Raw genomic sequence first — 56,244 nt, 5'->3', positions numbered from 1 at the left:
ACCTGGCCCAGCGCTTCAACACAAGGTTCGGTGCCACGTTCACTGTTCCGGAGGCCACCATCGTCAAGGAACGCGCCAAGATCTACGATCTCCAAAACCCCAGCGCCAAGATGTCCAAGACGGGTGAGTCACCCAACGGCGCCATCCAGCTGCTGGAAGACCCGAAGACCGCGGCCAAACGGATCAAGTCCGCAGTGACCGACGCCGGGACTGACATCCGGTTCGACCCCGAAGAAAAGCCCGGCGTCTCGAACCTGCTGACCATCTACTCGTCCCTGACGGGCAAGTCGGTGGCTGACCTTGAAGCGGAGTACCAGGGCAAGATGTACGGCCATCTGAAGGTGGACCTCGCCGAGGTGGTGGTGGAGTTCGTGACGCCGCTCCGTGACCGTACCAACGAGCTGATGTCAGATCCGGCGGAACTGGACCGGCTGCTGGCACACGGCGCCGAGCGGGCCCGCGAGATCGCTTCAGTAACCCTGGGCCGGGTTTACGAGCGCATGGGCTTCCTGCCGTCCCTCTCCCTTGCAGGAGTCCGCTAGCGCCATGCCATCCAGCAAAGTCACCGCAAGGGAAGGCTCCCGCTCCACCCAGGTGGCGGGAATGTCCGGTAACCCCCAAGGCGACCCAGCGGAAGCCGCCGGCGGGAGGGCCGCCGCCACCTCGTCCCGTACGGAAGACGTCAGTGTGGGCGTCATCCTGGGCTTTCCGCCCGACGTGGCGGAAGAGCTGCAGCGCTGGCGTGCTTCGTTCGGCGACCCGCTCGCGGACGTGGTGCCGGCCCACATCACCCTGGTCACCACCACACCGACCCAGGACTGGGAAGCTACCAGGGAACATGTCCGGCAGGTAGCCCGGAAGCAAAGGCCCTTCAAAGTAACCATCGCCGGAACCGGCACGTTCCGGCCGGTTTCGCCGGTGGTCTTCATCAACGTGGAGGACGGCTTCGAGGACTGCGTCGACCTGCATGGGAAACTCCAGCAGGGCCCCCTTGAGCGGGATCTGCCCTTTGCCTACCACCCGCACGTCACCATCGCCCATGATGTCGCCCCGGAAAGCCTCGATGAAGCCGAAACGGTGCTGAAGAGCTATAGGGCCACCTTCCCCGTGGTTAGCATGGGACTCTACGAGCACGATGCTGACGGCATCTGGCAGCTACGGGAAGAACTGGACTTTGGGACCGAAACTGACAACGACGCCGGCCGCCGATTCGCGGACGCCGCCGGCACGGCAACCGAAGGAAGCGGAACAACAGCCACTTCCCACTGAACAAGCCCGGCTAAAGCTCGCCGTCATCCAGAAGCGGATGGTGCTCGGCAAGGCGCGCCGGGCCGGCGGTGGCGCGTTCGCCACCATTATGGCCATGTTCCAGTGGCTCCTGGCCCGCCTCAACGCCCTGCGCCCGATGCGCGCGTTCCGGCACTACACCCTCCAGCACGGCCCGTTGATGAGCGCCGGCATCGGCTTCAACATGTTCTTTTCCATCACCGGCCTGCTCACCACCGGCTTCTCCCTCGCCGGACTGGTGCTGCGCGGACAGCCAGCACTCCTGGATACCATCATCGGCAGCGTCGCCCAAAGTGCTCCCGGGCTCCTGAAGCTGAACGGCGGTGAAGGGCTCGTCGATCCGCAGGACCTGCTTAACCCGGATGGTCTGGGCCTGACTGCGCTGGTTGCGGCCGTGGTCACGGTGATCACGTCGCTGGGGTGGATTGCCGGGCTGCGCGACGGGCTGCGGGGCGTTATGGTGCTTCCCCCGTTGCTGGTCAACCCCGTCCTTTTAAAGCTGCGCGACGCCGGCACACTCCTTCTGCTTGGAGTGGCCCTCGTCATCAGCGCCGGAGCTTCGCTGGTTTTTGGCACCGCGGCCGGGTGGGTTACGGACTTCCTGCGGCTCGACGATGTAGTGGCCGGGCCGCTGACCACGTCCATCAAGATCGGCGTTCCCCTGGTGTTGAGCTGGGTGACGGCCATCATTATGTTCCGGCTGGCCGGAAGCTTGAAGCTATCACGCCGGGCGCTGCTCGAAGGCACTGTCCTGGCCGCCGTGGGAACTACCGTCCTGCAGGTGTTCAGCACCGAACTGCTGGCCGGCGCGGGACGCAATCCCATCCTGGCGCCGTTCGCCATCATCATCGGCTTGCTGATCTGGTTCAACCTGGTGAGCCAGGTCTACCTTGTCTCCGCCGGGTGGGCGGCCGTCCGGGAAGCGGACCTCAAGCACCAGCCACCGGGCCATGAGAAGGGCATGTGGGGAGCCCGGCAGGTCCAGCCGGGGAAGGTTCCCGTCCAGCCCGGCAAGGCCCCTGTCCACACAGGTGGTGCCGCACCGGCTACTGGCCGGCGTCGAGGTATTGGTCGGCCCAGGCAGCGATAATCCGGCCGGCGCGTGCCGCCTGGCCCTTGCCGGTCAGGAGGTGGTCGCTGCCTTCCAGGGACACGAAGTTCCGAGGGTGGCGGGCCGTCTGGAAGATGGTGCTGGCATTTTCGATGCCCACCGTGTTGTCCGTGGGGGAGTGCAGGACCATCAGCGGCTTGTGCAGCCGCTTGATGCAGTCCGTCAGGTCGGCGTTCTCCAGGTCCTCGACAAAGTGCTTGCGGATCTCCACCCGCTTCCCGCCCAGGTCCACCTCCGCGCTGCCTTCGCTCAGGATCTTGTCCAGGGCGGCGTCGAAGACGTGTGCCACGTGCTTGGGTGAGAAGGGCGCCCCAACGGTAGCGACGGCGTCGAGCTCAGGAATTTCGCGCGCTGCGGCAAGCACTGCGGCGCCGCCGAACGAATGGCCCACCAGCAGGGAGATCTGCTTCCCCTCGCTCCGCATATATTCCGCCGCCTTCACCGTGTCCGCCACCTTATGGCTGAAGGAACCCGCGGACCACTCGCCGGCGGAACCGCCCAGGCCCAGGTTGTCGAACCGCAGCATGCCCACCCCGCTGTCCGCCAGCGCCTTGCACATCCGCGACGCAGAGGGCGCGTCCTTGCCCAGCGTGAACCCGTGGGAGAAGACACCCCAACCTTTCACCGGGCCCTCGGGAACGTCGATGATGCCGGAGAGAATCTCGCCGGTGGAACCTGCGAAGGAAACTTTTTCAGAGCGGGACATGTCGTCCCCTTTCTTCAATGCGGATGCCCTATCAGTTTTGGTTCCCAAACTGGTGTTTTGGGAACCAGAACTGATAGCTCATCCGGAGGTGCCTCACTGATAAACAACGACGGCGCCAATCCCCCACGGGTGGGGAACGGCGCCGTCGTCCGGTGGATCCTTGGTCAGATCTTGCGGGAAAGAATGGCCTGCTTGACCTCTTGGATGGCCTGGGTCACCTGGATGCCGCGGGGGCATGCTTCCGAGCAGTTGAAGGTGGTGCGGCAGCGCCACACACCTTCCTTGTCGTTGAGGATCTCCAGGCGCATGTCGCCTGCGTCATCACGGGAATCGAAGATGAAGCGGTGCGCGTTGACGATCGCCGCCGGGCCGAAGTACTGGCCGTCGGTCCAGAACACCGGGCAGGAGGACGTGCAGGCAGCGCACAGGATGCACTTGGTGGTGTCATCAAAGCGCTCACGGTCCTCGGCGGACTGCAGGCGTTCCTTGGTGGGTTCGTGGCCCTTGTTGATCAGGAACGGCATAACCTCGCGGTAGGACTGGAAGAACGGCTCCATGTCCACAATGAGGTCCTTCTCCACCGGCAGGCCCTTGATGGGTTCCACCGTGATGGGCTTGGACGTGTCCAGGTCCTTCAGCAGTGTTTTGCACGCAAGGCGGTTCCGGCCGTTGATGCGCATGGCGTCCGAGCCGCACACGCCGTGGGCGCAGGAGCGGCGGAAGGACAGGCTGCCGTCCGTTTCCCACTTGACCTTGTGCAGGGCATCAAGGACGCGGTCCGTGCCGTACATGGTGAGGTGGAAATCATCCCAGGTGGCTTCCTCGGAAACCTCCGGGTTGTACCGGCGGACGCGCATGTGCACATCGAACGTGGGGATTTCGCCGCCACCGCCGACGCCGGCAGGCAGTTCAATCTTTGAGGCTGGCTCAGCGATTTCAGCGGTCATCTTAGTACTTCCTCACCATCGGCTCGTAGCGGGTAAAGACAACCGGCTTCGTGGCCAGGCGGATTCCGGCAATTGCTTCTGCCGATCCGTCCGCCGGGGCGTGGTCGTCCTTGTACGCCATGGAGTGCTTCATAAATTTCTCGTCGTTGCGGTCCGGGAAGTCCTCGCGGAAGTGCCCGCCACGGGATTCCTCGCGGTGCAGGGCTGCCACCGTCATGACCTTGGCCAGCTCCAGCAGGAAGCCCAGTTCAACAGCCTCGAGCAGGTCAAGGTTGAAGCGCTTGCCCTTGTCCTGGACGTTGATGCGCTTGTACCGCTCCTCGAAGGAAGCGATATCCCGCAGCACCTGGTCCAGGGTCTCGGCGGTGCGGAACACCTGCATGTTGGCGTCCATGGTGTCCTGCAGTTCCTTGCGGATCTGGGCCACCTTTTCGTCGCCGGTGCCGTTGCGGGCAATGTCCAGCAGTTCGGTGGTGTACTCCAGCGGGTTCGCCGGCAGCTCCACGAACTCGGCCGTTTTGGCGTACTCAGCCGCCGCGATACCGGCGCGCTTGCCGAACACGTTGATGTCCAACAGCGAGTTGGTGCCCAGGCGGTTGGAGCCGTGGACGGAGACGCATGCCACCTCGCCGGCCGCGTACAGGCCGGGGACCACGGTGTCGTTGTCCTGCAGGACCTCGGTGGTGATGTTGGTGGGGATGCCGCCCATGGCGTAGTGGGCGGTCGGGAAAACAGGAACCGGCTCCGTGTAGGGCTCAACACCAAGGTAGGTGCGGGCAAACTCGGTGATGTCCGGAAGCTTGGCATCAATGTGCGCCGGTTCCAGGTGCGTGAGGTCCAGGAGGACGTAGTCCTTGTTGGGGCCGCAGCCGCGGCCTTCGCGGACCTCGTTGGCCATGGAACGGGCCACGATGTCACGGGGCGCCAGGTCCTTGATGGTGGGGGCGTAACGCTCCATGAAGCGCTCACCCTCCGAGTTGCGGAGGATGGCACCTTCACCGCGGGCGGCTTCGGACAGCAGGATGCCCAGGCCGGCGAGGCCGGTCGGGTGGAACTGGAAGAACTCCATGTCTTCCAGGGGGATGCCGCGGCGGAACGCGATGCCCATGCCGTCACCGGTCAGGGTGTGGGCGTTGGAGGTGGTTTTGAAGACCTTGCCGGCGCCGCCGGAGGCGAACACCACGGACTTGGCCTGGAACACGTGCAGCTCACCGGATGCGAGGTCGTAGGAGACCACGCCGGCAACGCGCTTCTGCTTGTATGGCGTGCCGTCTTCGCGGACTGCGTCCTCTTCGACCGTCAGCAGGTCCAGGACGTAGTACTCGTTGTAGAACTCAACGTTGTGCTTGACGCAGTTCTGGTACAGCGTCTGCAGGATCATGTGGCCGGTCCGGTCCGCGGCGTAGCATGCACGGCGGACGGGAGCCTTGCCGTGGTCGCGGGTGTGGCCGCCGAACCGGCGCTGGTCAATGCGTCCTTCGGGCGTGCGGTTGAAGGGCAGGCCCATCTTTTCCAGGTCCAGCACGGCGTCGATGGCCTCTTTGGCCATGACCTCTGCTGCGTCCTGGTCCACCAGGTAGTCGCCGCCCTTGACGGTATCGAACGTGTGCCACTCCCAGTTGTCTTCCTCGACGTTGGCAAGGGCTGCACACATGCCACCCTGCGCCGCACCAGTGTGCGAGCGGGTGGGGTAGAGCTTGGTCAGTACTGCTGTGCGGGCGCGTTGACCGGATTCGATCGCGGCGCGCATGCCAGCGCCACCGGCACCGACGATGACGACGTCGTACTTATGGACCTGCATACCAGACGCTCTTTCTCTCAAAATTCGCAATAAAACAACGGGCGGGCGATGCCCGCGCCGCAAAACAAGGCCCGCGGTTGTACCCGCGGGCCCGGGACGTTGCCGGTGCTAGGCAGGGCAGAATCCGCCAGGCAGGGGAACGCCGTCAACCACGGGGCACGGGTCGAAGGTGAAGATCACCAGGGTGCCCAGCACGATGATGACGACGGTGGCCGAGTAGAGGACCGTCTTCAGCCAGCGGCGGGTTGAATCCTTTTCGGCGTAGTCGTTGATGATGGTGCGGACGCCGTTGGTGCCGTGCAGCATGGCCAGCCACAGCATGGTGAGGTCCCAGAATTGCCAGAACGGGTCGGCCCACTTGCCGGCCACAAAACCGAAGTCGATGGCGTGGATGCCTTCGCCTACCAGGAGGTTCACAAACAGGTGGCCGAAGATGAGGACTACCAGCACCACGCCGGAGAGCCGCATGAACAGCCAGGCGATCATCTCGAAGTTGCCCCGGCTTCCGCCGGTGCGGCGGTACTGGGGTGCGATGCGCCCGCTGCGCGGGCTCTCGATCGTTGCAGACATGGCTTAGTGACCTCCGAGCGCGAGGGACAGGTGGCGGATGGAGAAGGCGACCATAGTGACCACCCAGAGGCCCAGGACTGCCCAGAGCATCTGGCGCTGGTACTTGGCGCCCTTCTTCCAGAAGTCCACCGCGATGATGCGCAGGCCGTTGAAAGCGTGGAAAACGATGGCGGCAACAAGGCCGGTTTCACCCAGGGCCATCAGGGGGTTCTTGTAAGCACCGATCACCGCGGTGTAGGCCTCCGGAGACACCCGTACCAAGGAGGTGTCCAGGACATGGACCAACAAGAAGAAAAAGATCACTACACCGGTAATTCGGTGTCCTACCCAGGACCACATGCCTTCACGGCCGCGGTACAAGGTGCCAGCTGGTTTTGTCGGCACTGATAAACCTCCCTGCAACACAGCGGCGCTGGCATGAGATCCACGCGGGGGGAACGCCTGCTGCGAGAGCACTCGTAGCTCGGAGCCTAAATCTAGGCTCCGCTAACAGCTTATTCAATTTAGGAACTCCTTGGTGCCCAGCAACGGCAAGGAATCTGCGGATTAATGAGACAAACGCCACAATTTCCTGCAGTTCGTGCCGTTTTATGTTGCAGCAGGGGGGAGTGGGAAGGGGCCGCTGGCAACGGGTCGGCTAAAGTAGGCCTTGATGAGTACAGACAAAGTGACAAGCCCGGCTTCACCCCTTGACCGCTTCATCGCGGTGATTCCGGCAGGCGGAGTGGGGACCCGCCTCTGGCCCCTGTCACGAGCCGCCGCTCCCAAATTCCTGCACGATCTCACCGGTTCGGGCAGCACGCTGCTGCGCGCCACCTATGACCGGCTGCACCCTCTTGCGGGCAGCCGGGTGCTGGTGGTGACCGGGCAGGCGCACCGTGATGCGGTGTGCCGGCAGCTTCCGGAAGTTCAGGAAGCGGACCTCGTCCTGGAGTCCGAGCCCAAGGATTCCGGCGCGGCCATCGGCCTGGCCGCGGCCATCCTGCACGAGCGGGATCCGGACACCATCATGGGTTCCTTCGCAGCCGACCAGGTGATCAGCCCGGACAACCTCTTCCAGCAGGCGGTCCGTGAAGCGGTCCATACCGCCGCTGCGGGCAAAATTGTGACCATTGGCATCAAGCCCACCCACCCGTCCACCGGCTTCGGGTACATCCGTTCAGGGCAGGACCTGCGCATCGAGGGCGCGCCCAGTGCGCAGGATGTGGTGGAGTTCGTTGAGAAACCGAACGAAGAAGTGGCCCAGCAGTACGTGGACAGCGGCAATTACGTCTGGAACGCGGGCATGTTTGTCGCTCCGGTTGCGTTGTTGCTCAAGCACCTTGAGGCCAACCAGCCCGAGCTGTTCCAGGGCCTGCAGGAAATCGCCCGCGCCTGGGACACCCCGGCCCGCGACGAGGTCACGGCGCGGGTCTGGCCCACGCTGCCCAAAATTGCCATTGACTACGCCGTTGCCGAACCGGCCGCCGAAGCCGGGGACGTCGCAGTCGTGCCTGGCTCCTTCAGGTGGGACGACGTCGGCGACTTCGCTTCCGTGGGCAGGCTGAACAGTGCCAAGGAAGTGGACGACGTTACGGTGCTCGGTGAGGGTGCGCGCGTCTTCACCGAGAACTCCAGCGGAGTAGTGGTCACCGACACCAAGCGGGTGATCGCGCTGATCGGCATCCAGGACGTTGTTATCGTCGATACCCCGGACGCACTGCTGGTGACCACCATGGCCAACTCACAGCGGGTCAAGGCCGCCGTTGATGCCCTCAAAGCCAGCGGGGATACCGACGTTCTCTGAGGCGGGGCGGCCCGCGGATGTAACGCGGGGACCGCGATGGCCCGTATTCCAGCGACCCTCGCTAGAGTGAACCAGTGCGCAATTACACTACCGAAGCCGAGCCCACCGCCCTGGTGGCTCCCTGGCTTGAGCCGCTCCTGCCGGAACTGATCGATTTCCGCCGGGACCTGCATGCGCACCCGGAACTGTCCTTCAAGGAATTCCGCACCACGGACAAGCTGGCTGACAGGCTCGAAGCCGCGGGCTTGAAGCCGCGCCGGCTGGAGGGCACCGGACTCACCGTCGACGTGGGCGAAGGGCCCATCGCGACGGCGCTGCGCGGCGATATTGATGCCTTGCCCATCATCGAGGAAACGGGTCTGCCCTTCGCCTCAAAGAACCATGGCGTGACCCATGCGTGCGGCCACGACGTCCACACCACCACCATGCTCGGCATCGCCTTGATTCTGCACCGGATGCACCAGGAGGAGCCGCTGGGCGCCACTGTCCGCATCATCTTCCAGCCTGCCGAGGAAACCATGCCCGGCGGTGCCCACTCGTGCATCGAGCAGGGCGTCCTGGAGGGAGTGCCCCGGATCCTGGCACTGCATTGCGATCCACGCATCGAGGTGGGCAAGATCGGTACCCGCATCGGCGCCATCACCTCGGCCTCGGACACTATCCGGATCGAACTTTCCGGCCGAGGCGGCCACACGTCCCGCCCGCACCTGACCGAGGACCTCGTGTTCGCCCTGGCGCAGATCGCCGTCAACGTTCCCGCCGTCCTGTCCCGCCGCGTAGACGTACGGAGCGGGGTTTCGGTGGTGTGGGGCCAGATGTCCGCCGGCTCGGCACCGAACGCGATTCCCGGAACCGGCTACATGGCCGGAACCATGCGCTGCCTGGACCGTGAAGCGTGGCACGCCGCCGGGGAGCTGCTGGATGAGGTGGTCCACCAGGTGGCTGCCCCCTATGGCGTTGACGTGCGCCTTGAACACACCAGGGGAGTGCCTCCGGTAGTGAACTCCGAGCACGAAACGGCCATTATCGAAGCGTCCGCCCGCGCCGAAATCGGCGAAAGCGCCGTGGTGCTCACCCCACAGTCCATGGGCGGGGAGGACTTCGCCTGGTTCCTCGCCGAACTCCCCGGCGCCATGATGCGGCTCGGCACTAAGACTCCCGGCGGCGAGGAATATGACCTCCACCGCGGCGACTACATCCTCGATGAACGCGCCCTGGGCCTTGGCATCAGGGTCCTCACCGCTGCGGCGCTGCGCACTATCCGCGACCTCTAGGCCGAAGGTGCGCGACGCCGTCGTGCTTCACTAACCTCACCTCTAACCGCGGCGGGCAGCGCATTTAAGTTGTGCACAATTGAATTGCCCGCTAGAGTATTTCCATGACTGATGCTCCACGGCTGAACCGACAGGTGTGCTTTGCGCTCTACTCGGCCTCGCGCGCCGCGACCGCCGTCTACCGGCCGGTCCTTGATGAGCTCGGCCTCACCTATCCCCAGTACCTGGTGATGCTGGTGCTTTGGGAGGACGAGCCGCGCGGGGTGAAGGAACTGGGCGAGGAACTGGGCCTGGATTCCGGCACGCTCTCGCCCCTGCTGAAACGCCTGGAGTCACTGGGCCTGGTGGAGCGCCGCAGGTCCGCCGAGGACGAGCGCCGGGTCGCCATCCACCTGACGGCCGCCGGACGGGAACTCAGCGGAAAAGCCGGCGCCATTCCCAAACGTCTGGCAGAGGCTGCGGGGCTTACGCCCGAGGAGCTCGATCAGCTCCACAGCACCCTGGGCCGGCTCACGGCCGCCCTGCACAACAGCCACTGACAGCATCAGCCCCCACGAAGTTTTCAACAGAACAGGACGGATCTACCGTGAAAGCTCTTTACACCGCCGAGGCGCTTGCCTCGGGCGAAGGACGCGACGGCAATGCGCGCACCAACGACGGCAAGCTGGACCTCACACTGTCCAGCCCCGTGGAGCTGGGCGGAAACGGGCAGGGAACCAATCCCGAGCAGCTCTTTGCCGCCGGATATGCAGCCTGCTTCCACTCCGCACTCCGCCTGGTGGGCCGCAAGGAACGGGCCGACCTGACCGATTCGGCAGTGGCTGCCAAAGTCCACCTCGGCCAGCTGGACGACGCTGGCTTCGGGCTCGCCGCGGAACTGGAAATCGCGCTGCCCGCACTGGATTTGGCCACCGCAGAGGCACTGGTTGCCAAGGCGCACCAGATTTGCCCGTACTCCAACGCTACGCGGGGAAACATCACCGTGGACATCAGGATCATGGAGTTCGCCGCATGAGCCTCGGAACCCTTCCTGCCACCACCCGTGAAATCCAGCTTGCCTCCCGCCCCGTAGGCCGCCCTGCAGACGAGAACTTCCGGCTGGCCGAGTCGCCCCTGCCCGGGCTGCGGGACGGCCAAATCCTGGTCCGGAACCTCTACATCTCAGTTGACCCCTACATGCGTGGTCGCATGAACGACGCCAAGTCGTACTCTGCGCCGTTCGCCCTGGACAAAGCGCTCGACGGCGGTGCGGTGGGCGAGGTGATCGCGTCGCGGTCCCCGGAACATCGGGAAGGGGACGTTGTAGTGCACGGCCTCGGCTGGCGTGAGTACGCCGTGGTGGACGGCGGAGCTGCCAAGCCGGCGCGGACTGACCTGGCGCCGGCCTCTGCATTCCTTGGTGCCCTCGGCATGACTGGGCTGACCGCTTACGCCGGACTGCTGAAGGTGGCTGAGTTCAAAACCGGTGACGCCGTGTTCGTCTCCGGCGCGGCCGGTGCCGTGGGTTCGCTGGTGGGCCAGATTGCCAAGGCGATGGGCGCCTCGCGCGTCATCGGCTCGGCCGGCTCGCCGGCGAAGGTGGCACGGCTCCTTGAGCTCGGCTTCGACGCGGCCTTCGATTACCACGACGGCCCGGTACGCGAACAGTTGGAAAAGGCGGCCGGCCCGGCCGGCATCGATGTCTATTTCGACAACGTGGGCGGCGAGCACCTCGAGGCAGCCTTGGCCGCCCTCAACGTCGGGGGCCGGGTGGCAATGTGCGGAGCCATCGCCCAGTACAACTCGACGGAACCGACTCCGGCTCCGCGCAACCTCATGCTGGCCATCGGTAAGCAACTCACCCTCAGGGGCTTCCTGGTAGGCGGTCAGCAGCAGCACGCCGCCGAGTTTGCCGCGACGATGGCCGGCTGGCTGGCTGACGGCACCGTGCAGTACGACGAAACCATCGTTGACGGGCTCGAGAACGCTCCGCAGGCGTTTATGGACCTGCTCGACGGGGCCAACACCGGCAAGATGCTGGTCCGCCTCCAGTCCGGGCTGTAACAGCTGGACAGTAGGGGTGCCGCGGGTCCCGCGGCACCCTTACTGGTTGGTAACAACTTGTAAACAATCTCCGGGAACCGGCGCCGCTGTGCTATTGGGACGTGGTGCAGGCCACTAAAGTAGGTGGCATCAGTGCGCTCCGGCGCAGTGCTGCGGACCTCAGTGAAAACAGAATTTCAGTGCAGAAACGGACACTCATTGAATTCGAGCCGTAGCGCCACTCTCTTCATCCTGGAGGAAAATTGAAGACATCACTGCGTGCACAATTCAAGCGCGGTTCAATGGCAGGCCTGGCTACCGTCAGCGCCTCGGCCCTTCTGTTGACCGCCTGCGGCGCAGCCCCCGAAGCCGGAAGCACAGCGTCCCCCGGGGCCAGCGACTACACCGGCTGCATCGTCTCCGACTCCGGTGGATTCGACGACCAGTCCTTCAACCAGTCCTCCTACGAGGGCCTGAAGAAGGCTGAAGCTGACCTGGGCATCAAGGTCAACCAGGTGGAGTCTAAGACCAACAACGACTTCGAGCCCAACCTGCGCGCCATGGTCACCGCAGGCTGCGACCTCACGCTTACTGTTGGCTTCCTGCTGGGAGACGCGACCAAGACGCAGGCAACGGCCAACCCGGACAGCCACTTCGCGATTGTCGACTACAGCTATGAGCCGGCCATCCCGAACGTGAAGCCGATCATCTACGACACAGCCCAGGCGGCCTTCCTCGCCGGCTACCTCGCCGCGGGCACCACCAAGACGGGCACGGTGGCCACGTTCGGCGGTATGAACATCCCCACCGTCACCATCTTTATGGACGGCTACGCCGATGGCGTGAAGTACTACAACGAGCAGAAGGGCGCGGACGTCAAGCTCCTTGGCTGGAACAAGGAAGCCCAGGACGGAACGTTCACGGGCGACTTTGAAAAGCAGGACGTGGGAAAGCAGGTCACCCAGAACTTCCTGGACCAGGGCGCGGACATCGTGATGCCCGTCGCCGGACCGGTGGGCAAGGGCGCCGGTTCAGCACTGAATGACGCCAAGGCCGCGGGCAAGGATGTCAAGCTGATCTGGGTTGACTCCGACGGCTACCTCACCGCCCCGGACTACAAGGACATCATGCTGTCCTCTGTTATGAAGCAGATGGGCGAGGCCGTGGAAACCGTGGTGAAGGACGACAAGGACGGCAACTTCAACAACACGCCGTACGTGGGCACCCTGGCCAATGACGGAGTCCAGCTGGCACCGTTCCACGACCTTGATTCCCAGGTTCCCGCCGAGCTGAAAACCGAACTTGAGCAGATCAAGAAAGACATTGTTGACGGCAAGCTGAAGGTTGAGTCCGAGGCAAGCCCCAAGGCCTGATCCCCGCTCCAGGCGCCACCCCCGGTTGGTCAATGACTGGCCGGGCGGTGGCGCTTTTTGCTGTGGCCTTCCTCTTTCGGGCCAACCCCGTTCATCCCAGGACTGCACCCACTAGGCTTGTGCTGCAGCCACATATCCCGTCCGGTCGATCACTGGACGCTTCGAGATTGGTCAGAGTTTTGAAACTTGAACTCAGAGGGATCACCAAACGCTTCGGTACCCTGCTCGCCAACGACCACATCGATGTGGTGGTTGAGCCCGGACAAATACACTGTCTGCTCGGCGAGAACGGAGCCGGAAAATCCACCCTGATGAATGTGCTGTACGGCTTGTACGAGCCGTCCGACGGCGAAATCCTCATCGATGACGAAGCGGTGGCCTTCCGCGGACCCGGCGATGCGATGGCGGCCGGGATCGGTATGGTGCACCAGCACTTCATGCTGGTCCCCGTCTTCACCGTGGCCGAGAACGTGGCGCTCGGCGCGGAACCCACCAAGGCGGCCGGTTTCCTCAACCTGGAGGAAACGCGCCGCCGGATCAAGGAAATCTCGGATCAGTACGGTTTCGACGTGGATCCGGACGCGCTGGTGGAGGACCTGCCGGTGGGTGTGCAGCAGCGCGTCGAAATCATCAAGGCCCTGGTCCGCAACGCCAAAGTCCTGATCCTCGACGAACCCACTGCGGTGCTGACACCCCAGGAGACCGACGAACTGCTGGATATCATGCGCCAGCTTAAAGCCGGCGGCACGTCCATCGTCTTCATCTCGCACAAGCTGCGGGAAGTGAAGGAAGTCTCGGACACCATCACCGTGATCAGGCGCGGCAAAGTGGTGGGCACCGCCGACCCCGCTGCCCCCACAGCCGAACTCGCCTCGATGATGGTGGGACGCGCCGTGAGCCTCACCCTGGACAAAACACCTGCCCAGCCGCAGGAGAAAACCTTCGAAGTCCGGGACCTCACGGTCATCGCTTCCAACGGCCAGCACGTGGTGGACGAACTCAGCTTCGACATTGCCCGCGGTGAAATCCTCGCCGTGGCGGGAGTCCAGGGCAACGGCCAGACCGAACTCACCGAAGCCATCCTTGGCCTCCAGGAACGGGTCTCCGGCTCCATCAAGCTGGACGGCATCGAGCTGCTGGGCCGGTCCGTGAAGGAAGTCCTGAACGCCGGCGTCGGATTTGTTCCGGAAGACCGCAAGGTGGACGGTTTGGTAGGCACGTTCTCCGTTGCCGAAAACCTCGTCCTGGACCTCTATGACAAACCGCCCTTCGCGAAGGGCATCAGCATGAGCCCCGCGAAGATCCTGGAAAACGCCGAAGCCCGCATCGGCGAATTCGACGTACGGACGCCCTCCGCCGCAGCCGCCGCAGGCACCCTCTCCGGCGGCAACCAGCAAAAAGTAGTGATGGCGCGTGAGCTCTCCCGCCCGTTGCGCCTGTTCATCGCCTCCCAGCCCACCCGCGGCGTGGACGTCGGGTCCATCGAGTTCCTGCACCGCAGGATCGTGGCCGAGCGGGACCAGGGCACACCGGTGATGATCATCTCCACCGAACTCGACGAGGTCATGGAACTGGCAGACCGCATTGCAGTGCTCTACAAAGGCAAGCTGGTAGGCGTGGTTCCGGCCGGCACCAGCCGCGACGTCCTGGGCCTCATGATGGCTGGCATCCCGCCGGAGGAACACGCGCACGCCACGGGTCAGGCGCCTGCCGCCGCGGCCTCCACGTCCGACGCCGAAGGAGGCGACAATGTCTGACAAGCATCCCCCCAAGCACGCGGCCGGAGAGGGCAGCGGCAAAGCGCACCAGCCCACTCCCGCTGCTGAGGAGACAACCGCCGTCGTATCCGTTGATACTGCCGGCGGCGCGATGGAGCCGTCAGCCGTTCCGGCCACTGCCCAAAGCGGGCGGCTCCCGGGCGGCCCGGACACGCTGCTCCGCAAAATCTTTACCGGAAGCGGCATGGTCTCGCTCCTGGCAGTCCTGCTGGCGCTCATCATCGGCGGCCTCCTGATCGCCAGCACCGACAAGCAGGTGGCCACTACCTCCACCTACCTCTTCGCACGTCCCACCGACTTCCTGGCAGCAGTGTGGAACGCCGCCACCCGCTCCTACATTGCCCTGTTCCAGGGCTCGGTCTTCAACCCCCGGGGCAACAGCGTCGCCGCCCAGTTCGCGCCGTTTATGGAAACGCTCACCATTGCCACGCCGCTGATCACAGCCGGCCTCGGCGTAGCGCTTGCCTTCCGGGCAGGGCTCTTCAACATCGGTGCCCAGGGACAGATCATCGTGGCCGGCATCCTGGCCGCCTGGGTGGGTTTCGCGCTGCACCTGCCGGTGGGGCTGCACCTGCTGCTGGTCCTTGTGGCCGGCATCATCGGCGGTGCCGTCTGGGGCGGACTGGTGGGGCTGCTCAAAGCCCGCACGGGCGCCCATGAAGTCATCCTCACCATCATGTTCAACTACATCGCGCTGTACTTCCTGCGGTACCTGCTGAACACACCGGCGTTCCAGCGGCCGGGGGAGTCGAACCCCATCTCGCCCATCCTGGACCCCACCGCCGTCTACCCGCAGATTTTCGGCACCCAGTACCGGCTCCACCTGGGCTTCCTCCTGGCCATCGCGGCTACCGTCCTGGTGTGGTGGCTCCTTAACCGGTCCACCGTGGGCTTCGAGTTCCGGGCCGTGGGCGCCAACCCCAAGGCCGCCCAGACCGCCGGCATCAACGTTTCCCGCTCCACGATCCTGGTGATGGCCATCGCCGGCGGCCTGGCCGGTATGTCCGGTGTCGCCCAGGTGGCAGGGACGGAAAAGGTCCTCACCGACGGCGTGGCCGCCACCTACGGTTTCGACGCGATCACCGTCGCACTGCTGGGGCGTTCGTCTCCCTGGGGCACCTTTGCTGCCGGCCTGCTGTTCGGCGCCTTCCGCGCCGGCGCCGTCCAGATGCAGATCCAGACCGGAACCCCCATCGACATCGTCCTGGTGGTCCAGTCCCTGATCGTCCTCTTTATTGCGGCCCCGCCGCTGGTCCGGGCCGTCTTCGGCCTGAACCCCCGCCGCAAGAAGCCGGCCCGTGCGGCCAAGTCCCGCCAGGCCGCCACAACCGGAGGTGCAGCATGAGCACAAAAGTATCGTCGCCCCGCCCCGGAAAACCGCAGCCGGGCGACACATCGAAGGAATCCGGCTCTGCTGCAGTCTCCGCGAAGCCGGTGACCTGGCGGACGCCGGTCCTGCTGATGGTCTTCGGTTTGGCCGCCCTGGTCTTCTTCGGTTTGATGGCGCCCAACCAGACCGCGAGTTTCGGCATCTCCACGGGCGAGGACTTTTTCCAGCTGCCCGCCGTGGCGGTGGATGCGTTCGCCGGGGGCATCGTGTTGTCCGTCCTCCTGCTGGGACTCGCAGCCTACGCGGTGTACCTCAAAACGAAGGACCGGCCCGCCCCAGGCTGGCTGACCGTCACCTTTATTGTGCTGTTCGTGGCCGCCTTCCTGATCTGGGTTGTGGGCGGTGCCCGTACTCCGAGCATCTCGCTGGCCGGGCTCATCGCCGGGTCCGTCACCCTCGCCGTCCCGCTGGTGTTCGGCTCACTTTCCGGCGTCCTGTGTGAGCGGGTGGGAGTGGTCAACATCGCCATCGAGGGCCAGCTCCTTGGCGGCGCGTTTACCGCCGCCATCGTTGCCAGCATGACGCAGAACCCCTTCATCGGGCTGGCGGCCGCCGCCGTGGCCGGAGCCGTCGTTTCCATGGTGCTGGCGCTGTTCAGCATCAAGTACCTCGTGAACCAGATCATCGTGGGCGTGGTGCTCAACGTCCTGGTCTCGGGCGTGACGGGCTTCCTGTTCAGCACCGTGATGCAGGCCAACAAGGCCCAGTTCAATTCGCCTCCGGGGCTGGACGTCATCGAGATTCCCGTCCTGTCCAGCATCCCCATCATTGGGCCCATCCTCTTCCGCCAGTCCCTGGTGGGGTACCTGATGTACATCGCGGTCCTGGTGGTCTGGGTAGGCCTGTTCAAGACCCGGTGGGGGCTGCGGGTCCGCGCTGTCGGCGAGCACCCGCAGGCAGCCGACACCCTGGGCATCAACGTGAACGCCACCCGGTTCTGGAACGTCACCCTGGGCGGGGCAGTAGCCGGGATCGGCGGATCCTTTTTCACCCTCGTGGCAATCGACAGCTTCACCAAGGAGATCTCCGGCGGCCGCGGCTTCATTGCGCTGGCTGCCCTGATCTTTGGACGGTGGAATCCCATTGGCGCGTTCTTTGCGGCGCTCCTGTTCGGTTTCGCAGACAACCTGCAGAGCATCGTGACGATCATCGGCACCCCGGTGCCCAGCCAGTTCATGGCCATGCTGCCCTACCTGGTGACGGTCCTCGCCGTGGCCGGACTGGTGGGCAAGTCCCGAGGGCCGGCAGCCAGCGGCATCCCCTATGTCAAGGGCTGACGGCGTGGCGGCCCGAAGGGATGTGAACTGGCCCGCGCTGGAGGCTGCCGCCGTCGACGCCATGCGCAAGGCGTACACGCCCTACTCGAAGTTCCCGGTGGGGGCGGCAGCCCTCACGGAGGACGGCAGGATCGTCAGCGGCTGCAACGTGGAGAACGCCAGCTACGGCCTGACGCTTTGCGCCGAATGCGCTCTGGTGGGCAGCCTGCACATGACGGGCGGCGGCCTGCTCCGTGCCTTCTACTGTGTGGACGGCGGGGGCAATGTCCTGATGCCGTGCGGGCGCTGCCGCCAACTGCTGTACGAATTCCGTGCCCCCGGCATGGAGCTTATGACCACCCAAGGCATCAAGACCATGGACCAGGTGCTGCCTGACGCCTTCGGTCCCCAACACCTGGAGGAGACCCGGTGACAGATACCCGCAAGGCCGAAGCGTTCGACGCAGTGGACATCATCCGCATCAAGCGGGACAAGGGCACGCTCAGCCCTGAACAGATCGACTGGACCATTGACGCCTATACCCGCGGTGCCATCGCGGATGAGCAGATGGCCGCCCTGAACATGGCCATCCTCCTCAACGGCATGAACCGTACCGAGATCGCCCGGTGGACGGCGGCGATGATCGCGTCAGGCGAGAGGATGGACTTCTCCAGCCTGCGCCGGCCCGACGGCGGCCTGAAGTACACCTCGGACAAACACTCCACCGGAGGTGTGGGGGACAAGATCACGCTGCCGCTGGCGCCGCTGGTTGCGGTCTTCGGCGTCGCCGTTCCGCAGCTCTCCGGCCGGGGGCTCGGCCACACCGGCGGCACGCTGGACAAGCTTGAAGCAATTCCAGGCTGGCGCGCTTCCCTGAGCAATGAGGAGATGCTGGCCCAGCTTCAGGAGGTGGGCGCCGTCATCTGCGCTGCCGGCGCGGGCCTGGCTCCCGCTGACAAGAAGCTTTACGCCCTCCGTGACGTCACCGGCACCGTGGAAGCCATTCCACTCATCGCCTCGTCCATCATGAGCAAAAAGATCGCCGAGGGCACCGGCTCGCTGGTCCTGGACGTGAAGGTGGGCAGCGGCGCCTTTATGAAGGATGAGGCCACAGCCCGCGAACTGGCGGAGACCATGGTGGCTCTTGGCAAAGATGCCGGAGTCAACACCGTGGCACTTCTGACCAACATGAGCACGCCCCTGGGATTGACCGCGGGCAACGCCATCGAGGTGGAGGAATCGGTGGAGGTACTTGCCGGCGGCGGCCCCGACGACGTTGTGGAGCTGACAGTCCGGCTTGCCGAGGAGATGCTCGCCGCTGCAGGAGTGCACGACGCCGATCCAGCAGCTGCCCTGAAGGACGGCCGCGCCATGGACGTCTGGAACCGGATGATTGAGGCGCAGGGCGGCGACCCCCGGGCCACCCTGCCGGTGGCCCGCGAATCCGAGGTGGTCTATGCCCCGGCGGACGGAGTGCTGGTGGAACTCGATGCCCTCGCGGTCGGCGTGGCCGCGTGGCGGCTCGGCGCGGGCCGGGCCCGCAAGGAGGACGTGGTGCAGGCCGGCGCGGGAGTCCGAATGCACGCCAAGCCCGGCGCCGTGGTCCGGGCGGGCGAGCCCTTGATGACCCTGCTCACGGACACCCCGGAAAGGTTCGCCCGCGCCAAGGAAGCGCTGGAGAAAGCAGTAGTCATCGCCCCCGAGGGATCGCGGCCGGCACAGCGCCTGATCATCGACCGCATAGCATAGGGACCCATGCAGGCCATCAATGACTTCATCCTCGCGGCAGCCGGACAGCCGTGGGTGCTGTTCCTCGTTTTGGCGTGCTGCATCATTGACGGCTTCTTCCCGCCCATCCCGAGCGAATCCGTGGTCGTGGGGCTCTCGGCGGTGGCCGCCACAGCGGACGTACCCAACCCCTGGCTCCTGATGATGGTGGCCGCGCTGGGCGCCTTCTCCGGGGACAACATCGCCTACCTGATCGGGCGCCGGGTGGGCACCCGGCGCTGGGCCTGGATGCGCGGACCCCGCATGCAAAGTGCCTTCCGGTGGGCAGGCCGGGAGCTGCGCAGGCGCCCGGCCTCGCTCATCCTCGTGGCGCGGTTCGTGCCGATCGGCCGGGTTGCGGTCAACCTTACCGCCGGGGTCACGCATTATCCGCACCTCCGCTTTGTGGGGCTGACCGTCCTGTCGGCCAGCCTGTGGGCGAGCTATTCGGTGGGGATCGGGCTGTTCTTCGGCCAATGGTTTGAAGACAACCACCTGCTGGGCGCCGTCATCGCCATCATCTGCGCGGTGGCGCTCGGGATCGTGGTGGATATCGTGATCAACCGGGTCCGGCGCAGGGCTCCCATGGTGGAACGGATGAAGGAACCGGAAGCATAGTTCAACCGTTGTTCGGGCAGGACCGGGCGTAGCGAATTGCGCCGGGGCCGTGGGACACTTAGGAACGATTTCCGCTTTGGCTGCGTCACTTTTGGCCGGTGCCATTTTGCATAGGAGCAACACCGCGTGGAGTTTATTAATGAGGCCGTGCTCCATGCAGCTGGCCAGTGGTGGATCTACCCGGTCCTGCTGTTGTTTTTCTTTGTTGATGGCTTCGCCATGGTGGTTCCCAGCGAAACCCTCATCGTGGCACTTGCCGCGTTCTCCCGCCACAGCGGGGAACCCAATCTCTGGATCCTCGGCCTCACCGCGCTGATTGGCGCTATCGCCGGGGACAATATGGCCTTTATGCTGGGGCGCCGGATCGGCCTGAACCGGTGGAAGTGGATGCGCCGGCCCAAGGTCCAGAAGGCCTTCGGCTGGGCACGCTACGAATTGGACAAGCGCGGCGCCGTGCTGGTTTTCACCGCCCGCTACATCCCCTGGGGCAGGGTGGCCGTCAATTACGTGGCCGGAAGCACAGGCTTCTCCCACCGCCGCTTCTTCCTGCTGGACGCCTTCGCCTGCATCACGTGGGTGGGGTATTCCATCGGCATCGGCCTGCTGGCCAGTTCCTTCCCCTGGCTGCACCACAACCCCCTGCTCAGCGCCGGTATTGCCGTGGTGTTCGCCATTGTGCTGGGCATCCTCATCGACCACCTGCTCCGGTTGTGGCACAAGCATCTGGCCCGGAATGACGCCGAAGAAGTGGATGAGTGGCTCGACGGCGGTCCCAACGGGGCACTCGACGCCGAAACCGGCAGGACAGTCATGGCACCCGTTGCCGGAGAGAGCGGACCTGCTGCCACCTAGCCGCTGGCATTGGACTGCTGCCCACCCTAAGGTGGGGTAGGTGACTGAGCCTATTGTTGACGCTGCCCCTGCCATCGATTTTGACCTGAAGAGCCTGCCCAAGGTTTCACTTCATGACCACCTGGACGGAGGTCTCCGTCCGGCCACCATCATCGAACTGGCCGAGGCAGTTGGCCACACCCTTCCGTCCACCGACCCCGTTGCGCTCGGTCAGTGGTTCCGCGAATCCGCGGACTCCGGCTCCCTGGTCCGCTACCTGGAGACGTTCGACCACACCGTTGCCGTGATGCAGACCGCCGACGGCCTGTCCCGCGTGGCCAAGGAATTCGTCGAGGACCTCGCTGACGACGGCGTGGTGTACGGCGAAGTACGCTGGGCGCCCGAGCAGCACCTGCAGAAGGGCCTCAGCCTGGACGAAGCCGTGGAGGCGGTGCAGGAAGGCCTCGAGGCCGGCGTCGAAGCCGTGGGGGAGACCGGCCGCGAGATCCAGGTGGGCCAGCTCATCACCGCCATGCGCCACGCCGACCGCGGCCAGGAGATCGCCGAACTCGCCGTCCGCCACCGCAACAAGGGCGCAGTCGGGTTCGACATCGCCGGCGCCGAAGACGGTTTCCTGCCCTCCCGCTTCAAAGACGCTTTCACCTACCTTGCCCAGCACAACTTCCCGGCCACTGTGCACGCCGGTGAGGCCGCGGGGCTGGAGAGCATCCAGTCGGCCCTGGTGGACGGCCGGGCGCTGCGGCTGGGCCACGGCGTGAGGATCGCCGAGGACATCCTGGTGGAGTTCGACGACGATGACGAGACCGAGGACACGATTGGCCTGGTGACACTGGGCGATCTCTCCAGCTGGGTCCGCGACCGCGGCATCGCCTTGGAGATCTGCCCGTCCTCGAACCTCCAGACGGGTGCCATCGCCGGGTTCGGCGAGGGCATCGAGAGCCACCCGCTGGACATGCTCTACCAGCTCGGCTTCAACGTCACCATCAACACCGACAACCGGCTGATGAGCGGCGTCACCCTGACCGACGAGTTCGACCTCCTGGTGGAAACCTTCGACTACGATCTCGACGATTTGCTGGAGCTGACGCTGAACGCCGCCGAGGCTTCCTTCCTGCCCCTTGAGGAGAAGGAAGCGCTCGTCGAGTACATCAACGACGCGTACGCGAACCTTGGCTAACGAGCCGGACGCCGTTGGCTCCCCGGTGGGGGAGCTGCGGTTTGGGCCCACAGCAGCAGGGGTCCCCGGGCGAGCTTGCGAGGTGGGGGAGCTGCTGGGGATGATCAAGTCACTGCGTGAGCACTGCCCGTGGATGGGCGCGCTGACCCATGAGTCCCTGGTGGAGTACCTCCTGGAGGAGGCCTACGAGGTGGCGGAAACCATTGAGGCCGGAACGGGCCAAGAGATCGACGACGCCGAGCTCCGGGGCGAGCTGGGTGACGTCCTGCTCCAGGTGGTGCTGCACGCACGCCTCGCGGAGGAGCGCGGAGCCTTTGCGTTCGACGACGTCGCGCGCGGCCTGAGTGCCAAAATGGTCCGCCGGAACCCGCACGTGTTCCGCCCGGACGGCTCCCTGCAGGACAGTTTTCCGGCCACTGTTGCTGAGATCGTGCAGAAGTGGGACGCGGTCAAGCGGGCGGAACGGCCGGAGCGGCGGGATCCGTTCGAAGGGATCCCGCTGGCGCTCCCGGCGCTGGCACGGGCGCAGAAGTCCGTGGACCGCGAGGCGAGGGCGGGCGCAGCGTTTCCCACACGCGGGGCCCCGGCCCAACTGCCGGACGTTCCTGCCTTCGCAACGGAAGAAGAACTCGGGGAGCTGCTGCTCGCCGTCGTCAGTTCCGCCCATGCCCGCGGGCTCGACGCCGAGCGTGCCCTGCGCGGCGCGGTCCGGAACTACCAGCAGCGCGTCCCGCGGCAGCACCAACAGAGATAACCGCACCATCATGACGTCCGGGGGCTGGATAGGTTTCCGTAACCCGGACCACTCTCGACTACGCTGGTCCGTGACGAGTACGTCGAGTTTTCAGCTGTATTTCCCCCGTTAATCGCCCATAAGGAGCAAATTCATGGCGCTTATCGATGCCATCCACGCCCGCGAAATCCTCGATTCCCGCGGCAACCCGACAGTAGAAGTTGAAGTACTGCTCTCCGACGGCCAGATTGGCCGCGCAGCAGTTCCCTCCGGCGCTTCCACCGGTGAGCACGAAGCCGTTGAGCTGCGTGACGGCGACAAGGGCCGTTACCTCGGCAAGGGCGTCCAGAAGGCTGTTGACGCCATCATCGACCAGATCGCTCCGGCCCTGACCGGCTTCGACGCCACCGACCAGCGCAGCATCGACCAGGCCATGCTGGACCTGGACGGCACGCCGAACAAGGGCAAACTGGGCGCCAACGCCATCCTGGGCGTCTCCCTGGCCGTTGCCAACGCAGCCGCCGCCTCCGCTGACCTGCCCCTGTACAAGTACCTGGGCGGCCCCAACGCCCACGTCCTGCCGGTCCCGCTGATGAACATCCTCAACGGCGGCTCGCACGCCGATTCCGACGTCGACATCCAGGAATTCATGGTTGTCCCGCTGGGCGCGGAGACCTTTTCCGAGGGCCTGCGCTGGGGTGTTGAGGTTTACCACGCCCTCAAGTCCGTCCTGAAGGAAAAGGGCCTCGCCACCGGCCTCGGCGACGAAGGCGGCTTCGCGCCGAACCTGCCGTCCAACCGTGCAGCACTTGACCTGATCCAGGAAGCCATCAAGAACGCCGGCTACACCCCGGGCAAGGACATCGCCCTTGCCCTGGACGTGGCCTCCTCCGAGTTCTTCACCGACGGGGCGTACCAGTTCGAAGGCAAGGCCCTGACCTCCGCCGAGATGAGCGCCTACTACACCGAGCTCGTCGCCGACTACCCGCTGGTCTCCATCGAAGACCCGCTGGACGAAAACGACTGGGACGGCTGGAAGACCCTCACCGACGCCATCGGCGACAAGGTCCAGCTGGTGGGTGATGACCTCTTCGTCACCAACCCCGCCATCCTGCAGCGCGGCATCGACACCAAGACCGCAAACTCCCTGCTGGTCAAGGTCAACCAGATCGGCTCCCTCACCGAGACGCTCGACGCCGTCAGCCTGGCCCAGCGCGCCGGGTACACCACCATCACCTCGCACCGTTCCGGCGAGACCGAGGACACCACCATCGCCGACATCTCGGTGGCCACCAACGCCGGCCAGATCAAGACCGGCGCACCGGCCCGCTCCGAGCGCGTCGCCAAGTACAACCAGCTGCTGCGCATCGAAGAGGAACTCGACGACGCCGCACGCTACGCAGGCCGCGGCGCGTTCCCGCGTTTCAAGGGCTAGTAGCCGCGTAATCCTATAACCGGTGGCTATGGTTGAAATACCATAGCCACCGTTGTTGTTTCGGAAATATTAGTTTCAGCCCAAAAAGTGGCGGCCCAGGCAGGCTGCGCGTTTCAGGAGTGTCATGGCTACCCGCCGTCCCAAAGTTCCGAAGGTCGCCTCTTCCCGTACGGGAACGCAGTCACGCCAGGAAACGGCAGGCGACGCGGAGGTCATCCGGGCGGACTTCGGTTCCGACAAGGCAAAGGCCGGTCCGGAGGGACCCGTCCCTAAGGCTTCGACTCCTAAGGCAGGCACTGCAGCAGGTGGCCACACAGCTGGCTCGAGGAAGGGATCCGGAGCCTCCGGTGCCACCGCCCCTGCCGGCGGAGTAAAAGGAAGAAGTTCCGCCGGGAACCCGTCCGCAGCCGGCACCGAAACCGCGGAAGACCAGCAACCTGTTCCCGCCAAGGCGTTTTCCGGGCGGATGCTCGCGCTGGCAGTGGTCATGATTGCCATCACCATCATGCTGGCGCCCACGGTGAAGATCTTCTTCGACAAAAGGGCCGAAATTGAAGCCCTGAATGCGGACATCGCTGCCCGTGAGGCCGAAGGTGACGGCCTGCGGCAGCAGGTCTCCCGCTGGCAGGACCCCAACTATGTGAAACAGCAGGCCCGCGACCGCATTAACATGGTTATGCCGGGCGAAACCGGCTACTGGGTCTTCGGCAGCGATTTGCCGGCCGGAGAAACCAGCAGCCAAACCGGTGCAGCAGCACAAGACCCCGCCGATCTGCCGTGGGTGGATTCCCTGTGGGAGTCCATCACGCGCGCGGCCACAGACTGAACCGCCAAAGGAAGGACGGCCCGCGACAGTGGAAATTAACACGGCAGCCGCCCGGGACGAATCCCGCCAGCCATCACCACGAGACCTGGAAGTACTGAGCCGCCAGCTGGGACGGCCGGTCCGGGACGTCGTCGAAATCCCCGCCCGCTGCGTCTGCGGCAACCCGCTGGTGGCCGCCACCGCTCCCCGCCTGGGCAACGGTACCCCGTTCCCCACCACCTTCTACCTGACGCATCCGGTCATTACCTCTGCAGTTTCCAGGCTGGAAGCCGCAGGTGTGATGAACGAGATGAATGAGCAGCTGGAAGGCGACACTGAACTGGCCGCCGCCTACCGCTCAGCCCACGAGGCCTACCTGGCAGCGCGTGCGGCCATCGGTGAACGCTCCGGCATCGGCGCCGTCCCCGAGATCGACGGCATTTCCGCCGGCGGTATGCCCATCCGCGTCAAGTGCCTCCACGTCCTGGTGGGGCATTCACTCGCAGCAGGCCCGGGAGTCAACCCGCTGGGGGACCAGGCCATCTCAGCGATCAGCGAGTGGTGGACCGCGGACGGGTGTTACTGCGAAGGCGCCTGGGATACCAGCGGGGAAGCCCCGTCCAGGGACCTCAGCCGCCACGGGCCGCAGGGGCTGCCGGACATCGTGGGCCGCCCCGCACCCGTCCGGAAGACCTCCGGAAGCGCAGAGGCCGGAAAATGACGCGCGTCGCCGCCATCGACTGCGGCACCAACTCCATCCGCCTCCTGATTGCGGACATTGACCGCAGCAACGGCACCGCCAGCCTCAACGACGTGGTCCGGGAAATGCGTGTTGTCCGGTTGGGCCAGGGTGTGGATGCCACCGGCGAGTTGGCGCCGGAGGCCCTGGAGCGCACGTTCGCGGCCACCGCCGATTACGCCCGCCTGATCAAGGAATACGGTGCCGTCAGCGTCCGTTTTGTTGCCACCTCCGCCAGCCGGGATGCACGGAACCGGGACGTCTTTGTGGACGGCATCCGGGACCTCCTGGGCGTGGAGCCCGAAGTGATCTCCGGCGACGAGGAAGCGGCGCTGTCCTTTGCCGGAGCGAGCAGCGTCCTGCCCATCCTTGACGGCCAGGAGGTACTGGTGGTGGACCTGGGCGGCGGAAGCACCGAGTTCGTCCTCGGCACGGCAGCCGGCGTGACCGCAGCCAAGTCCGTGGACATCGGGTGCGTGCGCCTCACCGAACGGCATCTGCGCCAGGACCCGCCCACCGCCGAACAGATAGCCGCCGCGGAAGCGGACGTGGACTCCGCCATCGCCCGCGCCGGACAGTACGTCCCCCTGGAACGCGCCACCGCCATCGTTGGCGTTGCCGGTTCCATCACCACCATCACCGCGCACGCTTTGGGCCTTACCGAATATTCACCCGACGCGATCCACGGCACGGAACTGCCCCTTGATGACGTCCGGGCGGCCTCCGCCGGCCTCCTCACCATGAAGAGGTCGGACCGCGCCGCCCTGCCATACATGCACCCCGGCCGGGTGGATGTCATCGGGGCAGGGGGACTGGTGTGGGGCCGGATCCTCGAACGGCTGGCGGACCTCACCGGCGGGCGCATCGCAACAGCCACTGCCAGTGAACACGACATCCTCGACGGCATAGCCCTGAGCATCGGCTGACGGCCCATGGAAACACACACCACCCGGACGAGACCACCGCTTGGACGGGCCGGCGCAGCCCTGCTCGCGCTGGTCCTTGCCGGCGGCTGCCTGGCCACCGGCCTCTTCGCTGCCCCGGCGGCGCAGGCGGACGAATGGCGCGACAAGCAGTATTGGCTGGCCGAGTCAGGCATCACCAAGGCCTGGGAGGTTTCCAAGGGCGCCGGAGTCAAGGTAGCCGTGATCGACAGCGGTGTTGACGCCCAGCACCCGGATCTCAAGGGTGCCGTCGCCGGCGGATACGATGCCTCCGGCTCCGGACAGCCCAACGGCCAGAAGGGCGTGGGCTCCAAGACGGAACACGGCACGCTGGTTGCCACCATGCTCGCAGGCCGGGGCCACCAGCCCGCAGACGCAACGGCCTCGCCCTCGCCGTCGCCCAATCCCTCAGCCCTTCCTCCTGACGGAATCGTAGGTGTTGCCCCGGAGGCGCAGATCCTCGCGGTCTCCACCTGGCTGGGCTCAACCAACCCCTCCGGGAAGAGCGACCAGGACCAGATCCCCGAGGCCGTCCGCTGGGCGGTGGACAACGGCGCCAGGGTCATCAACATCTCCCTGGGCAGCACCACCCCGCAGTGGCCACAAAGCTGGGACGCCGCCTTCCTCTACGCCGAGCAAAAGGACGTGGTCATCGTGGCGGCCGCGGGCAACCGGGTCGGCGGCAACATCCAGGTGGGGGCTCCGGCCACCATTCCGGGCGTCCTCACCGTCGCCGGCCTGGACCGCAAGGGCGCGGCCAGTGTTGACGCGTCCTCCCAGGGCATCAGCATCGGCGTCGCGGCGCCCGCCGAGAACCTGCTGGGCGGCGTCCCCGGCGGCAGCTACGCGGAATGGGCGGGGACTTCCGGCTCCACACCGATTGTTGCCGGCGTTGCCGCGCTGATCCGTTCCAAGTGGCCGGCCATGAGCGCCGAACAGGTCATTAACAGGATTGTCTCCACGGCAAAGGACGCCGGAATCCCCGGCAAGGATCCCCTCTACGGCTTCGGTGTGCTCAACGCCGAGGCGGCCCTGAAGGCCGACGTGCCGGAAGCAGCCGCAAACCCGCTTGGTTCCATCGCGGAGTGGATCCGCGTCCACCGTCGTGGCAACTTTGCCACCCCCGCCCCGCTCCCCACCACGGACGTTCCCAACGCGGCGCCCACCCTGCCGGAAGCCACCGTGCCTGCGGCCGAACCGCCCTCGCAGCGGGACAGTGCCCTCGGCGCCGCCGTCGTGATCGGCTTCAGCCTGTTGTTCGCGGCGATCATCGCGGCAGCGGTCTTCCAGATCCGGCGTGCGGCGAAGAGCCCGGCGGATGTGGGGGAGGACCAGGAAACGGGTGCGATGGACAGTGTGGATTCCGGGCGCCAAGCGGGGGCTCCGTAGCTTTCGGGCAGTTAGTGAAGATTTTCACAAACTACGGTATCCTTGAAGTATGGCAACCACCCCAGAGCTCCAGGACCGTCCCAGGGTACTCGTCGTCGGCGGCGGGTACGTCGGCCTGTACGTAGCACTCAAACTGCAGAAGAAGATCGCGAATGCCGGTGGCATCGTCACCCTCGTGGATCCACTGCCCTACATGACCTACCAGCCGTTCCTGCCCGAGGTGGCCGGCGGCAACATCGAGGCACGCCACGCTGTGGTCTCCCACCGTCAGCACCTCAAGCAGACTGAACTGATCCAGGGCAGCGTAACCTCGATCGACCACGCCAACCGCACGGCCGTGGTGGCTCCCGCCGACGGTGGCGAGCACTTCGAGGTTCCGTACTTCGATGTTGTGATGGCCGCAGGTGCCATCACCCGGACGTTCCCCATCAAGGGCCTCGCGGACAAGGGCATTGGCCTGAAGACCATCGAGGAAGCTGTTGCCCTCCGCAACAAGGTCCTGGAGCGCCTTGAGGTTGCCTCCACCATGACCGACCCCGCTGCCAGGGCCAAGGCCCTCACCTTCGTAGTGGTGGGTGGCGGATTTGCCGGCATTGAGTGCATCACCGAGATGGAGGACCTCGCGCGGGCCGCCGTCCGGAACAACCCGCGCATCAAGCAGGAGGAAGTCCGCTTCGTCCTGGTTGAGGCCATGGGCCGGATCATGCCGGAAGTTACCGCCAAGCAGGCGGAATGGGTTGTGGAGCACCTCCGCAGCCGCGGCATCGAGGTACTCCTCAACACGTCCCTGGACAATGCCGAGGGAAGCCTCAAGCTCATCAACCTTCCGGACAAGACCCCCGCCCAGGAGTTCGAAACGGACACCCTGGTGTGGACCGCGGGCGTGCAGGCCAATCCCATGGTGCGCTCCACCGACTTCCCGCTTGAGCCGCGCGGCCGCGTCCGCGTCCTGCCTGACCTTCGGGTTGCGGGCGATGAAGGCATCATCGACAACGCCTGGGCAGCCGGCGACGTCGCCGCCGTGCCGGACCTTACCGGCAAGGGCCTTCCGGACGGCACCTGCGTTCCCAACGCCCAGCATGCGCTCCGCCAGGCCAAGCGCCTCGCGAAGAACCTGTGGGCGTCCCGCTGGGACAAGCCGCTCAAGGACTACAAGCACAAGAACCTGGGCGCTGTTGCAGGCTTCGGCGAGTGGAAGGGCGTTGCGAACATCAACTTGGTGGGCAGCATTGGCCTCAAGGGCGGACTCGCCTGGCTCGCGCACCGTGGCTACCACGGCATGGCCATGCCCACGTTCGAGCGTAAGTTCCGCGTGATTTTCAACTGGATCCTCAGCTTCTTCGCGGGCCGCGACACCACGCAGCTTATGGACCTGGACAACCCGCGCGGTGCCTTCGTGGCAGCAGCTACTCCGGCTCCAAAGCCGGCCGCCGCACCCGCTCCTGCCCCTGTGGCCGGAGGGTCCGGTTCCACTGCGACCACCAAGGCGGAAGCAGTCCCGGCCCGCGTCAAATAGACCGGCCTGCTTCACCGCACGACGGCGGCTGTCCCCTTTGATGGGGATGGCCGCCGTTTGCGTTCCAAGTTGGCGCAGCCGTTCGCGGCGCCTTCTAGACTGGGCAGCATGACTGGTGAGAAGAACCTTCAGGCCCTGCTGGCAGGGATGCGCCCCGTCCGGCGCGCGGGGGAGTACGTCTACGTCCTGTGGCCGCACGGGCGGCCACTGACGTCCGGCATCGAAGCAGCGGTACGGGAGGCTGAAGGCCTTACGGTGGTCCTGCCCCGGTCCCAGGCTGACAAGGAAGGGTTGTCCTACGACTTCGTTGGCGCTTGGATCACCTTGCAGATCCACTCCGCACTGGAAGCCGTGGGACTCACCGCCGCTGTCAGCAGAGCCCTTACGGACGCCAGGATCAGCTGCAATGTCCTGGCCGGGTTCCACCATGACCACCTGCTGGTCCCGGTGGCGGATGCACCCCGCGCCCTTGAGGTATTGGCGGAACTGGCCGGGCAATACGCGCCTGCGCAGGGTCGCGGACAGACGCCCCGGCCCGAACTCCTGCTGCGCGATGAGACTCCGGAGGACCGGGACGCGATCCTGGCCCTGACCGCCGATGCGTTCGCCATCTCACCGGCCACCGGGCTTCCGGCGGACGGGGAGCCAGTGGAAGTAAACGTGCTCCGGGAGCTCTTCGAGGCCAAGGAGTACCTCCCCGGTTTCAGTGTGGTGGCCGTCCTGGACGGCGAAGTGGTGGGGCATGTGATCAGCACACGCGGATGGGTGGGCCGCCAGGAGTTGCTGGGCCTCGGTCCGATCGGTGTCACCCCGCGGCTCCAGCGGCACGGCATCGGTTCTGCATTGATGAAGGAGAGCATTGCCAGGGCAAACGATGCGGGGGAGATCGGTATCGCCCTGCTTGGCAGCCCTGACTATTACACCCGCTTCGGTTTTGTGCCTGCAGCGTCATTAGGCGTGCTCCCGCCCGAGGACGCATGGGGTGACTTTTTCCAGCTCCTGCCGCTCGCCCTGTGGCCTGGCGGGGTCCATGGCACGTTCCGGTACGCCGAACCGTTCTCGCGCCTCTGACGGGATACCATTGAGCAGTTGCCCCAGTAGCCCAATTGGCAGAGGCAGCGGACTTAAAATCCGCGTGTTGTGGGTTCGAGTCCCACCTGGGGTACGTAACTGAACCGGCCGCAGTGAGCTGCCGAATGAGGAAGCCGTCCGCGTTGCGGGCGGCTTCCGGCGTTTTGATTCCGCATATGCAACGACTGTTATACAGATGTGACCTCAGTCACTTATCTTCACTGTGCATATGCATTAGCTTGAAAGCTAAATCAGGAATACCTGGTTTTTCGTGTCAAAGGCCGTTCGCACCTTTAGATCGAGGAGCTCGTAAATGACTTTATTCCCCCAGGCGGGAACCCGCGTTGCCAAGCTGACAGCGCTTGGCATCGGCGTCGCCTTTATGGCAACGGCTTGCGGCGGTTCGTCCACACCCACGGCGTCCGAAACCGCTACCGGATCAGCGGCAGGAATCGCTTGCCCGGCGCCCGGCTCCACCAGCAGCAGCGCACCGGCTACTGGCGCGGGCGGCGCGGTTCCGCCGTCCACAGGGACCACCGAGACTCCGTTGAAGCTCGGCTCCCTCCTGCCCACCACCGGTTCGCTGGCTTACCTTGGCCCGCCCGAAATCGCCGGTGTGAATCTCGGTGTCAAGGAAGTCAATGATGCCGGCGGCGTCCTCGGCAAGCCCATTGAGGTAGTCCACCGGGACTCTGGCGACACCAAGACGGACATCGCAACGCAGTCCACGTCGGCCCTGCTTGGCCAGGGGGTCAACGCCATCATCGGCGCGGCTTCCTCCGGCGTTTCCAAGACGGTCATCAACCAGATCACCGGCGCTGGAGTGCTGCAGTTCTCACCCGCCAACACCTCGCCGGACTTCACCACGTGGGACGACAAGGGACTGTACTGGCGTACAGCGCCCTCCGACGTTCTCCAGGGCAAGGTCCTGGGTAACTACATGGCCACCTGTGGTGCCCAGACCGTGGGCATGATCGTCCTGAACGATGCCTACGGCACCGGGCTGGCGACCAACGTCAAGGCGGCGTTCGAAGCAGCCGGTGGCAAGGTGGTGGCTGAGGAGCTCTTCAACGAGGGTGACACCCAGTTCAGCAGCCAGGTGGACAAGATCATCGCAGCCAAGCCCGATGCCATCGCCCTGATCACCTTTGACCAGGCCAAGAGCATCGTGCCACTGATGACCGGCAAGGGTGTGCAGCCCACGCAGATGTTCCTCGTAGACGGCAACACCTCGGATTACAGCAAGGACTTCCAGCCCGGCACCATGCTGGGAGCCCACGGCACCTTCCCGGGGACTTTCGCCAACGAGGGATTCACCAAGAAGCTTCTCGAGGTGGACCCGGCACTGAAGGACTTCACCTATGGCGGCGAGTCTTACGATGCTGTCAACCTGATCGCCCTGGCATCTGAAGCTGCCGGCAGCACCAGCGGCCCGGAAATCGCCAAGCAGCTCAAGGGAGTATCGGAAGCCGGTGAGAAGTGCACCACCTTCGCCGCCTGCGTTACCCTGCTCCGCGAGGGCAAGGACATCGACTACGACGGCCAGTCCGGCCCCGTAACCTTCTCCGACGCCGGTGACCCCACTGAGGCCTACATCGGCATCTACGAGTACACCAACGACAATACGCTCAAGCCCCTCCAGTCGGAGTTCGGCAAGCTGTAGCACCGCCCGCAAAGCACAAAGAGCCCCTGTCCGTCCGGACAGGGGCTCTTTGCGTGGATGTTTGCCTTTACTCGACGGTATCGGCCAGCGTCCCCAGGTACAGCTGGATGACTTTGGGGTCCTTCATCAGTTCACGGCCGGTGCCGGTGTAGGCATCCCGTCCCTGGTCCAGGACGTAGCCGCGGTCGCAGATCTGCAGGCACCGCCTGGCGTTCTGTTCCACCATGATTACGGAGACGCCTGCCCGGTTGATCTCATGGACACGCAGGAAGGTTTCGTCCTGCTTGACGGGGGAGAGGCCGGCGGACGGCTCGTCGAGCAACAGCACCGCCGGGTCCATCATCAGCGCCCGGCCCATTGCCACCATCTGGCGTTCGCCGCCGGAGAGGGAGCCTGCCCGCTGGGCACGGCGCTTGCCGAGCTCAGGAAACAGGCCGGTGACGAAGTCGAACCTTTCGGCGAAGTCCTTGGGGCGCTGGAACATCCCCATCTGAAGGTTTTCCTCGATGGTCAGGGTGGCGAAGACGTTGTTGGTCTGCGGGACGAAGCCAACGCCCCGGCTTACCAGCTTGTTCGCTTTCAGGCCCGTGATGTCCTGACCACGCACCACCACTGTTCCTGAGTGGACCTTCACGAGACCGAACATCGCTTTCAGCAGGGTGGACTTGCCGGCTCCGTTAGGACCGATGATGCCGATCAGTTCTCCCTTGCGGGCCTCGATGCTGCAGCCGTTGAGGATGTTGACGCCGGGAAGGTAACCGGCCACCAGGTCGGTGACCTTAACCACCGATTCGCTGTCGCTGACTGGCTGTGCGGCGGGTGCCGCGCTGGTGCTGCTCATTGGCCGTCCTTCTCTGTGCTGCCGGTCTCCGTGCTTCCGTGCCGGCCGTGCGGTTGGTCGCGCTGTGGCTGGCCGTCCTCGCCGCGTGCGGGTTGGTCGCCCCCGGCAGCCACGACGTCGACGGCGATGATGCCCGCATTCTCTGTTCCGACGATGGATTCCTCGTCAGCCACGAGTTCTGCTGCAAGTTCCTTGATGCCCTCAGAGTCTCCAAGGTCCACGTCATGATGGGCGCCCAGGTAGGCGTCGATGACTGCGGGGTTCTTCATGACTTCCCCTGGCGGACCTTCCGCCACGACCTTCCCCTCGGCCATCACCACCACCCAGTCGGCGATGTGCCGGACCATGTGCATGTCGTGTTCGACGAAAAGGACCGTCATCCCTTCCGCCTTAAGGTTCTTGATGTGGTCGAGCAGGGACTGCGTCAACGCGGGGTTGACGCCTGCCATGGGTTCATCCAGCATCACCAGCTTGGGCCGGACCATGAGGGACCGGGCCATCTCCAGGAGCTTGCGCTGCCCGCCGGAAAGGGAAGCGGCGTAGTCGTCCTTTTTGGCGTCAAGCTTGAACTTTTCGAGCAGGACATCGGCCTCGGCAGTAATCTGCTTCTCCCTGCCGCCCCAAATGCCCTTGAAGAGTGCCTTGGCGAGGCTCTCTCCAGGCTGGTTGGAGGCGCCGAGGCGCATGTTTTCCATGACGGTGAGCTTGCCCATAACCTTGGTGAGCTGGAACGTGCGCACCATTCCCATCCGTGCCACCTTGTAGGGGGACACCCCGGCCAGGCTCTGGCCTTCGAACTGCCACTTGCCGCTGTTAGGCGTATCAAAACCGGTCAACAGGTTGAACAACGTGGTTTTGCCGGCTCCGTTCGGTCCGATCAGCGCCGTGATCTTGTGCCGGGGGATTTCCAGGTAGTCGACGTCCACCGCATTGATGCCGCCGAAGCTGCGGGTGACGTTCTCGGCGACGACAATAGGGTCGCGTTTCTTGCAGCCGGGACCGGTCTCTCCCGCAGCAATGGGACGCGCGTCAGTCATGTAATCCGGTTCCCCGGCATGTGCGGTGGTGGGTTCTTCGCTGTGCTTGCTCATGCGAACGCCAGCTCCTTCTTGTTTCCGAAGACGCCCTGCGGCCTGAAGATCATCAACAACATGAGGGCGACGCCAACCAGGATGTAGCGCAGCTGCCCGGCCTGAACCGTGTTGAGCCACGTAACGGCACCCGATTCGATCAGGCCATACAGGATTCCCTGGGTGAGGGAAAGGACCACCCAGAAGATCATGGCGCCGATGACCGGGCCGAGGACGGTGGCCATGCCGCCGAGCAGGAGGCAGGTGTAGAGGAAGAACGTGAGTTCCGTTCCGTAGTTTGCCGGCTGCACCGATCCGCGGGGGAGGGTAAAGACCATGCCGGCGAGGGCGCCCAGCACGCCACCGATAATGAGGGCCTGCATCTTGTAGGCATAGACGTTTTTGCCCAGTGAGCGTACGGCGTTCTCGTCTTCGCGAATGCCTTTGAGCACCCGGCCCCAGGGGCTCCGCATCAGCAGCCAGACGAGCGTGCAGCAGAGGGCGACCAGGGCCCACGCCACCACGCGGATGAAGAAATCGCGGTTGTTCATGCCGAAGTAGGAGCCTTCGGGGAACGGGTTCATGGCGTAGAACCCGCCTTCGAAGGCAGCAAGGCCGTTCGCCGAGCCGGTCACCGCGGTGAGCTGGTTGGTAGTCACGATATATCGCACGATTTCGGCAGCCGCGATGGTCACGATGGCGAGGTAGTCGGCCCGCAGCCTCAGTGTGGGGATGCCGAGCAGCAGCGCAAAGATGGCTGAGGCAACGACGGCGACGAGCAGACCCACAAAGAACGGGACGCCAAAGGTGAGGGTTGAGATGGCGAAGCCATAGGCGCCCACGGCCATAAAGCCGGCCTGCCCGAAGTTGAGCAGGCCGGAGTAGCCGAAGTGAACGGCGAGGCCGAGTGCGGCCATGGCGTAGGCCGCCGTCGTGGGGCTGAAAATCTCAGACGCGGCGCTGGCAAGAATGAATCCAAAGTCCATGGTTCTCTCCTAACCCACGCGCTCGCGTCGGCCCAGGATTCCCTGTGGCCGGAACAAGAGGACAACGATCATGATGAACAGGGCTCCCACGTACTTAAGGTCGGCGGCGAGGCCGAACACGGTGGTCAGCTCCACGAAGATGCCGACGATGATGGAACCGATCAGGGCGCCGAAGACGGTGCCGAGGCCGCCGAGGGTTACGCCGGCGAAGATCAGCAGCAGGATCGCGGAGCCCATGTCGAACGTTACGCCCGGACGGTAGTAGGCCCAGAGGATGCCGCCGAGGGAGGCCAGCATGCCGCCGGTGATCCAGACAAGCCGGATGACGCCGTCGACGTCGATTCCCGACGCCGCGGCCAGGGCGGGGTTGTCCGCTACCGCACGGGTGGCTTTGCCCAGCCTGGTTTTCAGCAGCACGATGCCGATCAGGGCGATCACCACCGCGCTGATACCCAGGGACCAAAGGTTGTTGGGCGATATGGATACCGGGCCCAGCTGAATTTCCGGGCTTTGCGCGAACGGCAGCTGCTGGGTGGCGCCGCCGAAGAAGAACTGGATGACGTAGCGGACGGCAAGGGCAAGGCCGATGCTGACGATCATCATGGGCACCAGGCCCGTGCCGCGGCGCCGCAGCGGCCGCCACAGCCCCCTGTCCTGGACGTAGCCGAACAACCCGCCGCCCAGCAGGGACAGGATGATCGCCAGCCAGAACGGGAGGCCCATCGCGTTGAAGGCAAACACCAGTACCGCGCCGAGGGTGACCATCTCGCCGTGGGCGAAGTTGGTCAGGCCCGTTGTACCGAAAATAAGCGAGAGGCCAACGGAGGCCAGCGCCAGGAGCAGGCCAAAGCTCAGCCCGGCCACGAGGCGGTTGAGCAGGTTCTGTCCGAAGTCCTGCTGCTGGACCACGATGCCTTTACCGAAGGCGAAAATCACCGACAGGTTGGACGTCTGGCTGAACGTGACGTCGCGGGGATTCTCCTGGCCCTCGGCCAGGGTGATGCCCTCCGGCAGGGTGGATTCGTCCAGTTCCACCGTGTAGGTGCCTTGCTCGGGGACCCCGATGCTCCAGGACCCGTTTGCGGCCGATGTGGCGGTGCCGGTGAAGTCGCCGCTTGTGGCGGTGATGGTGACGTCTGCCAGTGGCGCGCGCGTATCGTCGCGGAGGAAGCCGCTGATGTTGTTCTGGAAGGTTTGATTCGACGGGGATGGTGTCGGTGACGGGGAAGTGGCCAGTGATGCCGGGGCGGCCACGAGCAGGATTGCCAGGATGGAAGCACTGATGGCTCCCAACATTCTCAGCAACCCGCGGCGTGGTCCGGCCGGCAGGCCTTGGGATGAACTTCTCAAATTGGAAAACCTCCACTTGGGGGCGGTCTCGGCTGCGCCATTGCAGCCGCTGCGAACGGATGCAGGGCTGGGATGATGCCGTACCGCCCTGCACCCGTCACGCATGTGAGTTCCGTCACCCTGCTTGGCTTATGCTACAGCCCGGACGAACGCATATAAGCCCTGTTGGGCGGCGTCAGGATAGCGATCAGATAACAACTGCGCTATGTCCGGAGCCCCAACCGCAGTGGAAGCCCGAGGAAACCTTTGTTGAGCCATGGTGCTTCTTCACGGGCTGTCCGCCCCCGCTGGACTCCGTCACCAGCCGGCATTGCGGCTTGGACACGTCACGGTTGGGTTGCACCCGGGGTAACGGGGAACTTTTAGCGGTGCAGGGACGTGAAAATTGGTAGCGTAAACCATAAGGTTCACAACACATCCCCTAATGGAGGAATCCCGCAATGGCACTTGGCGGCAACCCGATCTTCAACGGAAAAAGCTTCCGTGGAGCCACCCAGGCACCGCCTGTCCCGCAGGCACCCTACGGCCAGGCTCCCTATGGCCAGCAGGCCTACGGCCAGCAGCCGTATGGCCAGGTCCCTTACGGCCAGCAGCCGTACGGCCAGACCTCCTACGGCCAGCAGCCCATGACCGACGAGCAGCTGCAGCAGATGTACAACCAGCCCGCAGCCGGCCCCGCAGACACCGGCCGGATGACGTTCGACGACGTCATCATCAAGACGGCCGCCTGCCTCGGGGTCGTCATCGTGGGCGCTGCTGTCACGCTCACCGTCGGCCTGGGCCTTGCCTCGCTGCTCATGATTGTGGGCGCCCTTGGCGGCTTCGTGCTGGCTCTGGTCAACACCTTCAAGAAGCAGCCCTCTCCGGCGCTGATTCTTGCTTACGCCGGACTGGAAGGCCTCTTCCTCGGCGGCCTGACCCGCATCCTGGACACCCAGTACCCAGGCGTCGGCCTGCAGGCAGTGGTGGGCACTCTCTCCGTGTTCGCAGTGACGCTGCTGCTCTTCAAGAGCGGCAAGGTCCGCGCCACACCCAAGGCCATGCGCTTCTTTATGATCGCGATCGCGGGCTATGCCCTGTTCTCCGTGGTCAACCTCGTCATGATGCTTACGGGTGTAACGCAGGAGCCGTTCGGCCTGCGCAGCGGCATCGTTGGCGTCCTCATCGGCGTCTTCGCCATTGGCCTGGCTGCCTTCTCGCTGATCATGGACTTCACCAGCATCGAAGCGGGCGTCCGCAGCGGAGCCCCGCAGCGTTTCTCCTGGACTGCTGCCTTCGGCCTCACGGTCACCCTCGTATGGCTCTACGTGGAGATCATCCGCCTGCTGGCCATCCTTCGCGGGGACGACTAATCCCCATATGCGGCACCCCGCCGTCGGACGCTGGGCAGTAGACAAAGAAGCTGTGCAGTAGACAAAACAGTTGAGGGCCCCACCGAACGGTGGGGCCCTCAACTGTTTGGGGGGCAGCTAGGCGATCCGCATGGCGCCGGCCGCCGGGGTCACCGTGAAGATGTCCGGCGCAGTGAAACCGGCACCAGCGAAGGCATTGACGACGGCGTCGCGCACCTTTTGCTCGGAGCCGGCGGGCGTGAGCGCAATGGCGGCGCCGCCAAAACCGCCGCCGGTCATCCGGGCGCCGATGGCTCCGTTGGCCCGGGAAGCGTCCACCGCGAGGTCCAGTTCGGGGCAGGAAATCTCGAAGTCATCGCGCATGGATGCGTGGCTCGCGTCCAGGAGGGCGCCAATGGCTGCCGGCCCTTCGGCCGCCAGGAGGTCCACAGCCTGGAGTACGCGGTCGTTCTCGGTGACCACGTGGCGCACGCGGCGGAAGGTCACCTCGTCCAGCAGTCCGGAGGCCTCCTCCAGCCCGTCCACCTGCACGTCGCGCAAGGCCCTAACGCCCAGGACTTCGGCGCCCAGCTCACAGGACGCGCGGCGCGATGCATAACCGCCGTCGGCATGGGAGTGGGACACCTTGGTGTCGATCACCAGCATCACCAGGTCCGCCGGTTCCGTTTCGAACGGAACCAGCCTGACATTCTGGTCGCGGCAGTCCAGGAAGACGGCGTGGCCTTTCGATCCGCGCAACGAGGCGGACTGGTCCATGATTCCCGTTGGTGCACCCACGAAGTCGTTTTCGGCCTGCTGTGTGGCCAGGACCATGTCCTCCGCCCGCAGGCCCGCGCCCGTCAGCTCGTTCAGCGCGGAGATGACGGCGCACTCGATGGCGTGGGAGGAGGAGAGCCCGGCCCCCAGCGGGACGTCCGAGTCCAGCAGCAGATCCACGCCCGGCACGTCGATGCCCCGCTGGCGGAGCGCCCACATAACGCCCAGCGGATACTTGGTCCAGCCCTTGGCCGAACCGGGATGCAGGGATTCCAGCGAGGTGGTCACCACACCCTGGTCGCCGTAGGTGGACAAAAGCCGCACGGAGTTGTCAGGGCGTACTGCTACCGCCACGCGTGCGGTCCGGTCGATGGCGAAGGGGAGGACAAAACCCTCGTTGTAGTCCGTATGCTCCCCGATCAGGTTCACGCGGCCCGGTGCCTGCCAGATTCCAGTGGGTTCCGTGCCGAACTCCCGGGTGAAGCGGGCGGCCAGGTCCTCGCTGCCGGCGCCTTCCGGTGCGGTCTGCGGCTGGGGTGCGGCACTCAAGCGGGGGCTCCTTCGGGCAGGGCTGCCTGGAGGGCAGCGGGGGAGGGTGTTGAAGCAGGAACCGTGACGTTGCGCAGGCGCTCGGCCACGCTTTCCGGCGTGGTGTCGTTGATAAATGCCCCCATGGCGGCCTCCGACCCCGCGAGGTACTTCAGCTTGTCGGCGGCCCGCCGCGGCGAGGTCAACTGGAGATGGAGGTAGCTTGCGGGACGCAGCAGTGCGTCCAGCGGGGCCTGATGCCACGCGGAGATGTACGGCGTAGGCGTGGGGTAGAGCGCGTCCAGCCGTTTGAGCAGGTCAAGGTAGACGTGCGCCAGTTCATCCTTTTCCTCCCCGCTGAGCGCCGCCAGGTCAGCAACCTGGCGGTGGGGAACCAAATGGATCTCAAGCGGCCAGCGGGCAGCAAACGGAACGTAGGCGCTGAAGTTTTCGCCTTCCATCACCATCCGCCTGCCGTCCTCGCGTTCTGAACGCAGCAGCGAGCCCATCAGGGTATCCCGGCCGTCCGCTGCGTCGTAGAACTTGCGGGCAGCGGCGCCCAGGACAGCTGCGCGCGGGGTGACGTAGGGATAGGCATAGATCTGCCCATGCGGATGATGGAGGGTTACGCCGATGTCCGCGCCGCGGTTTTCGAAGGGGAACACCTGCTTAATACCCGGGAGCGCGCTCAGGGCTTCGGTGCGTTGCGCCCAAGCCTCGATCACTGTGCGGGAGCGGGCCTCTGTTAAGCCGCTGAAGGATCCGGTATGGGCCGGGGTGAACGCCACCACCTCGCAGCGGCCGTAGGCCGGTCCCGTTGTTCCCCAGGCAGGCTCCGCCGGAACTGCGCCCAGCGCCGGGCCCAGCGACGGGAAGCGGTTTTCGAACACCACAACGTCGTAATCGTCAGCCGGTATCTCTGAAGGATTGCCGTCGGTGGTGGGGCAGATGGGGCACTGGTCGGCCGGCGGCAGATGTGTCCGGCTTTGGCGGTGGGCTGCCACCGCCACCCATTCCTCCGTGAGGGCGTCGTAGCGAACCTCGCCCGGCTCGCCCCTGGGGGGCAGGCCGCGGTGGTCGGTGGTGGTCCCGGCAGTTCGCGCCTTGGGGGCGTGGGCGTCGTCAAAATAGATCAGCTCCCGGCCGTCGGAGAGCCTGGTATTGGTGATTCCCGTCATGAAGCCCGTCCTTCTGGTATAGCTGCAACTTATCATCATTGTGCCACAACTCGCCCAAAAAAGAATATAACCAAACAAAACCGAACAGGACGGACGTGCGGGAAGCGGGACCGGCGCTGTACGGTATTGCTCATGACTACAGATGCACCCCTCGAAACCGGCGTCGCTTCAGGCTATCGGGCATACGCGTCCGGCCGGCAGTATGAACTCCGGCGCGGAGACGCCCTGGCAGTGGTCACCGAACTGGCCGCCGGGCTCCGCTTGTTCAGCAGGGCAGGCGTCCAGCTGACGGAAACCTACGGCGACGACCAGATTCCGCCGGGCGGGTGCGGCATCACCCTGGCCCCTTGGGCCAACCGGGTAGAAGACGGGCAGTGGTTCCTGGACGGCAAGAAGCAGCAGTTGGCCATCACCGAAGTGGCCCGCCATAACGCCAGCCATGGGCTCCTCCGCAACGCCTCCTACGCGCTCGTCGACGAGTCCGAGCACTCGGTTACGCTTGAGGCCACCATTTTTCCGCAGCACGGCTACCCGTTCCTGGCGCGCCACCGGGTGCAGTACCTCCTTACAGAGGACCTCGGCCTGGTGGTCCGCCAGACCCTGGCCAACGATGCCAAGGCGCCGGCGCCGTTCGTCCTGGGGGCCCACCCCTATCTCCGGCTCGGGGACACAGATGTCGAGGATTTGGTGCTGACTGTTTCCGCTGACACCCAGCTGCTGGCGGATGATCGCCTCATTCCGCGCAGCAGCGCACCGGTCCAGGGGGACACCGACTTCCGGGCAGGGCTGCATATTGCGCCGCTGAGCGTGGACGTTGCCTTGACCGGCCTGCATTTCCAGGACGGCAAGGCCCGGCACACCCTGGCAGCGCCGGACGGCCGCGAGGTAAGCCTCTGGCAGGACGAATCCTGCCGGTACGTCCACGTTTACGTCAGCACGATATACCCGGGCCGCAACCGGGCTGTCGCTGTTGAACCCATGACCGGTCCCGCCAATGCCTTCAACTCCGGCGACGGGCTGCGCTGGTTGCAGCCGGGCGGGTCCTTCACCATGTCATGGGGGATCGACTACCGCTCCGGCACCGCCGGTTAGCAGTTTCCCATACGGCCATGGCTGGGGAATTATTAGGCTATGAACCCAGCCGAGGGCCCCGTCCCGCCCGAGCCTCACATGCCAGTACGGCAACCTCCCGCTGCGCCGGCAACCGGAACTGCGCCGCTGCGGGTCCTGACCGACCGGGAACTGGACAAGGACATTCCCTACGGCGTGCGTATCGCCGCGTCCTGGGCATGGCGCCTGGGACTCATCCTCCTTGTGGGCGGCGCGCTGGTTTGGCTGCTCAGGGGGATCAGCTTCCTCATCATCCCGGTAATGGTGGCCGCTCTCCTGGCCGGGCTCCTCAGCCCGGTGGTGAGTTGGCTGAAACGGGGCAGGGTCCCCGGCGGGGCAGCCGTTGCCATTACCGTGGTGGGGTTCCTGGGCCTGATCGGGGGATCGCTGGCGCTCGTGGGCAGGCAGCTCGTTGCCGGATTCGGGGAGCTCTGGACTGAAGCGCTGACCGGCATACGGCAGATTCAGGACTGGCTGTCCGAGGGGCCCCTCCACCTGACGGCGGACCAGATCGACAAGTACCTGCAGGAAGCCACCACGGCGCTGCAGGACAACACCAGCAGTATCCTCAGCGGAGCACTGTCCTTCGGCAGCACCGCGGGGCATTTCGCGGCGGGACTGGTCCTTGCCCTTTTCGTCCTCATCTTCTTCCTGCTGGAAGGCGACCGGATCTGGGCTTTCCTCGTTCGGCTGCTGCCCCGGAAGGCACGCGCGGCGACGTTCGGCGCGGGGCGCAAGGGCTGGGCGTCCATGGTGAGCTATGCGCGCATCCAGATGTTTGTCGCGTTTGTCGACGCCGTGGGCATCGGCGTGGGTGCGGCGATCATCGGTGTCCCGCTGGCACTACCGCTGAGTGTCCTTGTGTTCATTGGTTCGTTCATCCCCATTGTCGGCGCACTGGTGACTGGTGCAATAGCAGTACTGCTTGCACTCGTAGCCAATGGCCCCATCAATGCCTTGATCATGCTGGGCATAGTGCTGCTGGTCCAGCAGCTGGAAAGCCACATCCTGCAGCCCCTGGTGATGGGCAAAGCCGTCGCTTTGCATCCCGTGGCCGTGATCCTCTCGGTAGCGGCCGGCTCCTACCTTGCCGGGATTCCCGGCGCGCTGTTCTCGGTGCCCATCCTCGCCGTCGCAAATTCGGCCATTCGCTACATCGCTGCCAGAACGTGGGAACATGAACAGGTGCTGGCAACGCCTGCAGGCGCGGTGGCCGCAAGCGCCGGCCCGGACAACACCATTACGCGTGTTGACCCGCCGGACGCCCTCAAGGGCGGAAAGGACGCCGCAGCCAGCACCGACGCAGAACAACCTGACGCCCGTTCCAACGACGCGGCGCCGGGGCCGAAATCCAGAGGAGATTAGTCCGTGAACATCCTTGAAACCCTTCCCGTCACGCTGGACGATGTCCTGGCGGCGCAGAAGCTGCTCGACGGGATTATTGCGCGGACCCCGGTGGAATCATCCCGGGCACTTGGCGCGCTCGTTGGAGGTGACGTCTACCTAAAGTGCGAAAACCTCCAGCGGGCGGGATCATTCAAGGTCCGCGGCGCCTATGTGCGGATGGCGCGTTTGTCCCCGGAAGAAAAGAAGCGCGGCGTGGTCGCAGCGTCTGCAGGCAACCACGCCCAGGGTGTTGCCGTAGCCGCCAAGAGCCTGGGCATCAAGGCCCGGATCTACATGCCGCTGGGCGTGGCCCTGCCCAAACTGGCCGCCACGCGCGGTCACGGGGCTGAAGTCATTTTGCACGGGCACAACGTGGACGAGGCGCTCGCCGAGGCGCAGCGGTACAGCAATGAAACCGGAACCGTCTTCGTCCACCCCTTTGACAACGTGGACGTCGTGGCAGGCCAGGGCACACTGGGACTCGAAATCCTGGAACAGGTGCCCAACGTTGACACCGTCCTTATGGGCGTAGGGGGCGGCGGGCTCCTGGCGGGTGTCGCCGTCGCCATCAAGGCCCGGGCCAAGGAGCTGGGCCGGGATATCCGCATCATCGGCGTGCAGGCGGAAAACGCGGCGGCCTACCCGCCCTCGCTCGCGGCCGATGCACTCGTGCCGTTGAAAAAGGTATCCACGATGGCTGATGGCATCGCCGTCGGACGCCCGGGGCAGCTTCCCTTCAGCATCATCCGGGAACTGGTGGACGACGTCGTAACGGTCAGCGAAGACTCCCTGGCACGGGCGCTGATTTTCCTCCTGGAGCGGGCAAAAATGGTGGTGGAGCCGGCCGGCGCTGTGGGCGTGGCCGCCCTCATGGACGGCAAGATCGAGAACCCGGGAACCACGGCCGTGGTCCTCTCCGGCGGCAACATCGACCCCATGCTGATGCTTAAAGTCATCCAGCGGGGCCTTTCGGCCGCAGGGCGCTACATGACCGTCCGCATGATGCTGGACGACCGTCCGGGTTCGCTTGCCACGATCGCCCGCATCATCGCGGAGAACGACGCCAACGTCACCGGCCTGGACCACACCCGGGTAGGCGGGTCCATCAGCATGGGCGATGTTTCCATCACCGTCAACCTGGAAACCAAAGGCCACCAGCACGGCGAGCAGGTCCTTAGCGCCCTTCGCGCCGAAGGTTTCCAGCCCATCGTGGTGCACTAGGAGAGACCATGGCCGGACTGATGGGCAGCGGAGGTTTGGGGGAGCGGCGCACCATTGCCGCCCGAGCGAAGGGCGGGTTGCTGGTGCTGGGCGGCTTTGTGGCCCTGCTGTTCGCGATCGAACTGTTCAACGCGCTGATGCTGCGCTCGCTGAACAGGACGTTCGGCCTGCGGCCCCGGAGTGCCGACGGGCTGCTGGACATTCTTACGTTTCCGCTCCTGCATGCCAACCTGAACCACTTGCTGTCCAACAGCCTGCCGCTGATAATTTTCGGCTTCCTGGTCTTCCTGTCCGGACTGCGGGTTTTTATGACTGCACTGGCCTTCAGTTGGCTGGGATCCGGGCTGACGGTGTGGCTGATCGGTGACGGGGGCATCACCGTGGGGGCCTCCGGCCTGGTCTTCGGGCTGTTTGCCTTCCTGCTGGTGCGCGGTTTTTTCAACCACAGCTGGCGGCAGATCCTGCTGGCGGTTGTCCTGTTTATGGGCTATGGGAGCATTCTGCTGGGCGTCCTCCCCTTCGTAGCGGGGTATGTCTCCTGGCAGGCGCACCTCGGCGGTGCTGCCGGCGGAGTGGTGGCTGCGCTGCTCCTGAGGCCCCGCGGGGGAGTAACAGGCGCACGGTCCTGAATTTTTTCTCCTTAAACAAAAATGCTGGCCGCCCTTTCGGGGCGGCCAGCATTTCTGTAAGGCTTACGGCTATGCGGCGTACGGCTTGGCTGACAGGATCTCGACCTTGATGTCCTTGCCGTTGGGCGCGGTGTAGCTCAGGGAGTCGCCTTCCTTGTGGCCAAGGATGGCTGCACCCAGCGGGGACTTCTCGCTGAATACGTCAAGATCGGAGTCGCCCGCGATCTCGCGGGAACCAAGCAGGAAGGTTTCTTCGTCACCGGCGATCCTGGCCACCACAAGCATGCCCGGCTCCACGATTCCGTCATCTGCCGGGGACTCGCCCACGTGGGCGTCCCGAAGCAGGGCCGTCAGCTGGCGGATGCGGGCCTCGATCTTGCCCTGCTCCTCCTTGGCCGCGTGGTAGCCGCCGTTTTCCTTGAGGTCACCCTCTTGCCGGGCTGCCTCAATCTTCTGGACGATCTCTGCCCGGCCAGCGCCGGAAAGGTGGTCCAGCTCTGCCTTCAGGCGGTCAAAAGCTTCCTGGGTAAGCCAGGCTGCAGCTGCGCTGTTGGTGGTAGACACGGACTTCTCCTCTTATGGTCCTACATGCAAAAGACCCCGCCACGGTGGCCACTTGTGGAACAGCAACCAGCTCAGCGGGGTAAAGGTATTGCTCCATTGTAGTCAAACCTGTGGATTTAACCCAACGGCGAAATGGTGCGGATCACATCTACCCGCCGGAGTCACCGGGGATCCAGCAACTGTCCACCACTCCGGATACGGACAGCGACTCGGTCCTGACCGGGACGCGCTGAGACACCGTCCGCCCGCCATCGGCAGTACCGTCCGCCTCTGAGGGAGGAATGTCCACCACTTTCCAACCCACCACGGCGTATTTCGAGTCCAAGGCCTTGATGGCACATTGCACCGGTGTTCCGGGTTCCCTGGTCACCTGAAAGTCCACCTCGGCCAGCGTGGCGTCCGTGGTGACATAGCCGACGTCCTTGAAGCTCACGTCGTTGAGGGAATTCGACGTGGAGACCCATGCCATAAAACCGATTCCCGCGGCCAGGGCAATGCCTCCCCCCACGCGCTTGGCGGTGGGGGAGAACCGGCGCTTTTTAGCGCCATAACGATTGGCTAGGCTAGTGTTCGCGGGCTCGGCATGGGCCGGCTGGTCCGGGGAAGTCACCACACCAGTTTAGTGCCCCTTCCGTGGGAGCTTTCCCGGCCGTCGGCACAACAGGCCTCTTGGCGCCCGCCCGTTCAGCGAAACCGTTCAGCAGCCATCAAGCCGCAAGAAGAATAAGGAGCCGTCCTCCAATGACAGCGTCCAGCAACTCCCACGCACCGCTCCGGCTGCTCGCCGTCCACGCCCACCCTGACGACGAGTCCAGCAAGGGCGCCGCCACGATGGCCATGTACGCAGCGTCGGGGGTGGACGTTATGGTGGCTACCTGCACGGACGGCTCGCGGGGGGACATCCAGAACCCGGCGGTGGAAGACGAGCCCCATCCCAGGCGGGACATGGCCGGTGCCCGGCGCCTGGAGATGGAACGTGCCGCCCGGATCCTGGGCATCAGGCAGCGGTGGTTGGGCTTTGTGGATTCGGGCCTGCCGGAAGGGGAACCGCTTCCGCCGCTGCCGGTCGGCTCCTTCGCTACCCTGCCGCTTCACCACGCGGCCGCGCCGCTGGTGCGGCTGGTCCGCTCCTTCAAGCCCCACGTAATCCTCAGCTACGACGAAAATGGCGGCTACCCGCACCCGGACCACATCATGGCCCACCGGGTTGCTGTTGAGGCTTTCGACGCGGCCGGTGATCCGGCGCGTTATCCGGAGGCGGGCGAACCCTGGGAGCCCGGCAAGCTGTACTACGACCGGGCCTTCAGCCCGGAACGTTTCCGTGCCCTGCACTTCGCCCTTGAGGAAGCCGGCCTTCAGTCGCCGTATGCTGAACGGCTCGCCGCATGGCTGGAGTCCGACGCCGAGGGCCACACTCCGGCGCCGGCAGCCCATCCCACCACCACCCAGGTGGACTGCGGAGACTTTTTTGAAGTGCGGGACGATGCGCTGCGGGCACACCGTACGCAGGTGGACCCGCTGGGGTTCTTCTTTGCTGTGTCCCCGGAGATGCAGCGCAGGGCGTGGCCTTGGGAAGACTACTCACTCATCAGCTCCCGGGTGCCCTCGGAGCTGCCGGAGAAGGACCTCTTTGCGGGGCTAAGATAGAAGCGGCAGGCAATTTCTATGCCGCGTAGAAGAGGTGCCCGGGTTCGGGCCGCCGTATCTGCTGCCTGCTGACACCGTTCCACAGAAGGTATTCAACGTGCATCGTCTGCTCCTTAGCCTGGCTACCACCCCCTCGCCCCTGCCCACACCTTCCCTGCGTGAGGGGATCTCCGAGGACCAGGTAACACCGGGCCTGTTGGGATTCATCATGACGGCATTTTTTGTGGTGGCCACTGCACTGCTGATCATGGACATGGTGCGCCGGATCCGGCGGGTCCGCTACCGGGCCCAGGTGGAGGAGGAACGCATTGCCGCAGCCGCTGCCGCCGACGTCGAAGCGGAGGAAGCCGCGGAGGCGGGCCTGGGAGCCGCAGGCCCTGCTGCAGGTCCAGCGGCAGCGGACTCCCGGCAGAATCCGTCCGACGGCGGGGCGGACATCGATCCGGGGAACCGCCGGCACTAAGGACTCCGGCCTCCGTCCTTGTCCGGCGGCACGGTCGGGCACCTCGGTGCCGAGCGGCAGGAAGCCGGCCCAAGTTTGTTGCCTAGCTCAGCACCGCCAGGGCTATGGCTGTGAAGTGCGCTGCAAAGGCCACCACGGTCAAGGCGTGAAACAGCTCGTGGAAGCCAAAGTGGTGGTAGCTGAAGTTGGGCTTTTTCAAGGCGTAGAAAACAGCGCCGGTGATGTACAGCGCGCCGCCCACGCAGATGAGGATGGCTGCCGGGGCGCTGGCCTGGAAGAACTGCGGCAGGTAAATGAGCGAACCGCAGCCCAGGGCGATGTAGATCGGAACGTAGAGCCAGCGAGGCGCCTCTGTCCAGAGCAAGCGGAACAGCACGCCAAGGATGGCGCCGGCCCAAATGACCCACAGCAGCAGGACGGCTTGGGGCCGTTCAAGCAGGGTCCAGGCCAGTGGGGTGTAGCTGCCGGCGATGACCAGCATGATGTTTGTGTGGTCCAGCCTCTTGAGGACCATCTTGACCCGCGGGGACCAGTTGCCCCGGTGGTAGACAGCACTGACACCGAAAAGCAGCACCCCGGTGGCTCCGTAGATGGCCGAGGTAATCTTCCGGTCGGCGGTCGGGGCCAGCACCACCAGGACGATTCCCGCCGCGAGTGCCAGCGGAGCCGTCACGGTGTGGATCCAGCCGCGCCACTTCGGTTTGATCATCAGGAGTTCGGCCAAACGCACCGCTGCCTCGTCCATGGCTGTTGTGTTTGCGCCTGGTTTGTCCTTGGGCTGCGGCGTCCGGGGAGCGTCCGGGGTGTCGCTGTTCATGGCTCCAGAATAACTTACGGCACGGTAAGTTACTGCCGAGTAACGAAGAACCGGCTCCCGTCGCAGGCGCGGAAGAGCGTCTGTGTCCCCGGCGGACGGTAGCCTAGGATGTGCAAAGCCGAACGTACCAGCAAGGAAGTCAGGTGAGAGACCGCGTGGAGTTGCCCGGGTTCCTCTACGGCTTCTACGAGCGCCGGCTGCTCAAGGATCTTCCGCGCGACCGCATCCCCCGGCATATCGGCGTCATGGTGGACGGCAACCGGCGATGGGCCAAACAGTTTAATGCGCCCACGAGCCAGGGCCATCAGGCGGGGGCGGACAAAATTCATGAGTTCCTCGGCTGGTGCCAGGAACTCGGAGTCAAGGTGGTCACCCTGTACATGCTGTCTACGGACAACATGAACAGGTCCAGTGAAGAACTCGACCTCCTCATGGGCATCATTGCCAACACCCTGGACCGCCTGGACGAGGACGCCAACATATCGGTGCACGCCATGGGCGCTCCCGAGCTGCTGCCGCACTATCTCGCGGAACGGCTCAACAAACTCACGGCACGCACGCCGGTCCGGGAAAAGCTCCATGTCAACGTGGCTGTGGGGTACGGCGGCCGCCGGGAGATTGTTGATGCCGTGCGCGAGCTCCTGCACGACGCCGTCGCGAAAGGCACGGACATCGGCAAGCTCGCCGACGACCTCTGCGTGGATGACATATCCCGGTTCCTCTACACGCGGGGCCAGCCGGACCCCGATCTGGTGATCCGCACGTCCGGTGAGCAACGGCTCTCCGGGTTCCTGATGTGGCAGAGCGCCTACAGCGAGTTCTACTTCTGTGAGGCCCTCTGGCCGGCCTTCCGCAAAGTCGACTTCCTGCGTGCCCTCCGCGATTACGCCGGCCGGCAGCGGCGCTTCGGCTCCTGACATTTCCGGGTTTACCGACAGTTCACACGGCGGCAACATGAATCGCCGCGTAATGGTTGCGGAAATTACTTCGGAGGGATTTACGTTATATCCATCAGCAGGCAAACCGCCGGCTGATCGGGGAGGCCAGTACATGGAGCGAGACATCGCACCGGTTGTATGGGAGGCCGGACCCGGCCTCGTGGCCGAGCCGCCTCACCACTAACAAATCCGGGCATGCGCCCGGGGCTGGAGTCGATGTGGCTACTTCTGAACAACTGCCCGCGGTCCTTTTCGACCAGGGACAGAAAGCTACCTCTCGCGCCACGCGAGCCACCTCAAAGACCGGCACAGCAGAAGATGCTGCGGCCGGTTTTGCTGTCTCCGGAAGGGAAGCCACCATCCACACGTTTGTGATCGACACCTCCGTCCTGCTGTCCGACCCGCGTGCGCTGCTGCGCTTTGCGGAACATGAGGTGATCGTGCCAGTTGTTGTCATCACCGAACTCGAGGCCAAGCGGCACGACCCTGAACTCGGCTACTTTGCCCGGAAGGCGCTCCGGCTCCTCGATGACCTTCGGGTCAAACACGGCGGCCTGAGCCAGCCGATTCCCATTGGGGACGACGGCGGCAGCCTCATGGTGGAACTGAACCACATCTCGGCCGAGGTCCTGCCCCTGGGATTCCGCAGCGGCGACAACGACAGCCGCATCCTCGCGGTCGCGAAGAACCTCGCGAACGAGGGCCGGGATGTCACCGTGGTTTCCAAGGACCTGCCCATGCGGGTCAAGGCCTCAGCCATGGGACTCACCGCTGACGAGTACCGCAACGAGCTGGTGAAGGACTCCGGCTGGACCGGTGTGGCCGAGGTGGAAGCAGGGGAGCAGGAAATTGCCACCCTGTACGGGCACGAACCCGTGTTCATCCCGGCGGCAGCGGAGATGCCCGTCAACACCGGCCTGGTCCTGCTGTCCACCCGGGGGTCCGCCCTGGGCCGGGTCGGGGCGGACAAACAGGTCCGCCTGGTCAAGGGTGATCGTGACGTGTTCGGCCTGCACGGACGGTCTGCGGAACAGCGGCTCGCCATTGACATGCTGATGGATCCCGCGGTCGGCATCGTTTCCATCGGCGGCCGGGCGGGCACGGGCAAGTCAGCGCTGGCTCTGTGTGCGGGCCTGGAGGCAGTGCTGGAGCGCCGCGAGCACCGCAAAGTGATCGTTTTCCGGCCCCTCTACGCTGTGGGTGGCCAGGAACTGGGGTACCTCCCCGGCTCGGAGTCCGAGAAAATGAACCCCTGGGCGCAGGCGGTATTTGACACCCTCGGTGCACTCGTCAGCCAGGAGGTGGTGGAAGAGGTCATGGACCGCGGCATGCTCGAGGTGATGCCCCTCACGCACATCCGCGGACGCTCCCTCCACGACGCCTTCGTCATAGTTGACGAGGCCCAGTCGCTGGAGAAAAACGTCCTTCTGACGGTCATGAGCCGCATCGGCCAGAACTCAAAGATCGTCCTGACCCACGACGTCGCCCAGCGCGACAACCTCCGCGTCGGGCGCCACGACGGAATCGCCGCCGTCGTCGAAACCCTGAAAGGTCACCCGCTGTTTGGCCACATCACCTTGACCCGCTCAGAGCGTTCCCCAATCGCAGCCCTGGTAACGGAACTGCTCGAGGGCTAACCCACCTGATCCAAGGGCCGTGGTCCCGTTCGCCGGGCCACGGCCCTAGCTGATGTCCAGAAACTTCGCCGCCCGTTCGTGGCCTTGTACCTCGAGGGTCCAGTCGGGGCGCTTGAACGTTCCGGGAGTGAGGCGGACGTGCTGGACTGTCTGGACCTTGTCGCCCCAGGCTTTCCGGGTGATGCCGTTCTGTTCGTAGCCGAGGGAGCGGGAGACACCGAGGGAGGATTCGTTCCAGCTGGCCGCTTCGGATTCGGCTACTTCTGCGCCCAGCCAGTCGAACGCGTAGAGAGCGACGGCGGCGCGCATCTCCTTGCCCAGGCCGCGGCCCTGCACGGACTGCGTGAGCCATGATCCCGTGCTGACGGTCTTGAGCCTGGCGAAGTCCTTGGCGCCGACGTCCTGGCATCCGACGAACGTGCCCTCGTGCCAGATGCCAAGGAGCAGGGTCCAGGACTCGGGGGTGCACTCCGCGCGGCAACGCCAGTACCAGCGGGCCATGTTGTGCCCCAGTTCATCCGCCGAAATTTCCGTCCACGGGGTGCTGAACGGGTTCCTGCCGGCTTCGTGGATGCCGCCCGCGGCGGCCGCCACCGCATCCGGGATATCCGGGTCAGCGATGGGGCGCAGCACCAGTCGTGGCGTCGTCAAGGTGAGGTCGAAGAGGGGCCAGATGGCGGTAAGGTCGGGCATTCCGGAAGCCTAGCGGATACCCATGATTCGTGCTTCCACGGCATCGGTGCGAATGGGACCGAAGCGCCGGGAATCAATGGATTCCTCACGGTTGTCGCCCAGCACAAAGAGTTCACCTTCACCCACGCGCACCAGGCCGAAGTACATCCCGTCGATGGTCCTCTGGTCAACGAACGGTTCGGAAACAGCCGTTCCGTCGATCTGCAGGACGCCGTCCTGCATGGAAACCTCCTGGCCTGCCACGGCGACGACGCGTTTTACCATCATGGCGCCGTCGTCCGGGTTGCGGAACGTCACCAGGTCCCCGCTCCGGATGCCGGCAACGCCAGGGCTGACCTTGTCGAGCCAGATGACGCTGCCGGCAGTGATCGTGGGAGCCATGCTGGTGGATTCCACCACCGTGGGCTCCAGGATCCACAGCCGCAAAACCAACAGGCTGAGGAGGCCTAGAAATACCGCTGACGCAGTCCTCCTGTACACAGCCCGTCAGGCTCCTGCTTCGGCTGCTTCTTCTGCTGCCTCTTCCGCTTCTTCTTCTGCTTCTTCCAGCTCATCCCAGTCGGGCTTGGCCGCGTGGATCGGATCGTTCAGGTCTTCCTCGTCGGTGCCCAGGCCAACGCTGTACTGCGCCATCATGGAGTGGTCCTCGTGGACAAGATTGTGGCAGTGGACCATGTAGCGGCCCCGGTGCGGCCCAAACTTCATCAGTGCCCTGACCGTTTCGCCCTCGCCGAGGTACATCACGTCCTTCGGTCCCGCCTCGTAAGCGAAGGGAGCCCTTCCGTTGCGGCTGAGGATCTTGAAGTCGACGAGATGGATATGAAGGGGGTGGTTCCACCCGCCGGAGTTGTTCTCAAACTCCCAGATTTCCGTGTCTCCCAGCCCGGGGTTGGCCATGACTTTCCGGAAGTTGCTGGCGATGACGTCTTCCCAGGTTGTGTCATCGATACTCCAAATGTTGGTGACGTCATGGTGCTTGAGCCGGAAGTGCCTGGTCTTGACGGCCGCGGCGGTCTGGAGGTCCATCACCTCGCTGGGGACGAGGGTGGTGGGGATGCGGTTCCACGTCGGGTCCTTCGTATCAACGGGAGTGTCCACCACGTCGAAAGCCATGATTTTGTCGGTGTGGTCATAGTCGCGGTTGTTGTCGTTGGACAGGTTGCGGAGCTCAACCCTCTGACCCGTCGCGTAATGGCGGAAATCGATGAGGACCTCATATCTTTCAGCTCCACCGTGGCGCCAGTCAGCCACCGTTTGCGCCACAGGCATCAGCCCGCCGTCGGTACCAACCATGGTGACGGGGTCCCCGGTGCTGAGGTGGAACCGGTACCCCCGGGAAACTGAAGCGTTGAGGATCCTGAAGCGGTACACGCGCTTTTGGACCTTCATCACCGGCCAGGCCTGCCCGTTAACCAGCACCACATCGCCGAAGAGGCCGGAGTTGCTGCGGGAGTCGTAGCCCAGCTTTCCGTCAGCGGTGAACAGCGCATCGCTGATGGTCAGCGGGACGTCGTAGATTCCCTGGGGGAGCAGTTCCCTCTCTTCCGGATCCGTGATGTGGTAGTGGCCTGCCAGTCCTGAGTACACGTTCTGCGCGGTGAAATGGACAGCGTGATCGTGGTACCAGATGGAGCGGGCCGGCTGGAAATTCGGGAAATGGTAATCCTTGGCGAAACCGGGCAGGCAGAGGTCGTTGGCATAGCCGTCGAACTGCGGCAGGGAAGCGGAACCGTGGAGGTGCGTGGACATCGCCAGGGTGTGCCCGAGCTCCGGGTGGGTAGCGGGGAGCCGGTTGCGCATCCTCAACACTGCCTTGACGCCCCGCTCAACCCTGATGGTGGGGCCGGGGAAGATCCCGTTGTAACCCAGGATGGGGGTGGTGTGGTTCGGAAGAATCTTGGCCGTGCCCAGCTGCTGGGAGAGCGAGTAAAAGTGCGTTGTTTCCCCGTTCAAAATCACCCTCTTGTAGGGCGAAAGCCGGGGAGGGATGGTCAGCGTGCTCTGGTAGGGCCTGGGCATATGGCGCTCATCCAGTGCGCTCGCAGACTTGGCACTCACGCTGGAAACCGGAGCCGTCACCAGCCCTGCGCCGATAACGCCCAGGCCGGCGAGTCCACCCATAACGAGGGCTTGTCTTCTAGAGATGTCCATGTTTAATTGCCTTTCAAGTAGGAGTGGGTCTTGACTTCCAGTTTTGTTGGGGGAGCTTTGGAAAAGCCGGAGTCGGGCGGGCGGCCTTGCCAGGTGCCATCCGGCCAGCGTTACGTGCCGTGATGAGCCAGTCCGAGCGACAACCGCGTGTCCTCGGGGCCTTCCAGCACCAAGGCGATTGCCTGGTCCGGCAGCTCAAAAACCAGCGTGGCCTCCAGTGCCTGTCCCTGCACCACCCGGGCGGATTCGGCTGAGGTCCACACGGGGCGCACCTTGCTGGCGCCGATCCCGGTCACCGTGAAGTCGGTGCTGTTGAAACCCAGTCCTGCCTTGTCCAGCGCCGTCAGCTGGACCATCACCCGGACGCGGTGATTTCCCTCCGAGGGTGCCTGGGCCAGCACCTCACGCCTCTGGGGCGGCAGCCAGCCATCGTCTTCCAGCGGGGCAATGGCGCTGATTTGGGCCATGCCGCCCGGATACAAGCTGGAGGCACCCAGAGGGATACTGGGCTTTGGCGGTGTGGTCAGAAAGAGGTACCCCATGGATGCGCCGATGGCTAGAAGGAGCGCAACCGGAATGAGCATGAGCTTGCCTGGGCGTCGTGGTAGGACGTGGGGCTCTTCCACTGCAACGATAGTCATGCCCCAGATTCTGGAAGGGGCAGGTTGAGGAAACCTTAAGTGCGGGCGGGGCCGGGGATGAGCTATCTTTCGGGCGGAAGCTTGAGGCCCAGCGGCCACTCGATATGTTCACGGACATCCGTGAGGTTAAAGGACGCTGCCACAAACAAGTCATCGAGCATGTACTCATCCACGGCGAGGATACGCATCCAGTGGCCGGTACCGTCGCCTTCGTGCGCCCGGGAGGCCACACCCGCATCCGCCGGAGGCTGGCTGGACCCGGCCGCCCCCGGACCCACTGGGCCCTCGCCGAGCCATTCGGAGGCGACGCAGACGCCGGTTTCGGTATCGACCCGCACTTTGGTCCGGCCCTGGCGGCATAAAGGAGTCTGCGGGTCGCTGGGCCGATACCCGGGATTGGGGGAGACCACCGTCTCAAGTGCCCGGCGCCCCTCGTGGCTTACTTCCCCGATGGGTGCCAGTACTTCCACGGCGTTGGCATGGGGAAACTCCAGCGGTACGGGAGCGTTGCCGGCCAGTTCCACCGGGTCCAGGGAAGCGGAGAACCGCCCGTTGCCGAACCCGGGCTCGCCGTAAGCCGCTTCGGGCCGCCGGCGGACGAGGCCATGGTCGTCGTACACGGGGGTCACCAGGTGCGGTGGCAGGAGCCAGGACTTCCGAGTGGCGCTGACATACAGGCCGTCCCGGGAATCATTGATGCCTGTGGTGCTGTGCAGGACAAGTCCGTCCGCGGTTTCAAGACGCAGTGCACCCGGGCGGCGCAGCCATGCCCGTACCAGGGGCGCCGCCTGGCCGGGCGCATCGGTGAAGGGCTCATCCCAATACTCGAAGCGCAGGGACTGCCATTTCCAGGGCGAGGACCTGCAAAGGTTCCGGAAGAGGGCCGGGTCCGCGGCGGCTGAAGTCCTGTCCCGATCCGTCCGGTGCCGGGAGTCCCACGTCGCCATATCCACAGTTTACGCGCGGGCGCTGCATCCCCGAATGGAAATCCAGTAGCATCCGAGGGTGATCCAACGACTGGGCGAACTATGGCAGCACACCCCGCCGGCCTTCTGGCTGGTGCTTGCTGCCTGCGCTTACTTTGCGGTGATGGCCGTCCGGCTGACGGTGATCGACGTCCGGCATCACCTGCTGCCCAACCGTATCGTTTTTCCCTCCTACGCCGTGGCCGGCGCCCTGCTCCTCGCGGCTGCAGCCTTTACCGGAGCAGGTGGCGGCGCGGACCAAGGCAAGGCCGGTTCCGCCGCCGCTTTTCTGGCTGAGCCGGCGCTGCGGGTAGTGGCCGGGGCCGCCATCCTCTGGGTTTTTTACTTCGTACTGCGGTTTGCCTACCCGCCCGGCATGGGTTTCGGCGATGTGAAACTCGCCGGGGTGCTGGGAATCTACCTCGGCTACCTTGGGTGGGGGCACCTGTTTGCCGGCACTTTCCTGGCCTTCCTCCTGGGCGGCCTCTGGTCCATCCTGCTGTTGGCGGCCCGCCGGGGGACGCTGAAATCTTCCATTCCCTTTGGTCCGTTTATGCTCGCTGGAGCAACGGCTGCGATGCTGCTTCCGGCCTGACGCAGCGTACGCCCCGATCCGGACCTGCCCGGGGGGCGCATTTGGTTTGCGGGCAGGGCCGGCAATCAGTTCGGTAGGCTGGCAACATGCCTGCACCTGACTACGTCCTGCAACTCCGCAAGAAAATAGGCAACGATCCGCTCTGGGTCCCCGGCGTCCGCGGCGTGGTGATCGACGATTCCGGGAGGGTGCTGCTCGCGCGGCGTGTCGATAACAATCAGTGGGCGCTGGTCAGCGGGATGCTGGAGCCGGGGGAGCAGCCGGCACGCGGCCTGGTGCGGGAGATCTTTGAGGAAACGGCGGTAGTGGCCGAACCGGAGCGCGTGGTGTCTGTGGGGGCAGTGGGTCCAGTCACGTATCCCAACGGCGACGTGTGCGAGTTCCTGAACGTGGTGTTCCGCTGCCGCTACGTCTCCGGGACTGCCCGGGTCAATGACGACGAATCGCTGGCCGTCGGCTGGTTCGGCATGCATGAACTTCCGGAGCTGATGCCCGGGCATCTCACCAGCATCCACCGGGCCCTGGCTCCGGCGGACGCAGCACACTTCGAACCCTGACCGTTCGCACCACAACACTTGGACCAACAGACACGGGAGGGGCGGGGCCCACCCCCCCGGTGGGGGGCCCGGCCCCCCGGGCCCGCCCCCCCAAGAGGGTGGGGTTTAAAAAAAAACAACCCCCCCACAAAAAGAAACAAAAACGGTGGGGGGGTGTGG

General features: G+C 64.9%; 56 protein-coding genes and 1 tRNA gene (1 of these 57 running past the window's edge). 38 read left to right on the top strand and 19 right to left on the bottom strand.

All coding sequences use genetic code 11. The features are described from left to right. The 3 genes in view from trpS to ACFVYC_RS11835 are tightly spaced (at most 37 nt apart) and all read left to right on the top strand, a layout consistent with a single transcriptional unit that may run on beyond the window. On the top strand, positions 1-542 hold the 3' portion of the coding sequence (gene trpS / locus ACFVYC_RS11845; RefSeq protein ID WP_387550040.1) for a tryptophan--tRNA ligase. Its footprint begins 502 nt before the window's first position; the window shows 542 of its 1,044 coding nt (coding positions 503-1,044); its start codon lies off the left edge, out of view; its stop codon occupies positions 540-542. A 4-nt stretch (positions 543-546) separates the two neighbouring features. Continuing rightward, positions 547-1,269: a 2'-5' RNA ligase family protein gene (locus ACFVYC_RS11840; RefSeq protein ID WP_387550038.1), complete on the top strand. Its 723-nt coding sequence runs from the start codon at positions 547-549 to the stop codon at positions 1,267-1,269. Positions 1,270-1,306: 37 nt separating this feature from the next. Further along, the gene (locus ACFVYC_RS11835) at positions 1,307-2,377 is read left to right on the top strand and encodes a YihY/virulence factor BrkB family protein (protein WP_387550099.1); all 1,071 of its coding nucleotides are present in this window, start codon (positions 1,307-1,309) and stop codon (positions 2,375-2,377) included. Here ACFVYC_RS11835 and ACFVYC_RS11830 read toward each other — a convergent pair. The 5 genes from ACFVYC_RS11830 to sdhC form a co-directional block, all read right to left on the bottom strand. Beyond that, the gene (locus ACFVYC_RS11830; RefSeq protein WP_387550037.1) at positions 2,334-3,104 is read right to left on the bottom strand and encodes an alpha/beta hydrolase family protein; all 771 of its coding nucleotides are present in this window, start codon (positions 3,102-3,104) and stop codon (positions 2,334-2,336) included. The genes ACFVYC_RS11835 and ACFVYC_RS11830 overlap by 44 nt on opposite strands. Before the next feature lie 164 nt (positions 3,105-3,268). After that, complete coding sequence (locus ACFVYC_RS11825; protein ID WP_387550035.1) at positions 3,269-4,051, bottom strand: succinate dehydrogenase iron-sulfur subunit; 783 nt, start codon at positions 4,049-4,051, stop codon at positions 3,269-3,271. Between the two features lies 1 nt (position 4,052). Then, entirely contained in the window at positions 4,053-5,852 is a 1,800-nt protein-coding gene (gene sdhA / locus ACFVYC_RS11820) for a succinate dehydrogenase flavoprotein subunit (RefSeq protein ID WP_387550033.1), read from the bottom strand. A gap of 108 nt (positions 5,853-5,960) precedes the next feature. Further along, positions 5,961-6,422, bottom strand: a complete 462-nt coding sequence (locus ACFVYC_RS11815) for a succinate dehydrogenase hydrophobic membrane anchor subunit (protein WP_050055919.1) — start codon at positions 6,420-6,422, stop codon at positions 5,961-5,963. 3 nt (positions 6,423-6,425) lie between these two features. Next, on the bottom strand, positions 6,426-6,806 hold the full coding sequence (gene sdhC, locus ACFVYC_RS11810; protein ID WP_015936418.1) for a succinate dehydrogenase, cytochrome b556 subunit: 381 nt from the start codon (positions 6,804-6,806) through the stop codon (positions 6,426-6,428). 268 nt (positions 6,807-7,074) lie between these two features. On the opposite strand from sdhC, the gene ACFVYC_RS11805 reads away from it, so the two are divergent. From ACFVYC_RS11805 to ACFVYC_RS11690, 24 genes are all read left to right on the top strand, one after another. Then, positions 7,075-8,208, top strand: coding sequence for a mannose-1-phosphate guanylyltransferase (locus ACFVYC_RS11805; RefSeq protein ID WP_387550031.1), 1,134 nt, complete (start codon positions 7,075-7,077; stop codon positions 8,206-8,208). A gap of 74 nt (positions 8,209-8,282) precedes the next feature. Then, positions 8,283-9,482, top strand: coding sequence for an amidohydrolase (locus tag ACFVYC_RS11800; protein ID WP_387550030.1), 1,200 nt, complete (start codon positions 8,283-8,285; stop codon positions 9,480-9,482). Between the two features lie 104 nt (positions 9,483-9,586). Continuing rightward, positions 9,587-10,021 (top strand): MarR family winged helix-turn-helix transcriptional regulator, encoded by a 435-nt coding sequence (locus ACFVYC_RS11795; protein WP_387550028.1) that lies wholly within the window; start codon positions 9,587-9,589, stop codon positions 10,019-10,021. 47 nt (positions 10,022-10,068) lie between these two features. Continuing rightward, a complete protein-coding gene (locus ACFVYC_RS11790; protein WP_387550026.1) occupies positions 10,069-10,497 on the top strand; it encodes an organic hydroperoxide resistance protein in 429 nt (142 codons plus the stop codon). Next, entirely contained in the window at positions 10,494-11,525 is a 1,032-nt protein-coding gene (locus ACFVYC_RS11785; RefSeq protein WP_387550024.1) for an NADP-dependent oxidoreductase, read from the top strand. Before ACFVYC_RS11790 ends, ACFVYC_RS11785 begins: the two co-directional genes overlap by 4 nt. A 281-nt stretch (positions 11,526-11,806) precedes the next feature. Continuing rightward, positions 11,807-12,877, top strand: a complete 1,071-nt coding sequence (locus ACFVYC_RS11780) for a BMP family protein (RefSeq protein ID WP_387550022.1) — start codon at positions 11,807-11,809, stop codon at positions 12,875-12,877. A gap of 179 nt (positions 12,878-13,056) precedes the next feature. Continuing rightward, complete coding sequence (locus ACFVYC_RS11775) at positions 13,057-14,634, top strand: ABC transporter ATP-binding protein (RefSeq protein WP_387550020.1); 1,578 nt, start codon at positions 13,057-13,059, stop codon at positions 14,632-14,634. Beyond that, complete coding sequence (locus tag ACFVYC_RS11770; RefSeq protein WP_387550018.1) at positions 14,627-16,000, top strand: ABC transporter permease; 1,374 nt, start codon at positions 14,627-14,629, stop codon at positions 15,998-16,000. The genes ACFVYC_RS11775 and ACFVYC_RS11770 overlap by 8 nt, the downstream gene beginning before the upstream one ends. Then, entirely contained in the window at positions 15,997-17,322 is a 1,326-nt protein-coding gene (locus ACFVYC_RS11765; RefSeq protein ID WP_387550016.1) for an ABC transporter permease, read from the top strand. Before ACFVYC_RS11770 ends, ACFVYC_RS11765 begins: the two co-directional genes overlap by 4 nt. Before the next feature lie 4 nt (positions 17,323-17,326). Then, positions 17,327-17,734: a cytidine deaminase gene (locus ACFVYC_RS11760; protein WP_387550014.1), complete on the top strand. Its 408-nt coding sequence runs from the start codon at positions 17,327-17,329 to the stop codon at positions 17,732-17,734. Beyond that, positions 17,731-19,050, top strand: coding sequence for a thymidine phosphorylase (locus ACFVYC_RS11755; RefSeq protein ID WP_387550012.1), 1,320 nt, complete (start codon positions 17,731-17,733; stop codon positions 19,048-19,050). Before ACFVYC_RS11760 ends, ACFVYC_RS11755 begins: the two co-directional genes overlap by 4 nt. Positions 19,051-19,056: 6 nt before the next feature. Then, positions 19,057-19,686, top strand: a complete 630-nt coding sequence (locus ACFVYC_RS11750) for a DedA family protein (protein WP_387550010.1) — start codon at positions 19,057-19,059, stop codon at positions 19,684-19,686. Positions 19,687-19,812: 126 nt separating this feature from the next. Then, the gene (locus tag ACFVYC_RS11745; protein WP_387550008.1) at positions 19,813-20,538 is read left to right on the top strand and encodes a DedA family protein; all 726 of its coding nucleotides are present in this window, start codon (positions 19,813-19,815) and stop codon (positions 20,536-20,538) included. Between the two features lie 40 nt (positions 20,539-20,578). Beyond that, positions 20,579-21,715, top strand: coding sequence for an adenosine deaminase (locus ACFVYC_RS11740; protein WP_387550006.1), 1,137 nt, complete (start codon positions 20,579-20,581; stop codon positions 21,713-21,715). A gap of 133 nt (positions 21,716-21,848) precedes the next feature. Beyond that, positions 21,849-22,469, top strand: coding sequence for a MazG nucleotide pyrophosphohydrolase domain-containing protein (locus tag ACFVYC_RS11735; protein WP_387550097.1), 621 nt, complete (start codon positions 21,849-21,851; stop codon positions 22,467-22,469). A gap of 133 nt (positions 22,470-22,602) precedes the next feature. After that, positions 22,603-23,883, top strand: a complete 1,281-nt coding sequence (gene eno, locus ACFVYC_RS11730; RefSeq protein WP_387550004.1) for a phosphopyruvate hydratase — start codon at positions 22,603-22,605, stop codon at positions 23,881-23,883. Positions 23,884-24,007: 124 nt separating this feature from the next. Continuing rightward, entirely contained in the window at positions 24,008-24,709 is a 702-nt protein-coding gene (locus ACFVYC_RS11725; RefSeq protein ID WP_387550002.1) for a septum formation initiator family protein, read from the top strand. Between the two features lie 28 nt (positions 24,710-24,737). Next, positions 24,738-25,409: a DUF501 domain-containing protein gene (locus ACFVYC_RS11720; RefSeq protein ID WP_387550001.1), complete on the top strand. Its 672-nt coding sequence runs from the start codon at positions 24,738-24,740 to the stop codon at positions 25,407-25,409. Beyond that, positions 25,406-26,353: an exopolyphosphatase gene (locus ACFVYC_RS11715; protein WP_387549999.1), complete on the top strand. Its 948-nt coding sequence runs from the start codon at positions 25,406-25,408 to the stop codon at positions 26,351-26,353. The genes ACFVYC_RS11720 and ACFVYC_RS11715 overlap by 4 nt, the downstream gene beginning before the upstream one ends. A 6-nt stretch (positions 26,354-26,359) precedes the next feature. Further along, the gene (locus ACFVYC_RS11710) at positions 26,360-27,760 is read left to right on the top strand and encodes a S8 family serine peptidase (protein WP_387549997.1); all 1,401 of its coding nucleotides are present in this window, start codon (positions 26,360-26,362) and stop codon (positions 27,758-27,760) included. A 49-nt stretch (positions 27,761-27,809) separates the two neighbouring features. Then, on the top strand, positions 27,810-29,276 hold the full coding sequence (locus tag ACFVYC_RS11705) for an NAD(P)/FAD-dependent oxidoreductase (protein ID WP_387549995.1): 1,467 nt from the start codon (positions 27,810-27,812) through the stop codon (positions 29,274-29,276). 108 nt (positions 29,277-29,384) lie between these two features. Next, positions 29,385-30,347: an N-acetyltransferase gene (locus ACFVYC_RS11700; protein ID WP_387549993.1), complete on the top strand. Its 963-nt coding sequence runs from the start codon at positions 29,385-29,387 to the stop codon at positions 30,345-30,347. A gap of 20 nt (positions 30,348-30,367) precedes the next feature. Further along, positions 30,368-30,441 (top strand) — tRNA-Leu (locus tag ACFVYC_RS11695). Positions 30,442-30,660: 219 nt separating this feature from the next. After that, a complete protein-coding gene (locus ACFVYC_RS11690; protein ID WP_387549991.1) occupies positions 30,661-32,010 on the top strand; it encodes an ABC transporter substrate-binding protein in 1,350 nt (449 codons plus the stop codon). 67 nt (positions 32,011-32,077) lie between these two features. Here ACFVYC_RS11690 and ACFVYC_RS11685 read toward each other — a convergent pair whose 3' ends face one another. From ACFVYC_RS11685 to ACFVYC_RS11670, 4 genes are read right to left on the bottom strand one after another with little or no spacing between them, the layout of a single operon-like run. After that, entirely contained in the window at positions 32,078-32,851 is a 774-nt protein-coding gene (locus tag ACFVYC_RS11685) for an ABC transporter ATP-binding protein (protein WP_387549989.1), read from the bottom strand. Continuing rightward, positions 32,848-33,942, bottom strand: a complete 1,095-nt coding sequence (locus tag ACFVYC_RS11680) for an ABC transporter ATP-binding protein (protein ID WP_387549987.1) — start codon at positions 33,940-33,942, stop codon at positions 32,848-32,850. Before ACFVYC_RS11680 ends, ACFVYC_RS11685 begins: the two co-directional genes overlap by 4 nt. Continuing rightward, entirely contained in the window at positions 33,939-34,907 is a 969-nt protein-coding gene (locus ACFVYC_RS11675; protein WP_387549985.1) for a branched-chain amino acid ABC transporter permease, read from the bottom strand. Before ACFVYC_RS11675 ends, ACFVYC_RS11680 begins: the two co-directional genes overlap by 4 nt. A gap of 9 nt (positions 34,908-34,916) precedes the next feature. Beyond that, positions 34,917-36,203 carry a branched-chain amino acid ABC transporter permease gene (locus ACFVYC_RS11670; RefSeq protein ID WP_387549983.1) on the bottom strand — a complete coding sequence of 429 codons (1,287 nt, stop codon included), beginning with the start codon at positions 36,201-36,203 and terminating at the stop codon, positions 34,917-34,919. Between the two features lie 494 nt (positions 36,204-36,697). Between ACFVYC_RS11670 and ACFVYC_RS11665 the strand changes: the two genes are divergently transcribed. Continuing rightward, a complete protein-coding gene (locus ACFVYC_RS11665; protein ID WP_387549981.1) occupies positions 36,698-37,609 on the top strand; it encodes a Bax inhibitor-1/YccA family protein in 912 nt (303 codons plus the stop codon). 117 nt (positions 37,610-37,726) lie between these two features. Here the strand turns inward: ACFVYC_RS11665 and galK are convergent, their stop codons facing one another. Beyond that, positions 37,727-38,914 (bottom strand): galactokinase, encoded by a 1,188-nt coding sequence (gene galK / locus ACFVYC_RS11660; RefSeq protein WP_387549979.1) that lies wholly within the window; start codon positions 38,912-38,914, stop codon positions 37,727-37,729. Next, the gene (gene galT, locus ACFVYC_RS11655; protein ID WP_387549977.1) at positions 38,911-40,071 is read right to left on the bottom strand and encodes a galactose-1-phosphate uridylyltransferase; all 1,161 of its coding nucleotides are present in this window, start codon (positions 40,069-40,071) and stop codon (positions 38,911-38,913) included. Before galT ends, galK begins: the two co-directional genes overlap by 4 nt. 132 nt (positions 40,072-40,203) lie before the next feature. On the opposite strand from galT, the gene ACFVYC_RS11650 reads away from it, so the two are divergent. From ACFVYC_RS11650 to ACFVYC_RS11635, 4 genes are read left to right on the top strand one after another with little or no spacing between them, the layout of a single operon-like run. Beyond that, complete coding sequence (locus tag ACFVYC_RS11650) at positions 40,204-41,163, top strand: aldose 1-epimerase family protein (protein WP_387549975.1); 960 nt, start codon at positions 40,204-40,206, stop codon at positions 41,161-41,163. Positions 41,164-41,202: 39 nt separating this feature from the next. Continuing rightward, entirely contained in the window at positions 41,203-42,546 is a 1,344-nt protein-coding gene (locus ACFVYC_RS11645) for an AI-2E family transporter (RefSeq protein WP_387549973.1), read from the top strand. Positions 42,547-42,549: 3 nt separating this feature from the next. After that, positions 42,550-43,788 carry a threonine ammonia-lyase gene (ilvA, locus tag ACFVYC_RS11640; protein WP_387549971.1) on the top strand — a complete coding sequence of 413 codons (1,239 nt, stop codon included), beginning with the start codon at positions 42,550-42,552 and terminating at the stop codon, positions 43,786-43,788. Positions 43,789-43,796: 8 nt separating this feature from the next. Further along, the gene (locus ACFVYC_RS11635; RefSeq protein WP_387549969.1) at positions 43,797-44,417 is read left to right on the top strand and encodes a rhomboid family intramembrane serine protease; all 621 of its coding nucleotides are present in this window, start codon (positions 43,797-43,799) and stop codon (positions 44,415-44,417) included. A gap of 69 nt (positions 44,418-44,486) precedes the next feature. On the opposite strand, the gene greA is transcribed toward ACFVYC_RS11635, so the two are convergent. After that, positions 44,487-44,981: a transcription elongation factor GreA gene (gene greA, locus ACFVYC_RS11630; RefSeq protein WP_387549967.1), complete on the bottom strand. Its 495-nt coding sequence runs from the start codon at positions 44,979-44,981 to the stop codon at positions 44,487-44,489. Positions 44,982-45,129: 148 nt separating this feature from the next. Next, positions 45,130-45,591: a DUF4307 domain-containing protein gene (locus ACFVYC_RS11625; RefSeq protein WP_387549965.1), complete on the bottom strand. Its 462-nt coding sequence runs from the start codon at positions 45,589-45,591 to the stop codon at positions 45,130-45,132. Positions 45,592-45,722: 131 nt separating this feature from the next. Here ACFVYC_RS11625 and mca point away from each other — a divergent pair, with 131 nt between their 5' ends. Together mca and ACFVYC_RS11615 are read left to right on the top strand one after the other, a co-directional pair. Then, the gene (gene mca / locus ACFVYC_RS11620; RefSeq protein WP_387549963.1) at positions 45,723-46,628 is read left to right on the top strand and encodes a mycothiol conjugate amidase Mca; all 906 of its coding nucleotides are present in this window, start codon (positions 45,723-45,725) and stop codon (positions 46,626-46,628) included. A 97-nt stretch (positions 46,629-46,725) separates the two neighbouring features. Continuing rightward, positions 46,726-47,091 carry a hypothetical protein gene (locus ACFVYC_RS11615; protein WP_387549961.1) on the top strand — a complete coding sequence of 122 codons (366 nt, stop codon included), beginning with the start codon at positions 46,726-46,728 and terminating at the stop codon, positions 47,089-47,091. Positions 47,092-47,173: 82 nt separating this feature from the next. Here the strand turns inward: ACFVYC_RS11615 and ACFVYC_RS11610 are convergent, their stop codons facing one another. Further along, on the bottom strand, positions 47,174-47,836 hold the full coding sequence (locus ACFVYC_RS11610) for a hemolysin III family protein (protein ID WP_387550096.1): 663 nt from the start codon (positions 47,834-47,836) through the stop codon (positions 47,174-47,176). A 227-nt stretch (positions 47,837-48,063) separates the two neighbouring features. On the opposite strand from ACFVYC_RS11610, the gene ACFVYC_RS11605 reads away from it, so the two are divergent. Beyond that, a complete protein-coding gene (locus ACFVYC_RS11605) occupies positions 48,064-48,825 on the top strand; it encodes an isoprenyl transferase (protein WP_387550094.1) in 762 nt (253 codons plus the stop codon). A 239-nt stretch (positions 48,826-49,064) separates the two neighbouring features. Then, positions 49,065-50,483: a PhoH family protein gene (locus ACFVYC_RS11600; protein WP_387549958.1), complete on the top strand. Its 1,419-nt coding sequence runs from the start codon at positions 49,065-49,067 to the stop codon at positions 50,481-50,483. Positions 50,484-50,528: 45 nt separating this feature from the next. Here the strand turns inward: ACFVYC_RS11600 and ACFVYC_RS11595 are convergent, their stop codons facing one another. The 5 genes from ACFVYC_RS11595 to ACFVYC_RS11575 form a co-directional block, all read right to left on the bottom strand. Continuing rightward, entirely contained in the window at positions 50,529-51,176 is a 648-nt protein-coding gene (locus tag ACFVYC_RS11595) for a GNAT family N-acetyltransferase (RefSeq protein WP_387549957.1), read from the bottom strand. A gap of 9 nt (positions 51,177-51,185) precedes the next feature. Next, entirely contained in the window at positions 51,186-51,656 is a 471-nt protein-coding gene (gene lepB / locus ACFVYC_RS11590) for a signal peptidase I (protein ID WP_387549955.1), read from the bottom strand. A gap of 6 nt (positions 51,657-51,662) precedes the next feature. Further along, positions 51,663-53,327, bottom strand: a complete 1,665-nt coding sequence (locus ACFVYC_RS11585) for a multicopper oxidase family protein (protein WP_387549953.1) — start codon at positions 53,325-53,327, stop codon at positions 51,663-51,665. 110 nt (positions 53,328-53,437) lie between these two features. Next, complete coding sequence (locus ACFVYC_RS11580; RefSeq protein ID WP_387549951.1) at positions 53,438-53,968, bottom strand: hypothetical protein; 531 nt, start codon at positions 53,966-53,968, stop codon at positions 53,438-53,440. A 62-nt stretch (positions 53,969-54,030) separates the two neighbouring features. After that, positions 54,031-54,915, bottom strand: a complete 885-nt coding sequence (locus ACFVYC_RS11575; protein ID WP_387549950.1) for a hypothetical protein — start codon at positions 54,913-54,915, stop codon at positions 54,031-54,033. 58 nt (positions 54,916-54,973) lie between these two features. On the opposite strand from ACFVYC_RS11575, the gene ACFVYC_RS11570 reads away from it, so the two are divergent. Then, positions 54,974-55,528: a prepilin peptidase gene (locus ACFVYC_RS11570; protein WP_387549948.1), complete on the top strand. Its 555-nt coding sequence runs from the start codon at positions 54,974-54,976 to the stop codon at positions 55,526-55,528. Between the two features lie 86 nt (positions 55,529-55,614). After that, on the top strand, positions 55,615-56,085 hold the full coding sequence (locus ACFVYC_RS11565; protein WP_387549946.1) for an NUDIX domain-containing protein: 471 nt from the start codon (positions 55,615-55,617) through the stop codon (positions 56,083-56,085). Positions 56,086-56,244 lie beyond the last annotated feature (159 nt).

Origin of the sequence: Pseudarthrobacter sp. NPDC058329, assembly GCF_042879835.1 — a bacterium.
In the GTDB taxonomy this organism is placed as follows: domain Bacteria; phylum Actinomycetota; class Actinomycetes; order Actinomycetales; family Micrococcaceae; genus Arthrobacter.
Note: the sequence above shows the minus strand (reverse complement) of the source record. Positions and strands in the feature narration are given on the sequence as shown.

Excerpts from the sequence above, each read along its gene's own strand:
- ACFVYC_RS11840 (WP_387550038.1), top strand. The coding sequence starts at position 547 with ATGCCATCCAGCAAAGTCACCGCAAGGGAAGGCTCCCGCTCCACCCAG.
- ACFVYC_RS11835 (WP_387550099.1), top strand. The coding sequence starts at position 1,307 with ATGGTGCTCGGCAAGGCGCGCCGGGCCGGCGGTGGCGCGTTCGCCACC.
- ACFVYC_RS11830 (WP_387550037.1), bottom strand. The coding sequence starts at position 3,104 with ATGTCCCGCTCTGAAAAAGTTTCCTTCGCAGGTTCCACCGGCGAGATT.
- ACFVYC_RS11825 (WP_387550035.1), bottom strand. The coding sequence starts at position 4,051 with ATGACCGCTGAAATCGCTGAGCCAGCCTCAAAGATTGAACTGCCTGCC.
- sdhA (WP_387550033.1), bottom strand. The coding sequence starts at position 5,852 with ATGCAGGTCCATAAGTACGACGTCGTCATCGTCGGTGCCGGTGGCGCT.
- ACFVYC_RS11815 (WP_050055919.1), bottom strand. The coding sequence starts at position 6,422 with ATGTCTGCAACGATCGAGAGCCCGCGCAGCGGGCGCATCGCACCCCAG.
- ACFVYC_RS11805 (WP_387550031.1), top strand. The coding sequence starts at position 7,075 with ATGAGTACAGACAAAGTGACAAGCCCGGCTTCACCCCTTGACCGCTTC.
- ACFVYC_RS11795 (WP_387550028.1), top strand. The coding sequence starts at position 9,587 with ATGACTGATGCTCCACGGCTGAACCGACAGGTGTGCTTTGCGCTCTAC.
- ACFVYC_RS11785 (WP_387550024.1), top strand. The coding sequence starts at position 10,494 with ATGAGCCTCGGAACCCTTCCTGCCACCACCCGTGAAATCCAGCTTGCC.
- ACFVYC_RS11780 (WP_387550022.1), top strand. The coding sequence starts at position 11,807 with ATGGCAGGCCTGGCTACCGTCAGCGCCTCGGCCCTTCTGTTGACCGCC.
- ACFVYC_RS11770 (WP_387550018.1), top strand. The coding sequence starts at position 14,627 with ATGTCTGACAAGCATCCCCCCAAGCACGCGGCCGGAGAGGGCAGCGGC.
- ACFVYC_RS11765 (WP_387550016.1), top strand. The coding sequence starts at position 15,997 with ATGAGCACAAAAGTATCGTCGCCCCGCCCCGGAAAACCGCAGCCGGGC.
- ACFVYC_RS11750 (WP_387550010.1), top strand. The coding sequence starts at position 19,057 with ATGCAGGCCATCAATGACTTCATCCTCGCGGCAGCCGGACAGCCGTGG.
- ACFVYC_RS11735 (WP_387550097.1), top strand. The coding sequence starts at position 21,849 with ATGGGCGCGCTGACCCATGAGTCCCTGGTGGAGTACCTCCTGGAGGAG.
- eno (WP_387550004.1), top strand. The coding sequence starts at position 22,603 with ATGGCGCTTATCGATGCCATCCACGCCCGCGAAATCCTCGATTCCCGC.
- ACFVYC_RS11725 (WP_387550002.1), top strand. The coding sequence starts at position 24,008 with ATGGCTACCCGCCGTCCCAAAGTTCCGAAGGTCGCCTCTTCCCGTACG.
- ACFVYC_RS11715 (WP_387549999.1), top strand. The coding sequence starts at position 25,406 with ATGACGCGCGTCGCCGCCATCGACTGCGGCACCAACTCCATCCGCCTC.
- ACFVYC_RS11710 (WP_387549997.1), top strand. The coding sequence starts at position 26,360 with ATGGAAACACACACCACCCGGACGAGACCACCGCTTGGACGGGCCGGC.
- ACFVYC_RS11705 (WP_387549995.1), top strand. The coding sequence starts at position 27,810 with ATGGCAACCACCCCAGAGCTCCAGGACCGTCCCAGGGTACTCGTCGTC.
- ACFVYC_RS11700 (WP_387549993.1), top strand. The coding sequence starts at position 29,385 with ATGACTGGTGAGAAGAACCTTCAGGCCCTGCTGGCAGGGATGCGCCCC.
- ACFVYC_RS11690 (WP_387549991.1), top strand. The coding sequence starts at position 30,661 with ATGACTTTATTCCCCCAGGCGGGAACCCGCGTTGCCAAGCTGACAGCG.
- ACFVYC_RS11685 (WP_387549989.1), bottom strand. The coding sequence starts at position 32,851 with ATGAGCAGCACCAGCGCGGCACCCGCCGCACAGCCAGTCAGCGACAGC.
- ACFVYC_RS11680 (WP_387549987.1), bottom strand. The coding sequence starts at position 33,942 with ATGAGCAAGCACAGCGAAGAACCCACCACCGCACATGCCGGGGAACCG.
- ACFVYC_RS11675 (WP_387549985.1), bottom strand. The coding sequence starts at position 34,907 with ATGGACTTTGGATTCATTCTTGCCAGCGCCGCGTCTGAGATTTTCAGC.
- ACFVYC_RS11670 (WP_387549983.1), bottom strand. The coding sequence starts at position 36,203 with ATGTTGGGAGCCATCAGTGCTTCCATCCTGGCAATCCTGCTCGTGGCC.
- ACFVYC_RS11665 (WP_387549981.1), top strand. The coding sequence starts at position 36,698 with ATGGCACTTGGCGGCAACCCGATCTTCAACGGAAAAAGCTTCCGTGGA.
- galT (WP_387549977.1), bottom strand. The coding sequence starts at position 40,071 with ATGACGGGAATCACCAATACCAGGCTCTCCGACGGCCGGGAGCTGATC.
- ACFVYC_RS11650 (WP_387549975.1), top strand. The coding sequence starts at position 40,204 with ATGACTACAGATGCACCCCTCGAAACCGGCGTCGCTTCAGGCTATCGG.
- ACFVYC_RS11645 (WP_387549973.1), top strand. The coding sequence starts at position 41,203 with ATGAACCCAGCCGAGGGCCCCGTCCCGCCCGAGCCTCACATGCCAGTA.
- ACFVYC_RS11635 (WP_387549969.1), top strand. The coding sequence starts at position 43,797 with ATGGCCGGACTGATGGGCAGCGGAGGTTTGGGGGAGCGGCGCACCATT.
- mca (WP_387549963.1), top strand. The coding sequence starts at position 45,723 with ATGACAGCGTCCAGCAACTCCCACGCACCGCTCCGGCTGCTCGCCGTC.
- ACFVYC_RS11610 (WP_387550096.1), bottom strand. The coding sequence starts at position 47,836 with ATGGACGAGGCAGCGGTGCGTTTGGCCGAACTCCTGATGATCAAACCG.
- ACFVYC_RS11595 (WP_387549957.1), bottom strand. The coding sequence starts at position 51,176 with ATGCCCGACCTTACCGCCATCTGGCCCCTCTTCGACCTCACCTTGACG.
- ACFVYC_RS11585 (WP_387549953.1), bottom strand. The coding sequence starts at position 53,327 with ATGGACATCTCTAGAAGACAAGCCCTCGTTATGGGTGGACTCGCCGGC.
- ACFVYC_RS11580 (WP_387549951.1), bottom strand. The coding sequence starts at position 53,968 with ATGACTATCGTTGCAGTGGAAGAGCCCCACGTCCTACCACGACGCCCA.
- ACFVYC_RS11575 (WP_387549950.1), bottom strand. The coding sequence starts at position 54,915 with ATGGCGACGTGGGACTCCCGGCACCGGACGGATCGGGACAGGACTTCA.
- ACFVYC_RS11565 (WP_387549946.1), top strand. The coding sequence starts at position 55,615 with ATGCCTGCACCTGACTACGTCCTGCAACTCCGCAAGAAAATAGGCAAC.